This window comes from Flavobacterium sp. EDS, from assembly GCF_020991525.1.
Classification (GTDB): Bacteria; Bacteroidota; Bacteroidia; order Flavobacteriales; family Flavobacteriaceae; genus Flavobacterium.
In genome coordinates this window covers 1-57,671 of sequence record NZ_JAJMOZ010000010.1, presented here as the reverse complement: position 1 = coordinate 57,671, position 57,671 = coordinate 1, and the positions used below count along the sequence as shown (strand labels likewise).

60 protein-coding genes and 1 tRNA gene (1 of these 61 running past the window's edge) are annotated in these 57,671 nt (G+C 31.8%); 15 read left to right on the top strand and 46 right to left on the bottom strand.

All coding sequences use genetic code 11. The features are described 5' to 3' along the window. The 22 genes from LPB87_RS14640 to LPB87_RS14535 all read right to left on the bottom strand — a co-directional run. Window positions 1-1,432, bottom strand: the 5' portion of a protein-coding gene (locus LPB87_RS14640) for a 1-acyl-sn-glycerol-3-phosphate acyltransferase (RefSeq protein WP_230728379.1). It extends 2,252 nt beyond the left edge of the window; 1,432 of the gene's 3,684 nt are visible here — the first part of the coding sequence; it begins with the start codon at window positions 1,430-1,432; its stop codon lies off the left edge, out of view. Window positions 1,433-1,534: 102 nt separating this feature from the next. Then, the gene (locus tag LPB87_RS14635) at window positions 1,535-2,722 is read right to left on the bottom strand and encodes a DUF2062 domain-containing protein (protein ID WP_230728378.1); all 1,188 of its coding nucleotides are present in this window, start codon (window positions 2,720-2,722) and stop codon (window positions 1,535-1,537) included. A 66-nt stretch (window positions 2,723-2,788) separates the two neighbouring features. Next, window positions 2,789-3,160 carry a 3-hydroxyacyl-ACP dehydratase gene (locus LPB87_RS14630; RefSeq protein ID WP_230728377.1) on the bottom strand — a complete coding sequence of 124 codons (372 nt, stop codon included), beginning with the start codon at window positions 3,158-3,160 and terminating at the stop codon, window positions 2,789-2,791. Between the two features lie 10 nt (window positions 3,161-3,170). Beyond that, window positions 3,171-3,779: a porin family protein gene (locus LPB87_RS14625; protein WP_230728376.1), complete on the bottom strand. Its 609-nt coding sequence runs from the start codon at window positions 3,777-3,779 to the stop codon at window positions 3,171-3,173. Between the two features lie 33 nt (window positions 3,780-3,812). Further along, window positions 3,813-4,451 carry a hypothetical protein gene (locus LPB87_RS14620; protein ID WP_230728375.1) on the bottom strand — a complete coding sequence of 213 codons (639 nt, stop codon included), beginning with the start codon at window positions 4,449-4,451 and terminating at the stop codon, window positions 3,813-3,815. Continuing rightward, entirely contained in the window at window positions 4,417-5,052 is a 636-nt protein-coding gene (locus LPB87_RS14615) for an outer membrane lipoprotein carrier protein LolA (protein ID WP_230728374.1), read from the bottom strand. Before LPB87_RS14615 ends, LPB87_RS14620 begins: the two co-directional genes overlap by 35 nt. Further along, the gene (locus tag LPB87_RS14610) at window positions 5,042-5,818 is read right to left on the bottom strand and encodes a polysaccharide deacetylase family protein (RefSeq protein WP_230728373.1); all 777 of its coding nucleotides are present in this window, start codon (window positions 5,816-5,818) and stop codon (window positions 5,042-5,044) included. The genes LPB87_RS14615 and LPB87_RS14610 overlap by 11 nt, the downstream gene beginning before the upstream one ends. Beyond that, the gene (locus LPB87_RS14605; RefSeq protein WP_230728372.1) at window positions 5,815-6,876 is read right to left on the bottom strand and encodes a beta-ketoacyl synthase chain length factor; all 1,062 of its coding nucleotides are present in this window, start codon (window positions 6,874-6,876) and stop codon (window positions 5,815-5,817) included. The genes LPB87_RS14610 and LPB87_RS14605 overlap by 4 nt, the downstream gene beginning before the upstream one ends. An 80-nt stretch (window positions 6,877-6,956) precedes the next feature. After that, window positions 6,957-8,159 (bottom strand): beta-ketoacyl-[acyl-carrier-protein] synthase family protein, encoded by a 1,203-nt coding sequence (locus LPB87_RS14600; protein ID WP_230728371.1) that lies wholly within the window; start codon window positions 8,157-8,159, stop codon window positions 6,957-6,959. 191 nt (window positions 8,160-8,350) lie between these two features. Then, complete coding sequence (locus LPB87_RS14595) at window positions 8,351-8,608, bottom strand: phosphopantetheine-binding protein (protein ID WP_230728370.1); 258 nt, start codon at window positions 8,606-8,608, stop codon at window positions 8,351-8,353. 2 nt (window positions 8,609-8,610) lie between these two features. Then, window positions 8,611-9,255 (bottom strand): 3-oxoacyl-ACP synthase, encoded by a 645-nt coding sequence (locus tag LPB87_RS14590; protein WP_230728369.1) that lies wholly within the window; start codon window positions 9,253-9,255, stop codon window positions 8,611-8,613. Window positions 9,256-9,258: 3 nt separating this feature from the next. Then, window positions 9,259-9,732 carry a hypothetical protein gene (locus LPB87_RS14585; RefSeq protein WP_230728368.1) on the bottom strand — a complete coding sequence of 158 codons (474 nt, stop codon included), beginning with the start codon at window positions 9,730-9,732 and terminating at the stop codon, window positions 9,259-9,261. Between the two features lie 15 nt (window positions 9,733-9,747). Next, window positions 9,748-10,437, bottom strand: coding sequence for a hypothetical protein (locus tag LPB87_RS14580; RefSeq protein WP_230728367.1), 690 nt, complete (start codon window positions 10,435-10,437; stop codon window positions 9,748-9,750). Window positions 10,438-10,463: 26 nt separating this feature from the next. After that, window positions 10,464-11,615, bottom strand: coding sequence for a beta-ketoacyl synthase N-terminal-like domain-containing protein (locus LPB87_RS14575; protein WP_230728366.1), 1,152 nt, complete (start codon window positions 11,613-11,615; stop codon window positions 10,464-10,466). Between the two features lie 122 nt (window positions 11,616-11,737). Then, window positions 11,738-12,187 carry an acyl-CoA thioesterase gene (locus tag LPB87_RS14570; protein ID WP_230728365.1) on the bottom strand — a complete coding sequence of 150 codons (450 nt, stop codon included), beginning with the start codon at window positions 12,185-12,187 and terminating at the stop codon, window positions 11,738-11,740. A gap of 273 nt (window positions 12,188-12,460) precedes the next feature. After that, window positions 12,461-12,892, bottom strand: a complete 432-nt coding sequence (locus LPB87_RS14565) for a hypothetical protein (protein ID WP_129540421.1) — start codon at window positions 12,890-12,892, stop codon at window positions 12,461-12,463. 63 nt (window positions 12,893-12,955) lie between these two features. Next, window positions 12,956-13,843, bottom strand: a complete 888-nt coding sequence (locus LPB87_RS14560; protein ID WP_230728364.1) for a lipid A biosynthesis acyltransferase — start codon at window positions 13,841-13,843, stop codon at window positions 12,956-12,958. Further along, window positions 13,843-14,097: a phosphopantetheine-binding protein gene (locus tag LPB87_RS14555; protein WP_129540423.1), complete on the bottom strand. Its 255-nt coding sequence runs from the start codon at window positions 14,095-14,097 to the stop codon at window positions 13,843-13,845. The genes LPB87_RS14560 and LPB87_RS14555 overlap by 1 nt, the downstream gene beginning before the upstream one ends. Beyond that, window positions 14,090-15,325, bottom strand: a complete 1,236-nt coding sequence (locus LPB87_RS14550; RefSeq protein ID WP_230728363.1) for a beta-ketoacyl-[acyl-carrier-protein] synthase family protein — start codon at window positions 15,323-15,325, stop codon at window positions 14,090-14,092. Before LPB87_RS14550 ends, LPB87_RS14555 begins: the two co-directional genes overlap by 8 nt. A gap of 21 nt (window positions 15,326-15,346) precedes the next feature. Beyond that, window positions 15,347-16,078, bottom strand: a complete 732-nt coding sequence (gene fabG, locus LPB87_RS14545) for a 3-oxoacyl-ACP reductase FabG (protein WP_129540425.1) — start codon at window positions 16,076-16,078, stop codon at window positions 15,347-15,349. 36 nt (window positions 16,079-16,114) lie between these two features. Beyond that, window positions 16,115-17,350, bottom strand: coding sequence for a WG repeat-containing protein (locus LPB87_RS14540; RefSeq protein WP_230728362.1), 1,236 nt, complete (start codon window positions 17,348-17,350; stop codon window positions 16,115-16,117). A gap of 38 nt (window positions 17,351-17,388) precedes the next feature. Then, window positions 17,389-18,909, bottom strand: coding sequence for an aromatic amino acid ammonia-lyase (locus tag LPB87_RS14535; RefSeq protein WP_230728361.1), 1,521 nt, complete (start codon window positions 18,907-18,909; stop codon window positions 17,389-17,391). A gap of 101 nt (window positions 18,910-19,010) precedes the next feature. On the opposite strand from LPB87_RS14535, the gene LPB87_RS14530 reads away from it, so the two are divergent. Beyond that, window positions 19,011-20,264: an NAD(P)/FAD-dependent oxidoreductase gene (locus LPB87_RS14530; RefSeq protein WP_230728360.1), complete on the top strand. Its 1,254-nt coding sequence runs from the start codon at window positions 19,011-19,013 to the stop codon at window positions 20,262-20,264. Window positions 20,265-20,331: 67 nt separating this feature from the next. Here LPB87_RS14530 and LPB87_RS14525 read toward each other — a convergent pair whose 3' ends face one another. Beyond that, window positions 20,332-22,017: a sodium/sugar symporter gene (locus tag LPB87_RS14525; RefSeq protein ID WP_230728359.1), complete on the bottom strand. Its 1,686-nt coding sequence runs from the start codon at window positions 22,015-22,017 to the stop codon at window positions 20,332-20,334. 62 nt (window positions 22,018-22,079) lie between these two features. Beyond that, window positions 22,080-23,132 carry an aldose epimerase family protein gene (locus LPB87_RS14520; protein WP_230728358.1) on the bottom strand — a complete coding sequence of 351 codons (1,053 nt, stop codon included), beginning with the start codon at window positions 23,130-23,132 and terminating at the stop codon, window positions 22,080-22,082. Window positions 23,133-23,233: 101 nt separating this feature from the next. On the opposite strand from LPB87_RS14520, the gene LPB87_RS14515 reads away from it, so the two are divergent. Then, window positions 23,234-24,232, top strand: coding sequence for a GntR family transcriptional regulator (locus LPB87_RS14515; protein WP_230728357.1), 999 nt, complete (start codon window positions 23,234-23,236; stop codon window positions 24,230-24,232). Window positions 24,233-24,272: 40 nt separating this feature from the next. Continuing rightward, window positions 24,273-24,731 (top strand): OsmC family protein, encoded by a 459-nt coding sequence (locus LPB87_RS14510; RefSeq protein WP_230728356.1) that lies wholly within the window; start codon window positions 24,273-24,275, stop codon window positions 24,729-24,731. A 70-nt stretch (window positions 24,732-24,801) separates the two neighbouring features. On the opposite strand, the gene pyk is transcribed toward LPB87_RS14510, so the two are convergent. The 5 genes from pyk to LPB87_RS14485 all read right to left on the bottom strand — a co-directional run bounded on the left by pyk (window position 24,802) and on the right by LPB87_RS14485 (window position 29,272). Then, complete coding sequence (gene pyk / locus LPB87_RS14505) at window positions 24,802-26,232, bottom strand: pyruvate kinase (protein ID WP_129540432.1); 1,431 nt, start codon at window positions 26,230-26,232, stop codon at window positions 24,802-24,804. Between the two features lie 5 nt (window positions 26,233-26,237). Beyond that, window positions 26,238-26,726 (bottom strand): IPExxxVDY family protein, encoded by a 489-nt coding sequence (locus tag LPB87_RS14500; RefSeq protein ID WP_229989366.1) that lies wholly within the window; start codon window positions 26,724-26,726, stop codon window positions 26,238-26,240. Between the two features lie 114 nt (window positions 26,727-26,840). Continuing rightward, window positions 26,841-27,581 carry a ribonuclease III gene (gene rnc, locus LPB87_RS14495; RefSeq protein ID WP_129540433.1) on the bottom strand — a complete coding sequence of 247 codons (741 nt, stop codon included), beginning with the start codon at window positions 27,579-27,581 and terminating at the stop codon, window positions 26,841-26,843. 7 nt (window positions 27,582-27,588) lie between these two features. Beyond that, window positions 27,589-28,842 carry a beta-ketoacyl-ACP synthase II gene (fabF, locus tag LPB87_RS14490; protein ID WP_129540434.1) on the bottom strand — a complete coding sequence of 418 codons (1,254 nt, stop codon included), beginning with the start codon at window positions 28,840-28,842 and terminating at the stop codon, window positions 27,589-27,591. 193 nt (window positions 28,843-29,035) lie between these two features. Next, window positions 29,036-29,272, bottom strand: coding sequence for an acyl carrier protein (locus tag LPB87_RS14485; RefSeq protein ID WP_007137004.1), 237 nt, complete (start codon window positions 29,270-29,272; stop codon window positions 29,036-29,038). Window positions 29,273-29,447: 175 nt separating this feature from the next. Here LPB87_RS14485 and purN point away from each other — a divergent pair, with 175 nt between their 5' ends. Next, complete coding sequence (gene purN / locus LPB87_RS14480) at window positions 29,448-30,014, top strand: phosphoribosylglycinamide formyltransferase (RefSeq protein WP_129540435.1); 567 nt, start codon at window positions 29,448-29,450, stop codon at window positions 30,012-30,014. 239 nt (window positions 30,015-30,253) lie between these two features. Continuing rightward, window positions 30,254-30,736 (top strand): ribonuclease HI, encoded by a 483-nt coding sequence (rnhA, locus tag LPB87_RS14475; protein ID WP_129540436.1) that lies wholly within the window; start codon window positions 30,254-30,256, stop codon window positions 30,734-30,736. A gap of 61 nt (window positions 30,737-30,797) precedes the next feature. Here rnhA and LPB87_RS14470 read toward each other — a convergent pair whose 3' ends face one another. Further along, window positions 30,798-31,145, bottom strand: coding sequence for a DUF6249 domain-containing protein (locus tag LPB87_RS14470; protein WP_129540437.1), 348 nt, complete (start codon window positions 31,143-31,145; stop codon window positions 30,798-30,800). A gap of 127 nt (window positions 31,146-31,272) precedes the next feature. Between LPB87_RS14470 and LPB87_RS14465 the strand changes: the two genes are divergently transcribed. The 4 genes from LPB87_RS14465 to LPB87_RS14450 all read left to right on the top strand — a co-directional run bounded on the left by LPB87_RS14465 (window position 31,273) and on the right by LPB87_RS14450 (window position 35,355). After that, the gene (locus LPB87_RS14465) at window positions 31,273-31,860 is read left to right on the top strand and encodes a sigma-70 family RNA polymerase sigma factor (RefSeq protein WP_129540438.1); all 588 of its coding nucleotides are present in this window, start codon (window positions 31,273-31,275) and stop codon (window positions 31,858-31,860) included. Then, a complete protein-coding gene (locus LPB87_RS14460) occupies window positions 31,844-32,245 on the top strand; it encodes a hypothetical protein (RefSeq protein ID WP_129540439.1) in 402 nt (133 codons plus the stop codon). The genes LPB87_RS14465 and LPB87_RS14460 overlap by 17 nt, the downstream gene beginning before the upstream one ends. A 202-nt stretch (window positions 32,246-32,447) precedes the next feature. Then, window positions 32,448-33,371, top strand: a complete 924-nt coding sequence (locus tag LPB87_RS14455; protein ID WP_129540440.1) for a PfkB family carbohydrate kinase — start codon at window positions 32,448-32,450, stop codon at window positions 33,369-33,371. Between the two features lie 85 nt (window positions 33,372-33,456). Further along, complete coding sequence (locus LPB87_RS14450) at window positions 33,457-35,355, top strand: amidophosphoribosyltransferase (RefSeq protein ID WP_129540441.1); 1,899 nt, start codon at window positions 33,457-33,459, stop codon at window positions 35,353-35,355. A gap of 566 nt (window positions 35,356-35,921) precedes the next feature. Here the strand turns inward: LPB87_RS14450 and LPB87_RS14445 are convergent. From LPB87_RS14445 to LPB87_RS14430, 4 genes are all read right to left on the bottom strand, one after another. Beyond that, on the bottom strand, window positions 35,922-36,530 hold the full coding sequence (locus tag LPB87_RS14445) for a superoxide dismutase (RefSeq protein ID WP_230728355.1): 609 nt from the start codon (window positions 36,528-36,530) through the stop codon (window positions 35,922-35,924). A 141-nt stretch (window positions 36,531-36,671) separates the two neighbouring features. After that, window positions 36,672-37,310: an aminoacyl-tRNA hydrolase gene (gene pth, locus LPB87_RS14440; RefSeq protein ID WP_129540443.1), complete on the bottom strand. Its 639-nt coding sequence runs from the start codon at window positions 37,308-37,310 to the stop codon at window positions 36,672-36,674. A 363-nt stretch (window positions 37,311-37,673) separates the two neighbouring features. Next, a complete protein-coding gene (locus LPB87_RS14435) occupies window positions 37,674-38,288 on the bottom strand; it encodes a 50S ribosomal protein L25/general stress protein Ctc (protein ID WP_129540444.1) in 615 nt (204 codons plus the stop codon). 111 nt (window positions 38,289-38,399) lie between these two features. Beyond that, window positions 38,400-39,341, bottom strand: coding sequence for a ribose-phosphate pyrophosphokinase (locus LPB87_RS14430; RefSeq protein ID WP_129540445.1), 942 nt, complete (start codon window positions 39,339-39,341; stop codon window positions 38,400-38,402). A 239-nt stretch (window positions 39,342-39,580) separates the two neighbouring features. Between LPB87_RS14430 and LPB87_RS14425 the strand changes: the two genes are divergently transcribed. Further along, window positions 39,581-39,660 (top strand) — tRNA-Leu (locus LPB87_RS14425). 69 nt (window positions 39,661-39,729) lie between these two features. Here the strand turns inward: LPB87_RS14425 and LPB87_RS14420 are convergent. Further along, window positions 39,730-39,870: a hypothetical protein gene (locus LPB87_RS14420; protein WP_230728354.1), complete on the bottom strand. Its 141-nt coding sequence runs from the start codon at window positions 39,868-39,870 to the stop codon at window positions 39,730-39,732. 159 nt (window positions 39,871-40,029) lie between these two features. Here LPB87_RS14420 and LPB87_RS14415 point away from each other — a divergent pair, with 159 nt between their 5' ends. The 3 genes from LPB87_RS14415 to LPB87_RS14405 all read left to right on the top strand — a co-directional run bounded on the left by LPB87_RS14415 (window position 40,030) and on the right by LPB87_RS14405 (window position 42,398). After that, window positions 40,030-41,043: a hypothetical protein gene (locus tag LPB87_RS14415; protein ID WP_230728353.1), complete on the top strand. Its 1,014-nt coding sequence runs from the start codon at window positions 40,030-40,032 to the stop codon at window positions 41,041-41,043. 11 nt (window positions 41,044-41,054) lie between these two features. Further along, window positions 41,055-41,639: a hypothetical protein gene (locus tag LPB87_RS14410; protein ID WP_230728352.1), complete on the top strand. Its 585-nt coding sequence runs from the start codon at window positions 41,055-41,057 to the stop codon at window positions 41,637-41,639. A gap of 330 nt (window positions 41,640-41,969) precedes the next feature. Next, window positions 41,970-42,398, top strand: coding sequence for an SRPBCC domain-containing protein (locus LPB87_RS14405; RefSeq protein ID WP_230728351.1), 429 nt, complete (start codon window positions 41,970-41,972; stop codon window positions 42,396-42,398). 22 nt (window positions 42,399-42,420) lie between these two features. On the opposite strand, the gene LPB87_RS14400 is transcribed toward LPB87_RS14405, so the two are convergent. The 11 genes from LPB87_RS14400 to metG all read right to left on the bottom strand — a co-directional run bounded on the left by LPB87_RS14400 (window position 42,421) and on the right by metG (window position 55,229). Beyond that, window positions 42,421-43,476, bottom strand: a complete 1,056-nt coding sequence (locus LPB87_RS14400; protein WP_230728350.1) for a hypothetical protein — start codon at window positions 43,474-43,476, stop codon at window positions 42,421-42,423. Window positions 43,477-44,368: 892 nt separating this feature from the next. Then, window positions 44,369-44,560 (bottom strand): hypothetical protein, encoded by a 192-nt coding sequence (locus tag LPB87_RS14395; protein WP_230728349.1) that lies wholly within the window; start codon window positions 44,558-44,560, stop codon window positions 44,369-44,371. A 65-nt stretch (window positions 44,561-44,625) separates the two neighbouring features. Then, window positions 44,626-45,144, bottom strand: a complete 519-nt coding sequence (locus LPB87_RS14390; protein WP_129540449.1) for a ferritin — start codon at window positions 45,142-45,144, stop codon at window positions 44,626-44,628. A gap of 92 nt (window positions 45,145-45,236) precedes the next feature. Beyond that, window positions 45,237-46,673, bottom strand: a complete 1,437-nt coding sequence (locus LPB87_RS14385) for a hypothetical protein (protein ID WP_230728348.1) — start codon at window positions 46,671-46,673, stop codon at window positions 45,237-45,239. Window positions 46,674-46,855: 182 nt separating this feature from the next. Continuing rightward, a complete protein-coding gene (locus LPB87_RS14380; protein WP_230728347.1) occupies window positions 46,856-47,497 on the bottom strand; it encodes a chloramphenicol acetyltransferase in 642 nt (213 codons plus the stop codon). After that, window positions 47,498-48,205, bottom strand: coding sequence for an HAD family hydrolase (locus LPB87_RS14375; protein ID WP_129540452.1), 708 nt, complete (start codon window positions 48,203-48,205; stop codon window positions 47,498-47,500). Window positions 48,206-48,454: 249 nt separating this feature from the next. Further along, window positions 48,455-49,366: a DMT family transporter gene (locus tag LPB87_RS14370; RefSeq protein ID WP_129540453.1), complete on the bottom strand. Its 912-nt coding sequence runs from the start codon at window positions 49,364-49,366 to the stop codon at window positions 48,455-48,457. A gap of 43 nt (window positions 49,367-49,409) precedes the next feature. Beyond that, window positions 49,410-50,897 (bottom strand): hypothetical protein, encoded by a 1,488-nt coding sequence (locus LPB87_RS14365; protein WP_230728346.1) that lies wholly within the window; start codon window positions 50,895-50,897, stop codon window positions 49,410-49,412. Window positions 50,898-51,060: 163 nt separating this feature from the next. After that, on the bottom strand, window positions 51,061-52,497 hold the full coding sequence (locus tag LPB87_RS14360; RefSeq protein WP_230728345.1) for a hypothetical protein: 1,437 nt from the start codon (window positions 52,495-52,497) through the stop codon (window positions 51,061-51,063). Between the two features lie 139 nt (window positions 52,498-52,636). Next, window positions 52,637-52,933, bottom strand: a complete 297-nt coding sequence (locus tag LPB87_RS14355) for a hypothetical protein (protein ID WP_347349798.1) — start codon at window positions 52,931-52,933, stop codon at window positions 52,637-52,639. A gap of 238 nt (window positions 52,934-53,171) precedes the next feature. Next, on the bottom strand, window positions 53,172-55,229 hold the full coding sequence (gene metG, locus LPB87_RS14350) for a methionine--tRNA ligase (RefSeq protein ID WP_230728344.1): 2,058 nt from the start codon (window positions 55,227-55,229) through the stop codon (window positions 53,172-53,174). Window positions 55,230-55,722: 493 nt separating this feature from the next. On the opposite strand from metG, the gene LPB87_RS14345 reads away from it, so the two are divergent. Next, on the top strand, window positions 55,723-56,853 hold the full coding sequence (locus LPB87_RS14345; RefSeq protein WP_129540458.1) for a DUF664 domain-containing protein: 1,131 nt from the start codon (window positions 55,723-55,725) through the stop codon (window positions 56,851-56,853). 196 nt (window positions 56,854-57,049) lie between these two features. Beyond that, on the top strand, window positions 57,050-57,277 hold the full coding sequence (locus LPB87_RS14340; RefSeq protein ID WP_129540459.1) for a CDGSH iron-sulfur domain-containing protein: 228 nt from the start codon (window positions 57,050-57,052) through the stop codon (window positions 57,275-57,277). The last annotated feature ends 394 nt before the right edge of the window (window positions 57,278-57,671 follow it).

Here is a 57,671-nt window from a genome sequence, read left to right as displayed (position 1 = left end):
CTTTTTCAGCCGCTTTGATTTCTTTTGGAACAAAGTTCAATTGCGATAAATCATTATTAAAACCAACATCGTTATATGTAAAGCAACAAATAATTGTAATTAAAACGCAAAACCCAATTAGAAATTTATTGTTATGAAATGAAAAATGAGCAAGTCTGTCAATTATATTTTTTTTATGAACAGAATTATTTTCTTTTGGTTTGTATAAATGTGGAACAATGAGCAGGGAGAAAAATGCAGAAGCCATTACGATTACTGCAGCAAAAATACCTAAGTCGTTTAATGCATCTGATTTTACAAAAAGCAAACATAAAAATGCAACGGCAGTTGTTGAACTGCTCATGATTACAGGCATTGTAATGTCTTTGTACAAGGTTTTTACATCGCTGTTATGTTTGTAATGTGTAAGGATATGAATGGAATAATCTATTGTAATTCCCAAAAGTATTGAGCCTATCCCTAATGATATAGCCGAAATTCGTTCTTTTACAAAATATAAAAATGCAACCGCAAATAGCGCCCCAAACACCGTTGGAAGGAAAATAATTAAAGGGATAAATACTTTTCGATAAAATAGAATCAAAATCAGCATTAGCGTAATCATTGCAATAGTTGTAGTAAGTACAATGTCACTTTTAATTTGGTTGGCATTTGCAACTGCGATAAGGGCTGAACCAAAATAACTAATCGAAGCTTTTGCTTTGAATTGTTTATTTAAATTGTCTTTTATAGTATTGAGTTTTGCAGCAAAAATGGAATTTTTTTCTGTTTCGCTTGAAGGCAGATTAGAAGTAATAAACAGGAGTAATTTCTTTTTGTCTTTGGTCATTACAAAACCATTATCTAAGGTAAAATCATCACCTACATTTAATTGTTGTAATTTTTTTAAGGCTATAAATGAAATTCCTAAAGGATCTTGTAATATAAAATCTTTGGTGATAAACCCTGAAGGAGAAAGTATTGATTTGTAGTTTCCTTGCACAGTTGCTGCAATACTATCTTTTTGCAGTTTAGATTGAATAGTTATATAATCGTTATCATCTAAAAAAAGGGGGACGTTATTATGAACAAAATCAATAGTTTGTTGGATGTTCTCTTCGTCTATTTTTCCTTGTACAGCTGTTATATAAGGTTTGCAAGTTTTGGCAATACTGTCTGTAAAAACACCAGCCATTTCTTTTAAGTCTTCCTCGGTTCCCTCTTTTTCAAGCTGAAAAATTACAGTAATCTTATCCGCAAAATTAAGTTGTTTTAGTACTTTGGCAGTAACATCAGTCTTATCATTTGTTGGAATAAGTTTGGTAATATCTTCTTCAAATTTAATTTTAGAAGCAAAAAATCCAAATATAAAAAGCACTGCGATTGCCAAAAAAACCGAGAGTGATTTTCTTCGATTTACAAATAAATGTATGGCGTAGAAATAATGATGCATGCTTATTGTTTTTTTAACCACTGATTACAGGGATTCACACAGATTACTCTCGTTGCGAATATAATTTTTTTTAATCCTTTAGTCTGTGGCAAAATATTTAATTTAATTGTTGATTTTATTTTTTGGTGTACTAAACAATGTTAAGACCAAGTAGGTTATTGATCCGAATAATAATGCCATTAGAGATGCTAAAATAAGACTTCCAACAACATATTGTGTTATGTTTTTTGAAACGTCAGAAAGAACCATTGAATCATTTTGTGTTAAGGAACTATTGTTTGCTATAAAAAGACTTCCCATTTTTAGAGATCCATATATTACTAATGGAATTAAAGGAGGTAAACTAATATTTGAGGCTACAAAAGCAATGACTTTATTGAGCTTAAATAATGTGGCTAAAAAAAGAAGTAATACTGTTTGAAATCCCCAAAATGGTGAAATTCCAATAAATACTCCTAAAGCAATGGCCGCTGATTTTTTAAAATTAGATTCGTCGCTTTCTAGAATATCTTCGAGAAGAAATTTTTTAAGTCCTTTTTTTTTAATTTTTCGAACTAAATCTCTTGGTTTGATATAGACAAGAGCAATAATAACCAATACCGTATTTAAAATACTAATTCGGGTAAAATCCTTGAATGGGCGAAAATGTGAAACTCGCTCCAGCGGATCGTATAAAACTTTAACAGGGATGTTTTTAACTGGAATTCCTTTCCAAGCAGAACGCACAATTACCTCGATTTCAAATTCAAATTTAGGAGTGTAATATCTTTCAGGGATTAACCGTAAAGGGTACAATCGAAATCCAGATTGCGTGTCTTCAAGACGTATTCCTGTTTCAAACCAAAACCAGAAGTTTGAAAATTTATTTCCAAAGCTACTTTTTTTAGGCACATTTTCTTGTGTCATATTACGACTACCAATGAGTAAAGTATTTGGCTCGTTTTGAATAAAATCAATGAACGAAGGAATGTCTGAAGCAAAATGTTGCCCATCTGAGTCTATTGTTATTGCATACTCATAATTTAAAGCGGTTGCTTTGTTAAATCCGTTTTGTAACGCAACTCCCTTTCCTTGATTTTCGGGATGGTGAATTTGGATGAGGTTTGGAAAATTTTCTAAAATTTGACTTGTTCTATCTGTAGATCCATCATTGACTACAATAATATCCTTAGTGTAGATCAATATTGAATTAAGAACTTTCTCCAACGTTTTGTTATTGTTGTATGTGGGTACAATAACACAAAAATTAGTTTGAGCAAGCTGTTCTTCTTGAGATAGAATAGGTTTCATTTTGTGATTTTTCTTTAACTACTTTATCGTTTGTTTTTCTGTTGTAGAAAACGTTTAGATTCAGAATTATATTTTTCTATAAACATTACTTAGTTTTACAGCAATTGTTTCGTTAAAATAAGTCGTGTTTTTCACTTTTACTAAACCATCTTCGGTTGTGGTAATGTCTAATTCTAAACGCAATTCCGGAGTAACTTCTGGATTAATTATCGCCATAAACTTTGCATTACTAAGCGTTTGTATCGTTAAATTACTTTGCGTGATTGTTTCTGAAAGTTCTTTTATAATTTGTATCATACATACTCCTGGCATTATAGGATTGTCTGGAAAATGCCCTTTGAAGACATCATGTTTATCATTTATTAAAATGACAGCATCATATATAGAGCCACTTGCGTTTTCTAATGACAGTATTTTATAAAAGTCTTTTAAAACCATAGATGTGTTTTTATTTTACTTTAAATGTATAGGTGATTCCAATTTGAAATACTTGATTTAAAATAATAGTATCGTAGTAGTAATCGTATCCATTATCAATTCCATCATATCCGTAAATATCGATTAATCCTTGTTTAAATCTCGCTTCAAAGGTTAAACCATTAGGTAATGTATATCCGACACCACTAACAAAAGCAAGGTCAACTCCAACAGGATTGTAATCATATGAAGGGAAATTGTCATTTATTTTAAAATCTACTGAAGGGCCACCTAATATATGAAATCCGCCTCCAGTAAAATGATATTTAGCAACTGCACCTAATGAAATATAATTTAATTCGTAGGTTCTTTTATTTGACCTGCTTGACCCTAATAAATATTCACGAGTTTCTGCGCCTTGTCTTGTATAAGTTAGTTCTGGTTGAAGTGTAAAATACTTATTGAATTTTATAGCTATTAATCCACCAGCATAAAAATCTGTTTTTGCGTTGCTAGATCCAAAATTGGTAAAATTTGAAATATTTAAACCACCACGAATTCCCGGGCTAACGGTTACTTGTGCATGAGATTTTATAAAGCCGATAAAAAATATAAATGCGATTAAGGTTAATTTTCTCATTTTTGATTTAATTTGGATGATTAGTTTAAGTTTTTATTCAGGTTTAAAATAATTCAATTCAATTTTCAACTTTATATTTTGATGTAAAATCTCAATTTTCTCTGCAAAATTATTATTTTCTGAACTAAAACGAATAGTTATCTTTTCTTTTGTTTGAGAGGCATGAATTACTTTCTCTAATTTTTGATTGTCTTTAGATAAAAAAATAAAATTATATTGTTTGCCATCTTTAGATTGATAGATGGTATTGGTTTGATCTTCAAATTGTTTTTCAATCAAGTAATTTTTTCTAAGAAGCAAACGAAAATCTTTTTTTAAGGTCGAAATAAGAATCTTTCGGTCTAATTCGGATACAATTGAGTTGACTTTAAAGTTAGTTTCAGAAATTTCAAAATCTAGCAATTTATTGCCAAATTCGGTTGTAAATACAACTCTATGAGTAGTGTCATTTATTTTCTTGGCAATAAATATCCCTGATAATTCATGACCATAAACCGTTATGTTTGCTTTATACACATAATCAATTTCGGGACTAGAAAAGTAAGGTGCTTCATAAGATGTTTTTTCTAATGGTTTTGGAGTGTAATTTCTCGTAACTTTTTGACCACAAGAAAACAGAAAACAGACTAAAAAACAACTAATTAGTAAAAACGGAGTCGTCGATTTTTGCATTTATCACTTTGTTTTTAAGTACAATTCGCGTATAATCTTCAGATGATTCAAGCAGTTTTACCTGAACAACCGTAGCGTCTTCTTTATCAAAAGTTAATTCTATTTGTTTAATGTATTTCTTTAAAGTTACATCTTTTGGAATGAACTTGGCAATATTCTGATTTTTTGATTTAAAATAGCTGATACTAAATTCTTTATCGTCAAACATATCGCCACTCACGCTGCCTACAATGAGCTTATTTATTCGGCCAAAAATTTTACTGTTTCCAATGTCTACAGCACTTTTTTTACCTTCGTCATTAATCAAGATTTTGTTGTTCTTAAAAACAATACTATAATTATATGGTTTTTTGTATTGCCATTGCAATAAGTTAGGCTCTTTAAAAATCATCTTTCCTGATGTTTCGATATCCTTGGATAAAAAATCTAAATGTTTATACTGTACAAAATCAGTACTTAATGTTTTTATTTTTTTAGAAACGATATTAACTGATTGTTTGAAAGTTGTGATTTCATTGTCGGACATTTTCTGTTCTTGTGCGAAAGAATTCAAAACGAACAGGTTCAGAATAATAACGAATAAATATATTTTAGACTTCATATGCTTTAAGATTCAAAAGGTTTTCAACCGAAATCACGGTATAATTGTTTTGTTGCAAGAACTGCAAGAACTGTTCCAAGACCAAAACGGAATGTTTTTCGGTATCGTGCAAAAGTACGATTCCGCCAGGAGAAATTCGCTTTATAATACGATTGTAAATGATTTTTTGGTCTTTAAGACCACCATCAAGTGATCGAATACTCCAACCAATTACTTTATGACCACTTAGTTGTAAAGCTCTGCGAATTGATGGAGTTGTTACACCATATGGAGGTCTGAAGAATTGTATTTTTTTTGAGGTAAATTTTTCCAGAAGCACATCGGTTCTATTAATTTCTTCTAATATTTTTTTAGCATTGTAAAAATCAAAAAAAGGAGAATGACTATAAGAATGATTCCCAACCTGATGGCCTTCAGATAAAACACGTTCTATGATTTCTGGGTGTTTCTCGATGTTTTTCCCAATGCAAAAAAAAGTAGCTTTTACATCGTATTTTTTTAAAACATCTAGAATTCCTAGAGTGATTGCGCTTGGACCGTCATCAAATGTTAAGGCAATTTTATTTTCGGTTAGCGATGGGTTACTACAATAAGCCTTTACATGATAGTTGGACTTTATTTGTGCTGAGTTTATCGCTACTATACTCAACCAGATTATTCCGATTAAGATAAACCACAAAAAATGGATTGCTATATATTGTTTGGTAAGAAGCAATAAAAGCAATAAGATGATAAAAAATACAGTAGTTTTTTTGTGTGTTATCATTTTGAAATTAATGTAAAACTATGTTCTTTTCCGTTTAACTGATTGTATAATAAAATAGTATTATATGCAGGTTTCTCTATTGAATTAACTTTAATTAGATCTGGAATTGTCTGTGTTTTAATAATTTTAGAGCCCGTCCATAATCCAAATGCCGAGGCGGTATTATACTCTCCACATAAATGTTTGTAGTAAATCTGTGGCATATTCGCGAAAGCATTTTCCGTTAAAATTTTATAATAAGAATCAAATGTAACATCTCCATTAAAGCCTAAGATGATAGCATCGATGTCTGAAATTTCTAATTTATTTAATTTAAGAAATTCAATAATTTCAGATTCAACTTCATCTTCTTGTAGTTCGTTTTTAATTTCTACATCTACAAGTTGAGCATAAGTAGTTTCTTTTTTTTCATTTTCTAAAACAAAAAAACAAGCTCCTTCTCCATGAATATACCCTTTTGTAGTTTCGTTTAAAAGTTGGTATGGTTCTTCTCTGTCTTCTTTTATATAACCAGCCAACTTAAAAAGAGATATTGTATGATCACCATTTTCATCAACTCCACCAACTAATATTGAGTTGGCTTCGTTTTCTTCTATTTGCATTTTGGCATCTAAAAGAGCCGACTCAAAAGAGATTGCACCATTTGCATAAGTAAAATTATATCCTTTGCATTCTAATGTAAGGGCAATTTGTGCTCCAACGGTATTGTGAGTTGATTGTATAAAAGCAGTAGGTGTTAAGAATTCTTCGTTATTATCGATGATTGCTTTTAAGAATTTCTCTGAATCCTCGATGCAGCCCATTCCTGTTCCTGTAATAATAGCATCGATATTCGTGACATCGGCTTCTTTCATGGCATAAGCAGAAGCTACGATTCCATTTTTGATTCCATTAGCCATTCTTCGGCTTGCAATTGGAGAAATAAAGTCTTTGTAAACAGGTTTTTTTAAAAATAAAACAGTGTCGTTTTTATTCCATTCTGCTTCTTCCAGAAAAACAGTATCGAATGTTTTTTGGGCTGAAAGACAACCTGTACCATTTATATATACTTTTTTCATACGAAGATTATATTTGTTTTTTTTTAGCAATATGGAATCGCCATTCTTTATTTTAAATGTTATTTGGAATCTTGGCGATTTCATCTGTTTTTAGAAAATATAAGAGTGGAACAATTACCGCCAAATCCAAATGAATTTGATAACACATGTTCGATATTTTTATGCTTTAAAGTTGTTTGTGGCGTTAGATTAAATTCCTGCATTGGAGTTTCAAAATTTAAACTTGGGAAAACCACATTGTTCTGAATCGCAAGTACACTATAAACAGCTTCGATTGCTGCTGCTGCTGCCAGCGTATGTCCTGTAAAAGGTTTGGTCGAACTAAAATCGGGAACAGGTATTTCGTTGTAAATTCTAAGAATAGCTCTTCCTTCAGATAAATCATTATTGGGAGTTGCTGTTCCATGAACATTTATATAATCTATTTCGCTTGGATTTAAAGCTGCAACATCGAATGCTTTTTTCATAGCAAGATAAGCACCATCACCATTTTCGGAAGAGGCTGTTTGATGAAAGGCATCATTGGCATTACCATAACCCGAAACACGAGCGAGTACTTTTTTATTTTCTTTTTTTATAATTTCATCAGATTCTAAAACTAAGAAAGCAGCAGCTTCCCCTAGATTCAATCCTTTACGTTCATTATCAAATGGTTTATTATATCCATCAGATAATATCATTAACGTTTTGAAACCATTGATTGTAAATTTTGCCAAAGCATCTGTCCCTCCAACAATTACACGGTCTAGTTTTCCTGTTTTTATTAATCGTGCTCCAAGCATAATTGCATTTGCAGCCGAAGAACAAGCAGTACTTATTGTAGTAATCATACCTTTTAATCCAATTTCATCAGCAATTTTATGAGTTGAATCTCCACAATTATGACTAATAATATGTTTCCTTAGTTCGGGATTTTCAAAATAGTCATAATAATATTTTTCGGTCATATCCATTCCACCAACAGTAGTTGCCGAAATTAATCCCGTTTTATATTCATTAATTGATGTGATTCCTGCATTTGCAACTGCTTCTTTGGCTGCAATAGTACCAAGTAGAGCTGTTCTTGAAAAGTTATTTTCTTTACTGAGTTGTAATTGTGCGATTAACTCAGCATTGGTTTTTTTTATTTCACCAACCTTAATACTATTAGCATGAACTGTCGAAATGTTCTCGATAGTTGTAATAGCAGCTTTGTTATTTATTAATGAAATATAATTTTCTTCAACCGAATTTCCGATTGAAGAGATTATTCCCATTCCAGTTATAGCAACTCCTTTGTTCATTGGATTTTTAGACTACTTAGATTTTCAGACTTGCTTAGACTACTTAGATTTTCTAGATAAAAGTCATGAAAAACAAGAGAATAGTCTAAAAATCAAACAATTTATTATTTTAAACTTTGACAAAGCTTCTTGAAACTATTTTAATTTTTTAGACTTTAGACAATACTTTTATCTAAGTCGTCTAAGAAAGTCTACTTAGTTCTGTTTGCTTCAATATATGTCGCCATTGATTCGATTGATTGAAAAATTATTTTTCCTTCTTTCGGGTCAATTAATTTAATTCCGTAATCTTTATCTAGAATAACGATTAATTCTAAAGCATCAATAGAATCTAAACCCAAACCATCTCCAAACAAAGGGTCATTGTCATTAATGTCACCAAGTGTAATATCTTCAAGGTTTAATACAGTAATGATTTTATTTTTTAATTCTAATTTTAATGCGTCCATTGTTATTTATTATATAATGTTTCTATCGTTTCGTTTTGATATTTTTGGTTTTCTTCTTTACCAATTACGCAAAGAAAGGCTTTATATTCTTCATTAAAAAATTCAACCCATCCACAAAGAACCCTTTCTGCTTTATTGGTATGCAAAAGCGTATTGACATAATTGGTCATAAATTCTGGATTGAAGGCGTCAAATATAAAGAAAGAATTCTCGCTTTTTAGTTGATGACGAATACTAATTTCGCCCAGGCAAATGTTTGGCAACGTATAAACAAAAACTGCAGGACTTGGATAATAGTTTTTCTTATCGGATATGGATTTCTGATATTTTACATCGGTATCTAAACTCGATGATTTATTAGCTAAGACTAAAGCAGTATTGTTTTCTGTTTGCTTTGTGAGTTCAGTATCGCTCAGGTTCAATTCTGTTTCTGATTTCAAAAGTAATTCGGCACCTAAAAAGGCAAGTTTACTTAAAGAATCCATCTTGAAAAACTTAGGATAATTAATGTCAAAATTGCGATACGCTTGTTTTGAAAAGTCAGCAAAAATCGTAGGTTCTATTTTGAATATAGAAGTTCCATTCAAAACAATTTCGTTGTTTTCAATCGTACAATAATCGTATATGTATGTTTTGTTTTGAGTCATTGTTTAATTATCTTTATTCTTCGTTATCTTGTCATTGATAACCTCATTTACTTTTTTAATAAAATCATCTTCATCCTCATTTTTTACTTGGAACAAGTATTTTATTTTTTCTTTTATCTGTAAGAAGAAATCTAAAGGGATTTTTTCAAAATTTAAATCATCTAAGCAATTAAATAAATTCTGTGCCAAATAATCTAGATTTTCTTTGTCATAAGTTTTTAAGAATATAGAGCAATAGAGATAATCTTGATCTATGTATTTATTATCGCCAAATATGATTTCGTCAGCTAATGGATATATTGTTTTTTCATCCCAATTTAAAATTTCAATTGAAAACCTCTCACTATCATTTTCATTTAAAGAGTTTATAACTTCTCTAATTTCAGGTCGAACAATATATTCCCAATGATCACCATCTTTCTTATTAAGATTTCGTTCAATATATTTTTTTAAATATGTAATATCATCGTCCTTCATATTTGAATATTTATATTATGAAACCCAAGTATGGATAATTTTAGCAATTTTCCATTTCCCGGATTTATTCTCAATTATAACTAAAAAGCCTCTTCCACATCTTCCACCTCCGCAAGAAGCACCGGCAGATAGTATCCCTGATGTTTTTGTTTTATTAAACTGGATTCTTGATACTGAAATAGTTCCAACAGGCATTGAACTGTTTTTATCATTTAAATCCCAATCTCGTTGATGAGGGTATTTAGACGTATATTGAAAGTCAAATTTTTTATTATTTGCAAAAGTTTTTAGATCAAATTTGTATTCGTCTGTTTCTTTTGAAATGTCATAAGAGTATTTGGAAAGGTTAATTTCTTTGGGAAGAATTTCAGTTTCTTGAGGACTAATTTTCTTTACATCATCATAAACACCAATTAGAATTCTATTTTTATCATTTCTGATACTATCTTGGTAATGCCAATATTTTTTTAATTCATTATTATATCCAATGGTATCTTTTTTATTTGTTTTAAAATCTGTTCTTGGAGATGGTGGTGGAAGCATAACTCTTCTGTCCATATATATTGAATCAACTATTTCAAGAAAAACAGTATTGATGACACTCTTCTCAAATTGTAGTTTATCGACTTTCTCAATTTCTTTTTTTTTACATCCAAAAAAAGAAAGAAGAATAATGAATACAAATATACCTGTTGATGATTTCATGTTTTTTATCAGTTAATCTGTGAAAATTAGGGTAATTCGTGTTTAACTTTTTCAAAAACGACAGCCGTATTACAACCTCCAAATCCAGAAGCTGTTTTTAGGAACGTTTCGATATTTTTATCTTCGTTTTTCTGAATAACATTTATCGATTGACTTACGCCCAATTCATCAAAGCCTAATGAAACAAAAAGCTTGTTTTGAAGTACAGATTCAATCGCAATGACGGTTTCTAATAAGCCTGATGCGCCTAAGGTATGACCATAAAAACCTTTCAGACTATTTACAGGAACAGCTCCCATTTCTAATCGGTTGAAAGCAATGGCTTCCATTTCGTCATTAAAAGAAGTTGCGGTTCCGTGTGCCGAAATATAATCAATATTCTTAGGTGTTATTTGGGCTTCGTTTAAGGCATTTTGTATGCTTCGGTACAAACCTTCGCCTGTTCTAGAAGGGCCCGAAATATGATTGGCATCGTTTATAGAACTATCTCCTGCGACTTTTATTTTTGCGGTTGCCTGATTTGCAGAAATTAAAACTGCAGCAGCAGCTTCGCCAAGACTTACACCAGTTCTGTTTAAAGAATATGGTCTGCATGGGTAGTTACTCATTGCCTGAAAAGCATTAAAGCCAGACAAAACAAATTCTGAGACTTCATCGCCAGCAACGATAAAAATATTGTCGTAAAGCTCGCTTTGTAGTAGTCTTTTGGCAACCGAAATGGCTAAAATCCCAGATACGCAAGCATTAGAAACTACAATTGGTTGGGTTGTAAATCCAAAATAATCGGCTATTGTTTGAGCCAAAGTATGCAAATACGCATTTTGAAAATTTTCAGGTGAATCATTTTTTAATGCAGTAACATTCCCTTTTGTGGTCGAAAGTATAAAGGCTGTCTTTGAATCTAAATCTATTTTAGAATTTTTGATTATTGGTTCTAATGCCAATAGCATCATTTTCTCTATTCTCGAATAGTTGGTTTTGGAACTAACTTTCGCGAAAGCGGTATTCAGTTCGTCATCATTTATAATAGAAGCATAAAAAGGAATCGGCATTAAAGAGAGATCTTCATGCAACAGAATACCCGATTTACCATTAAGGATAGCTTTAATGTTTGATGGGACATTAAAGCCTAAAGGTGTGATACAATTGGTTTGCGTGATGTATACTGCTCTTGTCATTTTATGTTTTTTATTCCTGTCAGTTTTTAAGTTCTTATCCTAACAGGTTTCTAAAACCTGTTAGCTATTTTCTATTGATTACTACAAGGTTATAATAAAACCTTGCAAGAGAGAAATTGTATTTACTTCAATAATCCTACTTTTTGTTTCCATTCTTCATAAAATGGAGGATTAGTAAGCATTAAACTTCCTTCTTTATTTAAAAATACCTGAACAGTTTCGCCTGTACAAACAATTTCATTATTGGTATTAAAAATCTTGAATCTGAAAATTATTTTAGCTGCGGGAGTATCTACTATACTTGTTTCTACTCGTATAATATCGCCATAGCGTAAAGATAATTTATGTTCACAAATTGATTTTACGATTGGTGTTGTATATCCGCTTTTGGCAATATCAAGATATGTAATTCCGTGTTTACGCCCAAAAGCTTCACGACCATCTTCAAAATAGGTTATGTAATAACCGTGCCAAACGATTCCGAGGGCATCAGTTTCGTTAAAGCGAATTCTCACTTCTTCGCTAACTGTTAATGCAATGGCTTCGTTATACTGTTCTTTTTTTCTTGTCATATGCTAAGGAAATAGATTTTGAAAAATCCAATCGTTTATTTTTGCAAATATAGCAGGTTTAAAAGGCTTTTTATATGCTATTCCTACTTACTTACATAATTAGAAAGAGTAAGAGGATTTATTTGGTTAGGTTGTTTTTGTTTTGTGATGTTTTTTCCTGAGAATAAACTAAAACTGAAAAGAGAAAAATTAATAGACTTGTTATATTTTACAGTCAGATTTTTGATTGAATGAATAACCTGATCTATTTGTTAAAGCACATATTCAAATATATTATTTGGCCAAAACGGTTTTCATCTGACCATTGGCAATTTCTTCGTTATTTAATGTAGTAACAATATCTACTAGAGTTATCCCTGCAAATTCTTGTATAATAGTTATCGACGATTGAATTTCATCGTTACTATTTGGTAATTTTTTTATATTAATTTGTTTGATGGAGCCAATGTAGCCTATAGGTGCTTTTTCTTGTTTTAAGAAAAAAACATATCCAGTATGTAATGCCACAGATTGAGCCATATGTTCTATTAATCCAGCTTCTAAAAAAACTCCATTTTCTAAAAAAATATTTTCATCTCTAATTTTTAAACCTGCGACTAAAGAAGTTTCATTGAATGAAAACATCTTGTCTACCATTACAAAAGGAAATTTTTGCGGTAATAAACTTTCTACTGCTTCTTTATCTAGAATAGGTTTTGTCATGATTTAGGAAACTAATTTTTCGATTTTATTTGTTCGTTTGTATAAGTCCAATTTAAAGAAGTTGATTCATCTTTTATTTTTTAATTGATTCCAAAAATCAAAATAATTAAACCATTGAAGCGGGTATTTTTGAAGGATGGATTCAACGTTTTCTATATAGGCATTTAATAACCCTTTTTCATCACGATATTTTACAGTCGCTTCACGTGCATATAAATGATAGTGCAGATTTGGTTCTTTCATTGCATAAACAAAAACAACAGGTACTTTTAATCGAGAAGCTATTAAAAATGGTCCTGCAGGAAAATCGGCTTCTTTGCCCAATAATATACCAGATAAAGATTTAGATCCTTCAAGGTAGCGATCACCTGTAAAACAGATGAGTTCGTTTCGATCAAGGGCAGCGTTGATCTCAAAAATATGAGATAAGTCGTCTTTTATAATTATATGGTTGACAGTTGGTTTTTCGGTAACGCTTTCTAAAAATTTTTTTATATCAGAACGCTCCAAGTCGGTAGTGATCAAATTGATTCGGAAATTAATGTCTATTTCTTCGAAGAAATGTTCCGCAATTTCAAAATTCCCAATATGAGCACTAATTAAGATGCCACCTTTTTTTTCTGCAATCAGTTTTTTTAGCGATTCAATACCATCAAATTCATAGGTGAATTTTTCTCTCATTCCTGCAGAAATGGAGACTTTATCAATTATGGTTTGACCAAAAACATAGTAGCTTTTGAAAACCATTCTTTTAGATTTAAAATAAGAATAGCCTAGTCTTTGGTTAAAATAGTAAAGGATGGCACGATTGCTTTTTTTGAGGAAAAGAAAATAATAAGAAGCAACAAAGTATAAAAGGAAATAGGCAGATTTAACACCCGCTTTTTGTATTAAAAAAACGAATATTCTATAGCCTAAAACTGTTCCTTTTGATTTGCCATCCCATTCACTCATTAAGCAGTTTTAGCTTTTAGTTTGGTTTCGATAAGGTCATAAAAGTTTTGAAAAGTAGCAATACCAACAAAATCAACTTCAACTAATTTTACGCCAAAATTTGACTCTACAGATACTACTAAATCTACATAGTCTAAACTATCTAGTCCTAAAGTATCTTTTAAATTAGCATTTGGTTCAATATCATCATTATCAACTTCAAATTCATCAACCAAAAAAACATTAATTTTTTCTATTATCTCTTGCTTATTCATTATTTAATTTAAACTTTTTAACTACCAGTGCAGAATTGGTTCCTCCAAATCCGAAGGAATTGGACAAAAATATATCAATTTTTTTATTTAAGGTAGTTTTGACTAAATTTAATTTAGTGGCTGCTTCGTCAGGAGTTTCTAAATTGATGTTTGGAGCTATAAAGTCATTTTGCATCATTAGGATAGAGTAGATGACTTCACTAGCGCCTGCCATCCAGCATTCATGCCCTGTCATTGATTTTGTAGAACTTACATAGGGGTTGCTTTTTCCAAAGATTTCGAAGATAGCTTTAGCTTCATTTTCATCTCCAACAGGAGTAGAAGTGGCATGTGCATTTATGTAGTCAATATCTGAAGCATTTAATTTTGCGTCATCGAGAGCTCTTTGCATTGCTACAGATGGTCCTTCGACATTTGGAGTCGAAATATGTCCTCCATTTGATGAAAATCCATAACCGCCAACTTCAGCAATTATAGTCGCTCCACGTTTTATGGCCGATTCATAACTTTCTAGAATTAGAGTTGCGCCTCCACCACTAGGAACTAAACCATCTCGACCAGAATCAAAAGGTCTTGAAGCTTTGGTAGGGTCAACATCTCCAGTAGAAAATACACCTAAGCCATCAAAACTGCTCATGGCATATTTGTTGATTTCTTGTGCACCACCACAAATTATGATATCCTGAAATCCGCTTTTTATTAAAAAATAAGCAAGACCTATAGCGTGTGAACCACTTGCACAAGCGGCACTTATAGTTAAATTAATTCCTCTTAACTTAAATATTGTCGAAAGGTTCATTGTAACAGTTGAGTTCATGGACTTAAAAATTGCTCCTGAACCAATTAGGGCTGTATCTTTTTTTTCTCTAACAATGTCGGTTGCATCAATAACGGCTTTTGAAACGCTATCATTACCATACATAATACCAACTTCGTTATCGTCGAAAAAAGAATCGTCAATTCCAGCATTTTTTAATGCTTCTATAGTAGCCATATAAGCATATTCGGTTTCTTCACCAATACTCATACGTTGTCTTCGGGTCAATAAATTTTTTAAATCTGGTCTCGGAACCATACCAGTTAATGCCGATTGAAAACCAAATTCTTTTCTTTCTGCATCAAATTGTATTCCTGATTTTCCATTATACAGGGATTCTTTTACTTCATTTAATGAAGTTCCGATACATGAGTAAATTCCCATTCCTGTAATTACAACTCTCCTATTCATCTTCTTTTTTATAGTAATTTTTTAAGAATATATACCACCGTTTATGTTTATAACTTCACCAGTTATATAACTTGATTTATTCGAAATCAAAAAGCTTACCAAATTTGCAACTTCTTCAGCTTCACCAAAACGATTAACAGGAATCAATTTCAATAATTCTTTTTCGTCCAGCTGGCTTGTCATGTCAGTTCTTATAAATCCTGGCGCTACTGCATTTACGGTAATGTTTCTTTTGGCAACTTCTTGTGCCAATGCTTTAGTAGCAGCTACAATTGCGCCTTTTGCAGCAGAATAGTTGGTTTGTCCCGGAGTGCCTTTTACTCCTGAAACTGAAACCATATTTACAATACGTCCGTATTTATTACGGAGCATTTTTTGAATAAAAAATTGTGTGACATTAAAAAAACCACCTACACTTGTGTTCATAACACCATTCCAGTCTTCATGTGACATCCACATAAACAAGCCGTCTTTTGTAATTCCGGCATTGTTTACAATTGCCTCAACAATTGCTTCAGGATTTGCATCCTGCCATTTGGTTAAAACACGTTGTACTTCTTCAAAATTTGAAACATCAAATTGTATAATCTCGGCAGTTGCACCTAATTTTAAGACTTCTTCAAGTGTTTGTTCAGCGGCAATTTTATTTGAATGATAATTAATCAGAATATGGTACTCTGTATCTACAGCTAATTTTTTACAAATAGCACTCCCAATTCCTCGTGAACCACCAGTTACTAATGCGCATTTCATAAATATGTAAATTTTATTTTTTTATAGGTCGATATATTATCGCTTTTTTTTATTTACTGACTTTGTTGTCGGTTTTGTTATTGGTTTTGCAGTTGGTTTAGTTTCTGTTTTCTGCTTATCAGTAGCGATTTCGCTTGTCGTATTTTTTTCTTTTGTCTGCGAAAACAATTCGGCGTTCTCGAACCATTGATTGCCTAATACAGTTCCGTCAGGTTTTAGAAATCCCCATTTGCCTTCATTTTTCACTCTAGCTAAGCCATTTATGAATCCTTTGTCTTGTTGAGTAAATAAAGCAACGATGAATGCGTTTGCCGTTATACCGTATTGAGTTGGGATTACTAATTTCCCTGTTTCATTAATAAATCCCCAGTTCTTTTCTTTCACAGGAGCTAATCCGTTTGTACTAAAAACTTCTGCATCGCTATACGTTGGCGGAATAATAAATTCTGCTTTAGGGTTAATGTAGCCCCATTTAAATCCGATACAAACTGGAGCTAAATTTTTAGAAAAAGCTTTAGCCTTGTCATATATAGGAAGAATTGTCCAGTTCCCTTTTATGTCAATGAATCCAACTTTCCCATCTTTTCTGGCATATGTTAAATCTTGAGTTTCAAAATCCCAAATTCTATCAGCGCCTTCTACAGGAATAAATTTTCCAGCAGTTACTAATCCTAAAACTTTGTCTTTTTTGGCCCAGGCTGTGTTTCTGTAATAATTACCTATTTCTGAATATGCAGGTTCTATGATTTCTTTTCCATCAGTATTTATGATTCCCCAATTTTTATTGTTTTGAACTCTTGCAAAACCGTTTTCAAATGGTTTGATAACATCATATTTTGGTTCTAAAACAATTGCCATTTTCGAATTGATTAATCCGATCTTGTTTCCTTGCTTTATAAAAGCGACACCATCTCCAAAATCATATAACTTGTCTGTAGGAGGTGCGATTTGAACTTCTCCTTTGGTATTGATGTAAAACCATTTTTTATCTTTATATACAATAGATATACCACTATTGAAATCTTTTACATTATCAAAAGTTGCAGGGATTGCCCAAGCCCCTTTAGTATCAATAAATCCCCACTTTCCATTTTCTTCTACAGCAGCTAAACCATCAAAAAAGCTTTTAGCATTTTTATATTGAGGTTCAATACGGAAGGTTCCTTCTTTGGTAAGATATCCATATTTTCCATTTTTTTTAATTAATGCCAGTTCTTGACTATTAACAAATTGAATACTGCATAGTAATAAAAAAATAAGTGTTTTTTTCATGATTTTAAGATTCAAGATTAATAATATGAAATAAAATATTAATTATTTATGAGGTAGTCTTTTACTTTTTGAACAAAAGGATACATAACCTGATCTTCTTTAAATTTAGGAATAATTGCTCTAATATCGTCATATATTTTTTTAGATGCAGACGAAATTTGATCTTTTTGTTCTAAGTAATCAATTGCTTGAACAATGGTAATCAGTTCAATTGCTAAAACTTCAAAAGAGTTTTCGATCACTTTGGCAGTAATTACGGCAGCATTTGTTCCCATACTTACAATATCTTGATTGTCGTTATTGTTTGGGATACTGTGTACATACATTGGGTTAGACAACATTTGGCTTTCAGCTGTCGTTGAGGTTGCTGTAAACTGAACTCCCTGCATTCCAAAATTAAATCCTAAAGTTCCAAGATTAACAAATGGAGGAAGGATTTCATTAATTTTTGAATTTAATAAATAATTCAATTGGCGTTCAGCAAGCATAGTAAGCTTAGTTACTACAATTTTTAGTTTGTCCATTTCTAGTGAGATATAATCACCATGAAAATTACCACCATGATATACATGCTTGTTTTTTACATCTATAATAGGATTGTCATTTGCCGAGTTAAATTCGTCTTCTAGAATTGAACCTGCATTGTTGATGGTCTCCAAGATTGGACCTAGAATTTGCGGTACACATCTTAAAGAGTAATATTCCTGTACTTTTTCTTTAAATATTTCTTGAGTGTTTTCACCTGTATATAAATGATCTTCTCTTTTGCGAATTAAAGTGCTGTCTGAGAGATTTTGTCTCATTCTTGCAGCTACTTCTCGTTGTCCTTTGTGACGTTTTGTTTGATTTAATTCTTCTGAAAAATGGTCATCATAAGCTTGTACAAGTTCATTTATTGTGCAGGAGAATTTCAAAGACCAATCTAGTAATTTGTTGGCATGATGTACATTTACAACCCCTATTCCAGTCATTACTGAGGTTCCGTTTATAAGAGCAAGACCTTCTCTTATTTCTACTTGAATTGGCGATAGATTTTCAATTTCGAAAACCTCTTTTGTAGTTTTTCTTTCGCCTTTGTAAAAAACTTCTCCTTCACCAATTAGGGTTAGTGCCAAATGAGATAGTTGAACTAAATCGCCACTTGCTCCAACTCCCCCATGTTCAAAAATTAACGGAGTAATATCTCTATTTATAAATTCTTTCATTAAATGAATTACCGACGGATGTACGCCAGAATTCCCTAAAGAAAGTGTATTTAATCGTGCTAGAATAGCTGCTTTTACAAAAAGAGGATTTAAAGGTTTGCCAGTTCCTGAAGAGTGGCTTCTTATTAGATTATATTGTAGTTGAATTTGGTCCTCATCTTTGATACGATATTGTGCCATTGGTCCAAAACCAGTATTTACGCCATAAATAATTTTATTTTTTGAGAACTCTTTCAAGAAGTCAAAGCTTTCATTTACGCGGTCTAAGACAATTTTACTGATGTCAATTTTAGCATTACTAAAGATTATAGATTCAAATTCTTTTAAACTTAAATATTCGCCAATTGTATTCATTTAACCCTTTTTGATTATGCTAAATTAATTTTATTTATTAAAATAAATGTAGTTATTTTGATGATGGCAAATGTAAGTTAATAATTAATAGCAATTCGAATATGTTAAAGGAGTTTGTTGATGTTTTAGTAATAGGTGCGGGGCCATCTGGATGTGTATCGGCTGCTTATTTGCATAAAAATAATTGCAAAATAAAGGTCGTTGAAAAGACAAAATTTCCTAGAATTGTTGTTGGTGAGAGTTTGATACCAAGAGTTATGGACCACTTTGCTGAGGCTGAATTATTCGATAGTCTAAATGCTATGAATTTTGAGAAGAAGCTAGGTGCACGATTTATTAGAGGAAATGAAATTTGTGTTTTTGATTTTTCTGATAAATTTTCTGAAGGCTGGGATTGGACTTGGCAAGTGCCCAGAGCTGATTTTGACAATACAATGGCTCAGGAATTAATACGAAAAGGAATTGATCTAGAATTTGAGTCAGAAGTTATTGAAGTTTTTTTTGAAGGAAGTAATTCAAAAACAATTGTAAAGGATAAGGATGGAAATTTAAAAGAGATTCATGCCAAATTTATTATAGATTCGAGTGGTTATGGTAGAGTTTTACCTAGACTTTTAGATTTAGACAAGCCGTCAGCATTAGATCCGCATTCTTCTATTTTTACACATGTAAAAGATAGTAACAGACCAGAAGGAGAAGAAGGGACATTAATTTCATTTGATGTTCTTGAAACCGAAGTTTGGTTATGGGTAATTCCTTTTTCTAACGGAAACACAAGTTTAGGAGTTGTTGGGCCTACAGATTTTATTAATTCACTTTCTGAAAATAAAAATAATAGTGAAGCTTTAAAAAATGCGATTCAACTTTCGGATTATTATATTAAAAGATTTGGAGGAATCGAGTTTTTGTTCGAACCTATAAAGTTAGAAAATTATTCACGTTCAGTAAAGAAAATGTATGGAGACGGATTTGCATTAACTGGGAATAGTACTGAATTCTTGGATCCAGTATTTTCATCGGGAGTTGCTTTTGCAACAGAATCAGGTATGCTTGCTGCAAAACTGTATTTGAAACAATCGCAAGGTATTGTTGTAGATTGGGAAACAGAATTTACCGATTATATGAAGCGTGGAATTAATGTTTTTACAACTTATGTAAAAGAATGGTATACAGGAAATTTACAAACTTTATTTTTTCATCAACCAGAGAATCCAGATGTGAAACGAAAAATTTGTGCCGTTCTTGCTGGATATGTTTGGGATGAAGAAAATCCATTTGTTAAAAAACATGATAATGTAATTAAAAATATGGCTTACCTTTTAAATATGGGAATGCAAGAAATAAGAAAACCCTAGTTTATACTAGGGTTTTCTTATTTGAATTTTATTTGATGCTTTTATCTATTGAGTACTACTTTAATTATTACCAGAACTTAACATATAAAGAGGCAATTATCAATAAAGTTATTACAATCAATACGGTGGTTTGTGGTTTTAATTTAAACATTGTAGTGTCTAATTCAAAAGCCTTCGGATTTACTTTTGGACCTGCAAAACTTATAAGAATCATAGCCAGTGTAGTAAAGAAGAAAGACAATCCCATGCAAATATGGAACGGAATTTCATATGCTCCTTTCCCGTTTGGATAAGCAGTGTATAATAAAGTATCATTCCCAAAAATCATTGGGGCATATTCATTAAATAAAACAGACAATACGAATCCTAAAATCACACCTACAATAGCTGCAGTTCCAGTAGTTCTTTTCCAGAACATACCAAGAATAAACATAGCAAAAACTCCAGGGCTTATAAAGCCAGTATATTTTTGGATGTAAGTAAATCCACCAACACCACCAATTCCTAGAATATCATTCCAAGTAAATAAAACAGCCAGAAGCATTGCGGCAAAAACAGCAATTCGACCAATATTTACTTGTTGTTTTTCACCAGCTTCTTTTTGGATGTATTTTTTATGAATGTCTAGTGTGTAAATAGTCGAGATACTATTTACTTTACCCGCTAATGAGGCTACGATTGCTGCAGTTAAGGCAGCAACTGAAAGTCCTTTTAATCCAGTTGGTAAAAAAGTTAATACAGCAGAGTAAGCGCCATCTTTTCCTCCAACAAGTTGAGGTAAATGACCATTTTGATATAACACATAAGCTGCAATACCTGGTAGCATAACAATCACAGGCATTAATAACTTTAAGAAACCAGCAAATAAAATACCAGTGCGTGCAGTTTGTAAGTCGGCACCAAGTGCTCTTTGAGTGATGTATTGGTTGCATCCCCAATAATTAAGATTGATAATCCAGATACCAGCAACGTAAGATAATAAACCAGGAAAAGTTAAGTATTTATCTATTTCTAGTTGAGATGAAGTTGCGGTTGGTTTTGGGATAATCATTTTAAAATGCTCCGGAGCTTCTTGCATCAAAACTTTAAAACCTGCAATTGCGTTTTGCCCAACACCAAAATAATGCCCTACAGTCGTTAAAGCGATATAAGAAGTTACTAATCCACCTATGATTAATACGGCAACTTGAATAACATCGGTATAAGCAACAACTTTCATTCCTCCCAAGGAAATGATTAAAGCAAAAAGAGCTAATCCCACCATAATAACATGAAGATATTCCCCTCCAGCCAATCCATTAATTGCAACAGCTCCTAAGTATAAAATAGAAGTTAGGTTTACAAAAACATACAAGAACAGCCAAAAAACGGCCATAATCAAAGCGGTTGATTCATTATAACGTGTCTTTAAAAATTGAGGCATAGTGTATATCTTGTTTTTAAGATAAACAGGAATAAACCATACGGCAACAATTATTAAAGTTATAGCGGCAACCCATTCATAAGCGGCAACAGCAATTCCTAAAAAGAAACCTTCACCACTCATCCCGATAAATTGTTCTGCCGAAATATTAGAAGCGATTAATGAAGCGCCAATTGCCCACCAAGTTAAATTGCCTTCAGCAAGAAAATAAGCTTTGGCATCTCTTTCATCCTTTTTGCGTTTTCGATATATAGTGTAACCATATGTTGATACTACAACAAAGTAGATGATAAAAACGATATAATCGGCAATAGCAAGGTTTTGGTTCATGGGTAATAGTATTTTGGAAGGTAATTGATATAGTTATATTTCGTGGTTATTGTAACTTGGTTTTAGATAGATTGAAATTTGTAAATCGTTTTATGGTAGTATTTGTCTTCTTTTCTAAGTACTGAATTGGGGAATTTATTCTGATTTGGGGCATCAGGAAAATTTTGAGCTTCAAAACAAATGCCGCTTAAAGAGTGGTAAATAGCGTCTTCTTTTCCTCTGATTTTATTCGAACAGTTACCACCTACAAATACATGAACACTTGGTTGATTGGTATATACAGTCATGCGCAATCCGTTTGTCGGACTATAAAGAGCAGCAGCGATATCATTTTTGGTTTCTATAACAAACGAATCATCAATGGTAGAGGGACAGTTTGCAGGAGTCCTAAAATCAAACGGATGGCCAAAAAGATCTAATACATTTCCTGTTGGGATGTTTTCCGATGTTGTTTCTAATATTTTATCTGAATTTACAATTATTTCTTGATCAGTTACACTCGAATCATGCCCATTAAGATTAAAATAACTATGATTTGTTAAATTTATAATTGTATCTGCTGTTGTGGTAGCATTATATTCTAGCTGTAACTCGTTGTCTTCAGATAACGTATATGTTAAACTTACAGACAAATCTCCAGGGTAATTTTCTTCATTGGCTGGGCTTAAAAGAGACATTGTTATTGATGGATTTTCGCCATCAGTAACATTTTCGATCTCCCATTTTTTCTCAGAAAAACCAACAATTCCACCATGAATAGAATGATTATTATTGTTCTTGTTTAAAAGATATGTTTTGTCGTTTAAGGTAAAAATTCCGTTATTTATTCTGCCAGCATAACGGCCTATTGTAGCGCCAAAATAAGGGGAGTCCGTGAGCGAATATGATTTTAAATATTTTTCTAAATTATCAAAACCCAAAACTACATCTATAAGGTCTCCATTTTCAAGAGGGATCATCAAAGATGTAACAGTCGCGCCATAGTCGATAATAGTGGCTTGCATACCGTTTCTATTGGTCAATTTATAAGAATGAATAGCATTGTTGTCCGGCAAAATACCAAAGAATTCTTTTGTGTTTAGGTCTGTATAATGTGATTTGTGTTTTATTTTCATTATTTTTTTGTGAAAAATGAAATTCAAAAATATGTATATATTGACATGATTCATACCAGCACCTACCAGTTTTTTGTATATTGCATAAAAACCGAACTCTTATGAATATAATTTCTATCCAAAATAATCTAGGTATTCCAAAATACAAACAAATTATAGCTTCGATTGAGAATAGTATAAACAAGAAAAATCTAAAAAAAGGAGATAGGTTGCCATCGGTAAATAAAGTATGTTTGGCTTATACTTTATCAAGAGATACTGTCTTGCAGGCTTATGATGAACTAAAAAAGAGAGGTATTATTTATGCCATACCAGGAAAGGGATATTATATTAAAAGTGTTGAAATCACGATTAAAGAGAGAATTTTTCTTCTTTTTGATGAACTCAATAATTTTAAAGAAGACATTTACATTTCCTTCTTGAGGAGCATAGGCGAAGAGGTACAAGTCGATATCTTTTTTTATTATTTTAATACAAAGGTTTTTAAGAAATTGATAAATGACAATAATGGAGCGTACACAAAATATATAATCATGCCAACCGATTTAGCTGATGCCGCTTCATGCATAAATACCCTACCAGTAAATGAAGTTTATATTTTGGATCAGACTAATGAAGCTTTAAAAGCATATCCATCTGTTTGTCAAAATTTTCCAAAAGATATTTACGATGCGTTAGTAAAAGGAAAACCTAAATTAGATAAATACAAAAAGCTTATTATGATTTTCCCTGGTTTTAGAGAGCCACTTGGAATGAAAGTAGGTTTCTTGAATTTTTGTAATGATTTTTCATTTGAAAATGAAGTGATCACTGAGTTTAGAGAAAGGGAGGTTAAGGTAGGAGAGGTATATATAATTCCAAACGATAGAGATCTAGTTCGGGTTATAGAAAAATCTAAACGTCAAGATTTAAAGCTGGGTGTTGATTTTGGAATTATCTCCTATAACGAAACTCCATTAAAAAAAGTAGTAGAAAATGGAATAACGACTATTTCAACAAATTTTGAGGAAATGGGGAAAATAATGGCAAAGATGGTTTTATCAGGAAAAAAACAAAACATCGAGAACAAATCCTCCTTGATCATGCGTAATTCATTGTAATTAGTAGTTTTGTTATTGTAGTTTTTAAACTAAAGATAGTATGGGATTTAAGCATTTATTCAAAGCAGAGGTTAAATGGGGGCCTAATGAAAATGAAGAGAAACGAAATCCTAAGGATCATGAGATTATAATTGAAGGCAAACCTGTTTTAAGCGTTTCTGCCGCAAAAGCTTTTAAAGGTAACCCAAAGTTATATAATCCAGAAGATATGCTATTAAGTAGCTTGGTTTCGTGTCATATGATGTCTTACTTCTATGTTTGTAGTCAAAATGGGGTTGAGGTACTTGCTTATTCAGATAAAGCAGAGGCGACACTAGAAGTTGATTCTGATGGAAGCGGACGTTTTACCGAAGTTCGATTGAATCCAAAAGTTACGATTGCAAATCCTGATAAAATTGAACTTGCATTAGAGTTACATAAAAAAGCAAACCAATTATGTTTTATAGCCAATTCATGCAATTTTCCAATTTTGCATAATGCAACTTGCGAAGTGGTTTAAATTTATAAAATAAAAATCCGTCGAGTATTAAGAATACAAGACGGATTTAATATTTTGAATAGGAAGTAGTTTAGTCTATTTCAGAAACTCTCACGGTGTTAACCATTCCTTTGTCTTTAATAGGCATTGCTGCTAAGTTGATTAAGTAATCTCCTTTTACAACATATCCTTTATCTTTTACGATTTGATTAACATCAGTCACAGTATCATCTGTACTTACATCTTTGTCATAGTAATAAGATTTAACTCCCCATAAAAGACTTAATTGAGTTAAGATTCTTTTGTTAGAAGTAAATACTAGAATATGAGCAGATGGTCTCCAAGCCGAAATTTGGAAAGCAGTATATCCACTGTTTGTAAGTGTACAAATTGCTTTTGCTTTTATGACGTTAGCCATAATAGCTGCTTGCTGACAAATTGTTTTAGTAATAAAACGATTTGTTTTAATTTGTGGAGTATTTTGTGGAACATGAATTAGCGGAGAGTCTTCAACAGCTTCGATAATTTGTGTCATTTTTTGGATAACCTGAACAGGGTAATTTCCTGCAGCAGTTTCGCCAGAAAGCATTACAGCATCAGCACCATCCATAACAGAGTTAGCAACGTCATTAACTTCTGCACGAGTAGGTGTTAAGCTAGTGATCATTGTTTCCATCATTTGTGTTGCCACGATTACAGGAATACGTGCCGTTTTTGCTCTACGGATTAATTCTTTTTGAACTAAAGGTACTTCGTGAGCAGGAAGTTCAACTCCTAAATCTCCACGAGCAACCATTAAAGCGTCGCAATAAGCAACAATTTTATCCATGTTCTCTAATGCTTCAGGCATTTCGATTTTAGCAACGATTGGAATTTTAACATCCGAGTGTTTTGCAATCAACTCTTGTAAGTCTTGTAAATCACGTGGTGTTTTTACAAATGAAAGAGCGATCCAATCTACTTTTTGTTCAATAGCAAAAATTGCATCAGCGATATCTTTCTCAGTCAATGCAGGTAAAGATATTTTTGTATTAGGAAGATTAACTCCTTTTTTAGATTTTAGTTCACCACCTTGAATAACTACAGCAGTAACCTCAGATTTTTTATCTGTTGTAAGGATTTCAAAGATAAGTTTTCCGTCGTCAAGTAAAATACGCTCTCCAGGATTTACATCATTTGGAAAGTTTTGGTACTTCATGAAAACTTTTTTGGCAGTACCAATAATGTCTTCAGCAGTAGTAAAAGTGATTACATCACCATCGTTTACTACAACACCTTCTTCCATTACTCCTACTCGAAGTTTAGGACCTTGTAAATCTCCAAGGATAGCTGTGGTATAGCCAAACTCTTCGTTAAGTCCTCTAATGATATTGATTTTCTCTTTTACACCTTCGTAATCTGCATGCGAAAAATTAACTCTAAATACGTTCACACCTGCTTCGATCATGTCTTTTATGATCTCTCTAGTACCACATGCAGGGCCAAGTGTGGCTACAATTTTGGTTTTTTTGTTTGTAAGCATTTCTATTAAAAAATTAAATTGTTTTTTGACTTTATTTTATTTGTATCAACTATATAAACCGTTGAGATAGTATCAATGGCATTTAATATTTGTTGTATTTTTAATATATCGAAAGCTTCCTCACTCTTTTCAATTTTTAAAAAATAATCAACTTTTTTAAACTCAGGTAGTAAATATACTTTTGTGGCTACTTCCATCGAAGTGTCTGAAAATAAATCCTGATTGTCATTTGGTGAATTTTGAATGACTTCGTTTTTATTCTGAATCAGATCCCAGTAAAGTTCTTTTTCTTCGTCATAGTAATCAAATCGTGAAAAATGAGTCTCACCTTCTTTGACATTAATTTGAATTTCATTTTTACTTTTACTCAAAAGAACTGGGAAATTTTGATTGATAAAATAAGCCAATCTATAATCTTCCATAGAAGTATGTATGGCAATCAAATTATAATCAATTTCATCAAATTCGCCTAATTCTAATTTATGAATAGCCATTTCCTGAAAAAATAAGTTGTAAATATACTATTTCTATTGCTGGTTCAATAGTTAAGTTTGGTATGTTTTTGTTAATTTATAAACGAAAACGATATAGTTTTAAGAAAATCAGGTTTATTTTTTGTCCATTTTTTCTTGAAAAGCAAAATAAGCACGTTGCGATGCTTTCTCTTCTGCCTTCTTTTTGGAAGTGGCTCGCGCTCTTGCGACTACTTTATCATCAATGCTTAATTTAACACCAAATAGGCGTTCGCCACCAATGCCATTATCTTCAAAAATATCGTAATGAAATATCTTTTTTTCTTTCTGGCACCATTCGATAACCAAGCTTTTGTAACTTATTACCTTACCTTCAAGTCGAGTAATGTCAACATAAGGACTAATTACGCTATTTTGAATGAACTTTTCACAATACGCATAGCCTCTGTCTAAGTAAATAGCTCCGATAAGTGATTCGAAGATATTACCATGAATGTTTTCTCCAAAATGTTGCAGTGGTACTTTACTTTCGATAAACTGAACAAGATTTAAATCTTTCCCAAGGTCGTTTAAATGCTCTCTACTTACGATTTTAGAACGCATTTTGGTTAAGTAACCTTCGTCTCCAGCAGGAGCTTTATTGAATAAATGTGCAGCAATAACAGCACTTAACATTGCGTCTCCTAGAAATTCTAGACGTTCATAGTTAATGGGATGTCCATTTTCATCCAGTCTATTAGAAGAACGATGTGTAAAGGCTTTCTTATAAAACTGAATCGAAATAGGCGGAAACCCAAGTATTTTTTGAATAGAATCAAAAAAAATCCCGTCTTCTTGAGAACGGGATTTTGAAAATATTTTTTTGAAAATACTCATACGAAAACTAGTCAACTAATTTTTTAAATAAAACACAAGCATTGTGACCTCCAAAACCGAAAGTATTGCTCATTGCAACATTTACTTCTCTTTGTTGAGGTTTGTTTAGTGTTAAATTTAATGAAGGATCTATTCTCTCGTCAACAACTGTATGGTTGATTGTTGGAGGTATAATACTGTGTTTCATCGCTAGGATAGAAGCAATTGCTTCGATAGCTCCAGCAGCACCCAGTAAGTGTCCAGTCATAGATTTAGTAGAGTTGATATTGATGTTTTTAGCGTGATCACCAAAAACAGCACTAATCGCTTTTAACTCGGCAACATCTCCAAGTGGAGTAGATGTACCGTGTGTATTAATATGATCAACATCTTCAGGTTTCATACCAGCATCACGTAATGTATTGTTCATTACGGCAATAACTCCAAGTCCTTCCGGATGTGGTGCAGTTAAGTGGTATGCATCAGATGACATTCCGCCTCCGCCAATTTCGCAATAAATTTTTGCTCCACGTGCTTTTGCATGTTCGTAATCTTCAAGTACCAATGCTCCAGCTCCTTCACCTAAAACAAAACCATCACGAGTAGCGTCAAAAGGTCTTGATGCAGACTCAGGGCTTTCGTTTCTAGTTGATAAAGCGTGCATAGAGTTAAAACCTCCCATTCCTGCAATTGTAATAGCAGCTTCAGATCCACCAGAGATGATAACATCGCACATTCCTAAACGGATGTAGTTGAAAGCATCAATAAGTGCATTGGCAGAAGATGCGCAAGCAGAAACAGTTGTATAATTTGGTCCCATATAGCCATTTCTCATAGAAATGTGTGCGGGAGCAATATCAGCAATCATTTTAGGAATAAAAAACGGATTGAATTTTGGTGTTCCGTCTCCTTTAGAGTAGTACATTACCTCTTCTTGAAAAGTTTCTAAACCACCAATTCCAGCTCCCCAGATAACACCAACTCTTTGTTTGTCGATATTGTCATCTGTAAGTCCAGCATCTTTTATAGCTTCGTCACTTGCAGCAACTGCATATTGTGCAAATTTATCAAGTCTGCGTGATTCTTTACGATCCATAAAATCTTCGATGTTGAAGTTCTTTACTTCACATGCAAATTTCGTTTTATGTTTCTCTGTATCGTAATACGTTATTGGGGCAGCACCGCTAACTCCATTAATAAGCGCGTTCCAATACTCCTGAATGTTATTTCCAATAGGGGTAAGTGCACCTAATCCTGTTACAACAACTCGCCTTAATACCATAAATAATGTGTTTTATTAGCTTTAAACAAATAAAACCCATGCTTTCTTGATTGTATTATATTACAAAAGAACCATGGGTATTACAATATAAATATATTTTTTTGATTGAAAATCAACCCAAAATTTAAATTTTTAATAAAAAATAATAACACCCGACTTTTTATAGTTTATAAAAAAATCGGGTGGGAATTTATTATTTTTTAGCTTCCTCGATATAAGAAATAGCTTGACCAACAGTAGCAATGTTTTCTGCTTGATCGTCTGGAATTTGAATATCAAATTCTTTTTCGAATTCCATAATAAGCTCAACAGTGTCTAATGAGTCAGCTCCTAAATCATTAGTGAAGCTTGCTTCTGTTACAACTTCGTTTTCGTCAACACCTAATTTGTCTACGATAATCGCTTTTACTCTTGATGCAATGTCTGACATAATCTTTAATTTTAGAATTTAATTTGTTGGCAAAAATAAAAAACTTTATTTTAAAACCACGATTTAGTTAATAAATGTAACACTAATTTATAAAATTTATTTCAACAAAGGGGTTCGAATGTTATTTATTTTGGTTTTTTATTCCGTTTTTTGCAAAAAATAAATTAATTCGACTATGAAAAAAATAATCGTTTTTGCCTCAGGTTCAGGGAGTAATGCTGAAAATATAATAAAATATTTTGCCGAAACACAAATTGCAAATGTAGTTTCTGTGTTTACTAATAACGCCAATGCGAAAGTAATTGAAAGAGCAAAAAACTATCAAGTAAAGGTCGAAATTTTCACTAAAACGGAATTAATTGAAGGTAATGTATTACGAAAAATAAAATTAATCGACCCAGATTTGATTATTTTGGCTGGTTTCTTACTTCAATTTCCAAAACACATCATCGAAGTGTATCCTAATAAAATAATTAACATACATCCAGCATTATTACCTAATTATGGAGGGAAAGGAATGTATGGAATGCACATTCACAGGGCAATAGTCGAAAATAAAGAGAAAGAGACAGGAATAAGCATTCATTATGTAAATGAAAATTATGATGAAGGTGCAATTATTTTCCAGGAAAAAGTAGCGCTATTGCCTACTGATACAGCGGAAGACGTGGCAGCTAAAATTCATGAATTAGAGCAGAAGCATTTTCCAGAAGTTATTGATAGATTAATTAGACTCGCTTAGACTTCTTAGATTCTTAGACTTTAATTGGGGTCATAAATTTTATTCTGGATTTAAAAAAGAATTGATGTTTTTTATGAATTTTGAAGTTATCATAAAAGAGACTAATTGTTTAATAATCCAATTAATCGAACAATTTAAAAAAATCTAAGCGAGTCTAAGAATCTAAGAAGTCTAAGAGCGAAGCAAGTCTAAGCTCTAAGTAGTCTAATAAAGCGAGTCTAATATCTAAGAAGTCTAAAATGAATCAACACGAAGTACATATATATACAGATGGTGCGGCTAAGGGAAATCCTGGCAATGGCGGGTATGGAGTGGTTATGGAATTGGTTGGAACGCCACATAAAAAAGAATATTATGAGGGATTTCGACTAACAACAAATAATAGAATGGAACTTTTGGCTGTAATAGTAGGTCTTGAAAAACTTAAAAAGCCAAATATGAAAGTACTTGTTATTTCGGATTCGAAATATGTAGTAGATTCTGTTTTGAAAAAATGGGTTTTTGGATGGGAAAAGAAAAAATTTGTTGGGAGAAAAAATCCCGATTTATGGAAACGTTTTCTGATTGTTTATCGAAAACACCAAGTAGATTTTAAGTGGATAAAAGGACACAACAATCATCCTCAAAATGAGCGATGTGATCAATTGGCCGTAATGGCTTCGATGCAAAAACAACTGTCAATTGATGCCTATTATGAAGATATAGGTTCAAAAGAAGCATAAAAATAATAACGTGTCTGAGATATATTTCTTAGACACGTTATTTATAGAAATCAAGAGAGATTTAATTATTGTTTAAATCTTTAGATTTATTAAATCCGATAAGTAGCCCAATTCCTGCCATCGTAAAAATAGTAGCAGGATATACAGCGCCATCCTGAAGAGAGGTGTAAGTTGTAATAAGCAAGGCGATAAAAATTCCAATTCCACTTCCTATTAGTAAAAAAGCTAAATTTAAAACAAGTACTTTCCATATAGGAGTAGTATTGCTTTTGCTATTTGAAAAAATACTAGCATCTATACCTTTTTCTATAAGAGCTAAACGTTCTCTGTTTCTGGTAGAAAAAATAAGATAGGCAATTCCAAAGATCATTAGGAAAAGACTAATTGGTATTAACATTTGTGGACCCATAATTTTTTAAATTTAATTGATTGATATTCCATATGACGAAAGATGTTTAACTGAGGTTACAGATTTTACCAAAATATTTTTTTAATTTAGTTGTAACCTTAATGTGATTATAGTCGTCATATAGGACATGGATAAAGTAAATGATCAGTATTATATCAATCAGGTTCTTCTAGGAGAGGTCAATATGTTTGCTGTATTGGTTGATCGTTATAAAGATATGATTTTTACTTTGGCCGTAAAGATGGTGAAAAACAGAGAAGTTGCTGAAGAAGTTTCTCAGGATACTTTCATCAAAATTTTTAATTCTTTGGGTAAGTTTAAAGGAGATTCTAAGTTCTCTACCTGGATTTATAAAATTGCATACAATACATGTTTGGATTATTTAAAGAAGAATAAAAAAGAAGAACACAATGTAGTTATTGATGAGCTTAAAGGGTGTGTGGTTAAAACAACAACAAATGCTTTAAGTATTTTAGAAGATCAGGAAAGAAAGCAGGATATTCAGAATTGTTTAAATTTATTACCGAGTGAAGAAAGTTTCTTGTTGACACTTTTTTATTTTGAAGACCAAAATTTAAATGAAATAGGCAAGATTATGGATATTAGTGCTAATAATGTTAAGATAAAATTATTTCGAAGCAGAAAAAAATTAGCAGTTATCTTAAAAGAACAATTAGAACCTGAAATATTAGATTATTATGAAAGAGAGCGATAAATATTACGAAAATCTAGTTGACAAAGTAATGGCAGAAGGTACTATGCAAAAGCCTTCTGCAGATTTTACCTCTAGAGTCATGTCGCAAGTTTTGGTTTTACAGAAAACGAAAAGAATTGTATATAAACCATTAATATCAAAATCGGTTTGGGCAGTTATTTTTGGGAGTTTAGTTGTATTTATTGGATATGTAGTTTTTGCACCTGATAAAGCTGTGGGTAGTGATTTAAGTATAAGTACTTTGTGTTATTCTAAAATAGATAATTTAATTCCAGTGCTTCAGTTTTCAAAAAACACTTCTTATGCGGTTTTGATTGTTGTTGTAATGGTTTTAGTTCAGATTTCATTATTGAAGAATTATTATGATAAAAAATATAGATTCTAAGTTGTTTTTCTTGAAAATTATCGATTGATTTATTCTTGATATTGTAAGAAATTAACAGTTGTTTTTTATTTGTAAATGATTGATTTTTAAGTAATTTGATTTTTTTATTTGGTTTTTATTTTTATGAAAATTTTGGTACAACGAACCGTTGCAACTCTGAAACTTATAAAGTATCTTTGCACCTTAATTCGAAATTCATAAAATGAATAAATTACTGATTGTCGGAACGGTTGCTTTCGATGCGATTGAAACCCCTTTTGGGAAAACAGATAAAATATTAGGTGGTGCAGCGACATATATTGGTTTGTCGGCATCGTTTTTCAACCTACAATCGGCTATTGTTTCTGTAGTTGGAGATGATTTTCCTCAAGAACATTTAGATTTGTTAAAGTCAAGAAATATTGATATTTCTGGATTAGAAATTGTAGAAGGTGGAAAAACTTTCTTTTGGAGTGGACTTTATCATAACGACCTTAATTCAAGAGATACGCTAGCAACAGAACTTAATGTATTGGCAGATTTTCAACCTAAAGTTCCACAAAACTTCAAGGATTCTGATGTTGTAATGCTAGGAAACTTGCATCCTTTGGTACAAAGTAGTGTTTTGGATCAAATGGAGTCAAAACCAAAATTAGTAGTTTTGGATACAATGAACTTTTGGATGGATTGTGCTTTGCCAGAATTACTAGATGTTATAAAACGTGTTGATGTAATTACAATCAATGATGAAGAAGCGAGACAACTTTCGGGAGAATATTCATTAGTTAAAGCAGCAGCAAAGATTCATACACTTGGGCCAAAATATGTGGTAATCAAGAAAGGAGAACATGGAGCATTGTTATTTCATGATAAAGAGGTGTTTTTTGCACCAGCATTGCCTTTAGAAGATGTCTTTGATCCAACAGGAGCAGGAGATACTTTTGCAGGAGGATTTGCAGGATTTATTACACAGAGTGAAAATATTTCATACACTAATATGAAGAACGCTGTGATTTATGGATCGAATTTAGCTTCTTTTTGTGTAGAGAAATTCGGAACAGAAAGAATGGTAGCATTAGATAAAAACGAAGTAGTGGCTAGATTGAAACAATTTAAATCACTAACTCAGTTTGATATAGAACTATAAAGAATTAAGCCTCGTTCACGGGGCTTTTTTAATTTTGTTATTACAAAATAGTACAAACTACAACAACAACACAAACACAAATACAATGAGCGACGCTTTAAAACACGAATGTGGTATAGCTTTGGTTAGACTTCTTAAACCGCTTGAATTTTACAAAGAAAAATACGGAACAGCTTTTTATGGGATAGAGAAAATGTATCTTATGATGGAAAAGCAACATAACCGTGGACAAGATGGTGCTGGTTTTGCAAGCATCAAATTAGATGTTGAGCCAGGACAACGATATATAAGTAGAGTTCGTTCAAATCACTCACAACCTATACGTGACGTTTTTGCTCAAATAAACGACCGTATCAATGAAGAAATGGCTGCACATCCTGAATATGCTGGAAACGTTGCACTTCAAAAAGAAAATATTCCATATATAGGAGAGCTGTTTTTAGGACATGTTCGTTATGGAACTTTTGGAAAAAATAGCATAGAAAGTGTACATCCTTTTTTACGTCAGAGTAACTGGATGCATCGTAATCTTATATTGGCAGGTAATTTTAACATGACTAATGTTAAAGAGCTTTTCGAAAATTTGGTTGAACTTGGGCAGCATCCTAAAGAAATGGCGGATACAGTTACCGTTATGGAAAAAATTGGTCACTTTCTTGATAAAGAAGTAATGGCATTATATCAGGATTGTAAAGAAGAAGGATACTCAAAAAGAGATGCTTCGCCTGTTATTGCAGATCGATTAGATATTGGAAAAATATTAATGCGTTCAGCTAAAAACTTAGATGGAGGATACGCAATGGCTGGATTATTAGGTCATGGTGATGCATTTGTTTTTAGAGATCCAGCTGGGATTCGTCCAGCTTATTTTTATCAAGATGATGAGGTTGTAGTTGTAGCATCAGAGAGACCAGTTATTCAAACTGTTTTTAATGTACCATTTGATAGCGTTCAGGAAATTGAGCCAGGAAATGCGTTAATCATTAAAAAAAGTGGAAAAGTTTCGATGGAAGAAATTTTAACACCTACAGTTAAAAAAGCATGTTCATTTGAAAGAATTTATTTTTCAAGAGGAAGTGATGCCGAAATATATCAAGAACGTAAAAATTTAGGTAGATTAATTTTGCCTGCAGTTTTAAATTCAATTGATAGCGATACAGACAACACCGTTTTTTCTTACATCCCTAATACGGCCGAAACTTCTTTTTATGGTTTAGTTGAAGCTGCTCAGGATTTCTTGAATCAGAGAAAAAATAATTATATAATAGCAAATAGAAATACGCTTACTGCAGATACATTGCAAGAACTGCTTGCTGTAAAAATACGTACAGAGAAAGTAGCTATTAAAGATGCTAAATTAAGAACCTTTATTACAGAGGATAGTAGTCGTGATGGCTTAGTTGCTCACGTATACGATGTAACATATGGGGTTATAAAACCAACAGATAACTTAGTTATTATTGATGATAGTATTGTTCGTGGAACTACGCTTAAGATGAGCATCATAAAAATGATGGATCGTTTAAATCCAAAACGAATTGTAATTGTATCATCAGCTCCGCAAATTCGTTTTCCAGATTGTTATGGAATCGATATGGCAAAGTTGGAAGGATTGGTTGCTTTTAGAGCTGCTTTAGAATTGTTAAAAGAACGTAATTTATATCATATAGTAGACGAGGTTTATGCTAAGTGTAAAGCGCAGGAGAATTATTTAGACACAGATGTTGTAAATTATGTTACTGCAATTTATGCGCCATTTGAACCACAAGAAGTTTCGGATAAGATCGCAGAAATGTTAAGTTCGCCAGAGATTAAAGCTGAAGTAAAAATCATATTCCAAACAGTAGAAGATTTGCATATTGCATGTCCTAAGAACCTTGGGGATTGGTACTTTACAGGTGATTATCCGACTCCAGGAGGGAATAGAGTAGTGAATCGAGCTTTTATGAATTTCTACGAAGGAAAAGACGCTAGAGCGTATTAAAGCATAATGAAAGGTTAAAACGTGCATTTCATCGGTTTTTTTTACCGTTTATCTTAATTGTTTGGAGAAAATGCACTGCTAACATACTTTTGAAGTACCATAACATTAGTAGGTTAAGTTTATGGTAGATTTGGGGCAAAAAGGGTGGAAGTAATTCCACCTTTTTTATTGGAATAAAGTCAAGTACAAGCGCCAGATAACGGCTTCCTGGATATGAAATAATACTTATAAACGTTTTTTTTTGTAGTTCAACAGAATTATTTGCTAGAGCTATAATGTCAACATACATTTGAAGAACCATAACATTAGTAGGTTAAGTTTATGGTAGATTTGGGGCAAAAAAGGTGAAAGAGATTTCACCTTTTTTATTTTCTTTTTTCTAGAGAATAGAGCAAAGATTATAGAAGAAAGATTGTTGAGAAAAGAGGGTAGAACAGAGAATATAGAATAAAGATTATAGAATAAAAGACTCTGGATAAAGACATAAAAATATAAAAACAAAAAAAAGACGAATAACCGTTATAGGCTATTCGTCTTTTCTCTTTATTCTTTACTCTATTCTCTTCTTACTTGTCTAAAGCGAATCTTCTTGCAACTTCAGTCCAGTTAATTACACTGAAAAAAGCTTCAATATAATCAGGTCTTCTGTTTTGGTAGTTTAAGTAGTAAGCATGTTCCCAAACATCCATTCCTAAGATTGGAGTTCCTTCGCAACCTACTTCAGGCATTAATGGATTGTCTTGGTTTGGTGTTCCGCAAACATCTAACTTTCCTCCTTTAACTACGCATAACCAAGCCCATCCTGAACCAAATTGAGTAGCGCCAGCTTTTGCAAATTTAGCTTTGAATTCTTCAAAAGTTCCAAAAGAAGCCTCGATAGCTGCTAATAGATCTCCTGTAGGTAATCCACCACCGTTTGGTGACATTACTGTCCAGAATAAGTTGTGGTTGTAATATCCACCGCCATTGTTACGAACTGCAGCGTTTTTTTTATCTAAATTGATTAGGATGTTTTCTATTGTTTTACCTTCTAAATCTGTACCAGCAATTGCTGCATTAAGATTAGTAGTGTATGCATTATGATGTTTTGTGTGGTGGATTTCCATTGTACGAGCATCAATATGTGGTTCTAATGCGTCATACGCATAAGGTAATTGTGGTAATTCGAAAGCCATAATATTATTGTTTTATGATTTATAATTAAAATTAAATTCAAATTTATACATTTAACTTTGGAATAGAAAATACTATTTGACTATAATCAAATTAAATTAATTGATGATTTGATTTTGTAGTACTTATATTTTCAGGAATTTTTACTTCCCATTGTAAGTAGTCATTGTATTTTCGAGTCCAGCAGTTCCGAAAGATTTTATGATTTCAGAAGCTACTTCTAAACGTTCAGGAAGTTTTGCTTTTTCGGTTTCATCCCATTCGCCTAACACGTAATCTACCTGTTGTCCTTTTTTAAACTCATCGCTGATTCCAAATCTAAAACGAGTATATTGTTGTGTGTTTAGAACTAAATTGATGTTTTTAAGTCCATTATGACCTCCATCGCTTCCTTTGGGTTTGATGCGGATTGTTCCGAATGAAAGGTTAAGGTCGTCGGTAATTACCATGATGTTTTCTAACGGAATATTTTCTTTGTCCATCCAATATTTTACCGCTTTACCGCTTAGGTTCATATAGGTATTTGGCTTCAAAAGAAAAAATGTTCTTCCTTTAAATTTGTATTCGGCAAGTGCGCCGAGTTTTACAGTTTCAAAAGATAAGTTTTCTTTTCGTGCTAAAAAGTCGAGTATTTTAAAGCCTATATTATGTCGAGTGTTAACGTATTCTGCTCCAATATTACCTAATCCTACGATTAAAAATTTCTTCATATAATCTGTTTGCTCTTCTGATTCCTCTTCTGTTTTTGTTGATGAAAACAGGTTTGTTATCCATTTTATCATAAATACAAAAGTACACTTAATTAGACAATCGGGCAATTGGAAATTAGAAAATATACCAATTAGAGAATGAGATAATTTGACAATTATATGGATTGGGCTTTTCGGGTTATTGGATTTTCTGGAAAACAGGTATAAATATAATTTTGTTTTCTTGACAAAGTAAGAATTTCTATAAGTAATCAGATAGTAAGAGAAAAAAGGAAAATTTTTTGATTGAGTTTTGAAAAATGAAAATATAGAGTATATGCTCTATATGAAAAACCCCGTATAGTTTTTACTCAGGACCTCAGAACCGTAAAAAAAATAAGCAAAAAAAAACACCAGTTTTGCAACTGATGTTTTTTGTAATTGTTTGAAAAAAAATTATTTTTTCTTTCCTTTTGCAGGAGTAGCTTTTGCAGCTTTTGCAGCTTCTTGAGCAGCTTTCATAGCAGCACGAGAGATTCTTACTTGAGCAACAACTGTGTTGTCTGGGTGCATAATTTTGTATTCTGGTGCACCAACTTTAGTAACGTATAATTTGTTACCCATTTCAAGTGGAGTGATGTCAGCTTCAACAAAATCTGGAAGATTTTTAGGTAAAGCTTTAACTTTTAATTTACGAGTGTTTAAACGTAAAACACCACCAGCAAGAACACCTTTAGATGTACCAGTTACTTTTACTGGAACTTCCATAGTGATTTCTTTATCATCAAATAATTGAAAGAAATCAATGTGTAAAATTTTGTCTGATACTGGGTGTACTTGAATGTCTTGCAAAATTGCATTGAAAGACTTTCCTTTTCCAAGCTCAATCACAACTGTGTGTGCGTTTGGAGTGTAAACCAAGTTTTTGAACGCTGCAGCGTCTGCTGAGAAGTGTACTGCTTGATTTCCTCCGTATAACACGCAAGGAACCGCTCCAGCATTACGTAAGGCTTTAGTTGACACTTTTCCTACGCTTTCTCTTTCTGATCCTTTAATTGTAATCGACTTCATTGTAAAAATTATATAGTTATTAAAAATATACTTGTTTTTAGCTTAAGCACTTGGCTTTAGGCTTTTTTTAATGTGAACAAGACTTGTGGTTTAAAACCTTAAGCTTAATGTTTACATAATAAATTTTCCACTAATGGAATTGTTGTGGTGCACCATGTGCATTACTTCAGCAAAAAGAGGTGCACAACTCAACACTCTAATTTTCTTTGATTCTTTTTTTAACGGAATTGAATCGGTTACGATCAATTCACTTAATTTAGAATTCTCTATTTTCTCATAGGCGTCGCCAGATAGAATAGCATGTGTACAAATAGCTCTAACACTTAATGCTCCTTTTTCGATCATTAAATCAGCTGCTTTTGCTAATGTACCACCGGTATCGATCATATCGTCTACCAATATTACGTTTCTGCCTTTTACTTCACCAATTAATTCCATGGTGTCGATAACATTGGCAACTTTTCTTTGTTTGTAACAAATCACTACATCCGATTCTAAAAATTTAGAGTACGCATAAGCTCTTTTTGAACCTCCCATATCTGGAGAAGCGATTGTTAAATTTTCTAAACCTAAACTTTCTACATATGGCAGAAAGATTGTAGAGGCAAAAAGATGATCTACTGGTTTTTCAAAGAATCCTTGAATTTGATCTGCATGCAAATCCATTGTCATAATTCTTGTTGCTCCTGCAGCATCTAATAGATTGGCAACTAATTTAGCTCCAATCGGGACTCTTGGTTTATCTTTTCGATCTTGTCTAGCCCAACCAAAATAAGGTACTACAGCTGTAATATGTCTGGCCGATGCACGCTTAGCAGCATCGATCATAAGTAACAATTCCATCAAGTTATCTGCTGTTGGAAAAGTTGAACAAACAATAAATACACGTAGCCCTCTGATAGACTCTTCATACGATGGCTGAAATTCGCCATCACTATAAGTTGACATTGTAACCTTACCTAACGGTATTCCGTATTGCGCTGCAATTTTTTCAGCAAGGTAAACACTTTTTGAACACGCAAAAATTTTAGCTTCTGGTTCTTGGTGCGACATTATAATTTGTTGTTTTGTAGTTAGTTGTGTGTGCGTCGTTTTAACGAGCTGCAAATTTATGAAATTTATTGAACACTGAAAGGAAAATTTTAAGTATTTTTATTAGAAAATGTAAAATTATTTTATAAATTTGCACCGTGTTAAAGGAACAAGGGTTTGTTATAACGATAAAAACTTTTTCTATTGCGTTAAAATAATCAATTTTATTTTATAAAAAAGATTGTTTTTTCGTCTGCTAAGCCCGGATGGCGGAATTGGTAGACGCGCTGGTCTCAAACACCTGTGGGAAACCGTGCCGGTTCGACTCCGGCTCCGGGTACTTAAAACCTCTTCGAAAGAAGAGGTTTTTTTGGTTTTAAGCTGTTTTTGTTTTCTATAATTAAACTTTTTAATCTTTTGGTTTATGAATGTGAGGTTTCAAATCAGGATGTTTTGGCTGATTTGGCGGAGTAACCCTTCTTCTTTCATCTGGTGTACCGTCTGGTGTTTTAGGTTTTGGACCTGGTTTAATTGCTTGAATTTTTTCCATATAAGTCATTATTTTAATTAATAATTCAACAAACTTTCTTTAAGTCTATCTTAGAAACAAATAAAAAGAACATATTTAAAATATAATTACGGAAAACCGTACTTAACAATTAATCTTATTTCGTTAATTTGCTTTAAAATAACCACATAGCAAAACAACATGTTTGAAAATTTAACCAACCAATTTGAAAATTTAGAAAGTGATAAGAATTATTGGTTTATAAGAACGATGAAAGGTCGTAATTTTGCTCCTTTTTTAAATAATAGCTTTATTGGAATAAATTGGAACTATGTAACTGCTACAAATTTAAGAGAACTTAACGAGAGAGAAATAAAGAATATTATAGCCGCAAATGAGCGTGATTCTCGCGGTAATTTATACGACCCCGTTTCTACTCGCGGAAAAACAAAAATCACTTCAATTTACAATAAGTTGATTAGGTTTAAGGAGCTAAAGGCAGGAGACATGGTGGTTATCCCAAGTTCTAGTTCTAATTTACTAGCATTTGGAGTTATCACAGACGATGAAATATTTAACAATTTTGATGATGATGTATGTGATTTTCACAAACGCAGACATGTTCATTGGATTACGTCAAAACATTTAGAAGAATTAGATTCCATCTTTTATAAGATGATTTTTTCTTTGCATGCGATTAGTAATATAAACTCATATTCAAGTTATATCGATAAAATTGTAAGTTCGGTGTTCGTCAAGGATGACAAATCTCATTTAATATTAAATGTTAGACAGGAAGGCGACATTAATTATGATTCTTTGAATGGCGTTTTACAAAATGTTAGAAGTTTAACTGAATTAATTAATGATAGTTTTCATTTCCAAGAAGATTTATCAAATAATTCGGTCAAATTAAACATTCAATCTCCTGGGACAATTGAATTTATATACAATACAGGACGTTCCTTGTTATTAGCTTCAATTTTTTTAACTATGCCTTTGCTCACATCTTGTTCAAATACAAGTAGCGCACAAGACATTATTGATGAAAAAAATGAAAATGTTCAAATTGTAATAGATACCATTGACAGAGACGATAGATTTAGTCCTGCAGAAAAGGATACATTAAAAGATTTTGGAACAATACATATTGATACGATAGCTATGACTAAAAAGAATATGAAAGAAATAGATAGTATAGTTAGTAATAATTAACAATTATGCAAATGCTAAATAATATTTTTACAGGCACTGAAAACTTATTTAAGCTACTCTTTATAAATGGAATTCTAATAATTCTAATAGGATTATTTTATCCATTACAGAAGAGAGATGAGCTGGAGTTAAAAATAATCGAATATAACTCCAATGTAAATTTACTAAACAGAGATATTTCCGAATTATATAACCAAAGTGTTGAGCTAAAAAATAAGATTAAAGAAGTTAAGTCAAAGCAAAAAACTAAAATACATGATTTTCAACCTCAAATAAAAGAGCTTCATCAGAAAATTTACGAGCAAGATAAAAAGAAAATTGAAGTCGAAAATCAAAAAAGCTTAGTTGATAAATTAATCAACCAGCAAGAAACTTATAATAAATACTGTAAAGCTTTTCTTGTTTTTGGAGCTTTAATAACAGTTATAGGTTTGTCTGGATGGTCACGCTTAACATATTTTTTATACGACAAGGAATATAGTGAATATTTACAACGAAACTCTCAATTACAGAATCGACCAATCAGAACAAGGATAATACTTTCAATTTTATTAGTAATTATCTTGATTGCTAGTATATATTATATCCTAAATTAATTTTTTATACGCATAAGATAATTTCTTCAAATCTTCAATAAAAAGGTTCGACAATTCAACCGTAAAGGGTACTTAAAACCTCTTCGAAAGAAGAGGTTTTTTTGGTTTTAAGCTGTTTCTATTAAAAATAAGATCCTCTCTTTTTTGTGTAATTACCTTTTTTTAATGAATTCAATAAATAGATGTATTCATTGAAATATAGGATGTAATTATTTTATGTCTGTTGTTATTTAACGAGTTTTAATTGAATATGTTTTTTCAAAATGCTGTTTGTTAGACCGATTAAAAACTTTCTAACTTTGTATTTGAAAAATATAATCAGTCAAGAAAATGGAAAAAATCGAACACATTAATTATATTAAAGCACCTATTGCAGCAGTTTATAAAGCATTAACGACACAAGGAGGTCTTAGTGCTATTTGGACAGAAGAATTGATTGTTAAGCCAGAATTGGGTTTTATCAATGAGTTTAACTTTGGGGATAATGACAACACGAAAATGAAAGTTATAGAATTGGTTCAAAATCAAAGAGTATTATGGGAATGCTTAGATTCAGACCCAGAATGGGTAGGAACTAAGATTTCATTTGACTTAACAGAAAAAAATGGAATAACATCAATTGTTCTTAAACATTTTGATTGGCGCGAACTGACTGAATTTTACCAGTGGTGTAATTATAATTGGGCTATGTTTTTATTAAGTCTAAAAAGCTATTGCGAAGATGGTGAAGGGACTCCTTATCAAAAACGGAAGTTTTAGGATTCATAATAAAAAGACTTTTTTATTTCAGTTTTGTTAATGCTTTGGAATTCCTCAATAGAAAAACATACTGAAAATAATCTGTTGTAGAAGTGCCTTTTTGAGGAACAATATTCTTTCCAAAAACTCTCGATTTTATACTAACTAAGTGTTGAGATTTTAGAAAAGGTGAGTTCTTTGAGTTTAACTTAAAAAGAGTAATTGAATTAGGTTTACTTAATTCTTTTAAGTCATTGATTCCCTTAACAAGTTGCAATGGACCATCTGCATTAATCCAATCTACTTTTTCATTTTCTGGTGTAGGGAATTGGGAAATTTTTGGAAGATATATTTCGCTGTCTATAGTATAACTAACAAAACTCGTGGTTTTTATATTTGATTTTTTTAGTTCAGATGCGAATGTTTCTTTACCATTCTCCGTAATATTTTGCAATACGTGGAAATAACCAAAAAGGCCATAGAATTTTTCATTCTCAAGTTTCATTTCTTTGATAGAATTCTTAAAATTAATTACCATCGCCGAATCTCTTTCTACTTTTGAATTATCATCAAAATTTTTGTCTATTCCAATTACTGTGATTTTTAATGAATCTGTTAGTTTTTGATTATAATCATAAATGTCGTTCCATTTGTCAAATAGTTCCTGACTTGATTGTTGCGGAATTCTTTTTTTGATTGCTAAAATAATTTCTTTTAAAGTTTGTTGATTTTTTGAACTATCTATCAAGAAGTGATTCAGTTTTTTAGCTGTTATGCTATCCATTTCTGCGATGTAATATTTAACACCTAATTTTTTATTTAGGAAAAAAAGCAACTCCTTGTCCAATTTTTGATTGTCAGCGTAGCCGTGAATTTCTCCCAAAAGGAAAACCTTTGATTTGTAAAAATCATCATCAAATAATTTGTCATTAATTGTGTTTGTAATTTCGGTATTGTTTTTTGTCAAATAGGTTACATTATTTTCATTTTTAGATTCTAAAAACAATTTATTGCTGATAAATAAGTACAAGATAAATAGCAAGCAAATACTTAAAATAGTTATAAATGTGAACTTAATGATTTTTAAAAATTTTTTCATTGTATATATATTTTGTTAATTATTTTGATTCAAAAGTATTTTCAATGAAACGAATACTCAAAAATTAATTACTGAATTGTTATTTTTCTGTGATGAACCGTCTTTTTAATTGTGATGTTTGCTAAAATTGCAGTTAACGTGATTCTTTGATGAATTAGTTGTTGTTTGTGATAAGAAATGGGGATTGATTTGGTAATGTGTTAATACTTATCTTCTCTTTAAATTAGACAAAAAAAATACCTCCATGATTTTGAAGGTATTAATGATATAATTTATTTGTTTAAAGAGCTTATTTAGTTAAAGGAGAGATCTTGTTATAGGTGTTCAAAATTTCCTCGTAACTCCAATAGATAGAAGTATTGATGTTGTATTTTGTATCGTCTTCATCTACAAATTCTAGATAGTAAAGGGAACCTCTTCTGTATCTTTGTTGCTCCTTTATGCAAATAGCAATTTTCTTGGTGTTTAGTACCACTTCCCATTTTGTGTTATACTTATATCCTCTGAGAGTTATCGTTTTACTATTGAATTCAACGGCATTTATGAAAATAATTGCTGATTGAAATATTTTTATTATGACACATAATGAAAGTATAAGGCAGCAACATCCTATGAGGAATATGACATATATTGAGGGTATCACCTTGCCATGATTTATTACTATTTCGTAGCTACTAAAAGTTAGAAACATTCCAGCAAGACATAACAAGCCCAAATAAATTAAGATTATAAAAATATCTAATCGATCTATAAACGGTATGTATGTAGGTTTAGACTTTATATTATTCATGTTTTATTAGTTAATGATATTTGTGTGCAAGATTAATGACGCTAGTTTTGTCATAAAAAAAATGCCCTCGATTAGGAGAGCATTTTATATATATAAATGTTGTTAAGCAACTTTTTTGATTAAATCAAACATAGGGCAACGGCTACAACGCTTGCTTTCACTCTTTTTGTATTTTTCACAACAAGAGGATTTACAATTTTCTGCACGTTTAAGCTTTTCAAGGATTTCTTTCTTTTTTTTCTTCTTCTTTTTATCCTTTTTCTTGTCCTTGTCTTTTACTTTATCTTTTCCCAATTTGTATTGAATTATAAAACTGGGACAAATATAAGTTATTTTTATATATTCTAAATAAACTTTAACTATTTAGGATTAATTGCAATAGAACTAGTTACCGTTAATTGTTGAATATCTCTGTCAAATAAGTATAAACCACCTTTGTCATCACCAATTAAATTAATTTTGTCCAGGATAGATTTAGCAGTCGCTTCTTCTTCAATTTGTTCAGCAACATACCATTGTAAGAAGTTATGAGTCGCATAATCTCTTTCAGAGAAAGTGATATGAACTAATTCGTTAATAGATTCTGAAACGAAAATTTCATGTTTGTATAGTTCTTCAAACATTTCTTTAAATGTATCGTAGCTTGTTTTTGGAGCTTTAAGATCAGTAATTGTTGTTGACCCGCCGCGTTCGTTAACATAACGAACTAGTTTTAGCATATGTGCACGTTCTTCATCAGATTGCGTGTACATAAATTCTGCAATACCTTCTAGGCCATGTGCCTCTGCCCAACAAGCCATTGATAAATAAGTTTGAGAAGATTCTGCTTCTATTCGGATTTGCTTGTTTAGCGCTGTTTCTATATTTTTTGATAACATAATCGTGAGTTTTTTGTAAAGTTAAAAAAAATAATCTAAACCCATTTTTGAAACCCAAAAAGAGCCAACATTTGGATTAATTCTCAATAAAATTAAGGTTTATCTGCTGGAAAAGATTTCGAAAATACCGCTTTGTTTATGATTGGATTCAGTGATTCTTCAGGAGGAAATCCGTCAGTGAATTTTCGCATTACATACTGTTTTGTAGTACTGTCATAATAGCCTAAAATGTAAAAATCTTTAAATTTTAAGGTAGTAGCTAATATAGCTTTTTTATTCTGTTCTAAAAAGAGATTGATATTGTCAAAGGCATAAGGTTGTTGTTCGAATTTAACAAACTCATTATCTTTATTCAATGTACTTTCAAAAAAGACACTTTCGGCAGATGAGCCAAAGTCCCAAGTGTACAATTGATCGTTAACAGTATAATATCTTTTTTCAATTTTAGGAACACCACCTAAAGTAACTAATGTATTTTGACTGTTTTTAAAAACAGATATGCCTATATCTAAATTGGAGAGACGCTGTAAAAACTTGCTTGTATTTTTTAATTCTCTTGTTCTTTGGTTTTCTCCTTGAACAAGTAGTGGAGAACTCTTAAAACGAATTGTGTCACTTTTTATGACTTTAAAACTTTTAAGCGTTTCACCAGAGTTATAATTTTTTATATCAAATACAAGTTCATCTTGACTTGCATTAACCTGATAAATTTTGTCATTATATAAAAAGGAGTTGCCTAACTTTTTGGGGTTATTTATAACAGATTTTGTAAAGGTTTTTTCGGTAATAGCATTGTTCTCAAGATTAATATCAAATACCTGCGTCTTGATGGGATTATGATCTAAAGTTAAAATGATATGTTCATCAAACATATAAAGCTTGCTCTTTTTTGAGCTTTTGAATAAAGGATTATATTCATCCAATTCTATTTTTTCAATAGGATTATCAGTGATGACCTGATTAAAAGATATGCGCTGTGTTTTTCTGTCTTGAAAAGCATAGGTTGAAAAATCAAAAAGTTTTTCCTCAACGACTCCATTTTTAAAAACATAAACAATTAATTCAGGTGTTGCTAAATCTTTAGTAATGATATAGAATAAATTATTTTTCTGAAAAGTTGCTATTATAAACTGACTAGAAATGGGAGAATTATAACTAAGCATCTTATAGGTTTTGCCCTCTAAATAATATTTAACAACCAAAATGCTCTTGTAATCATCCGTAGCCCAATATAAAGTAGGGTTTCCGTCTTCGCTAAAACTGTATCCAATTATAGAGTGATTCTCTAAATTGGTACGCGGAACAGTAAACTCATTTACTAGAAATAAGGCATTATTGTATTTTAAGATGGTAACATTAGTAGCGTTTGTTGCAAAAACAAAAACATCATGTGTTGTTGTGTTCTCAACATTCATGATCATGTTAGACTCATCGTATTTTTTTAAATCTATAGGATATGAATTCAATACAGTTTGACCTATTACTATAGATTTATAGAAGATAAGAAAGAAGAAGAATGTTTTTTTCATGTGTTGCTAGCGATAAAATTATTCCAAAATTATCTCTTTATTTTAGGAATAAAAAATTAAAGAGTTACCGATATACTGGGTTTATGAGCAGGATTAAAGATATAAAAAAAGTCCTTAAGAATGATTTTCTTAAGGACTTGATTTTTAGTACGATCAAAGCTATAGATTATAGTATGCTAAGGTTAAATAATATCTGTGTTATTCATTAATTCCTGAAAACGATCAACAAATTGTCCTACATGCATAGCATCCATTAAGCCATGATGTACATGAACAGACATTGACATGGTTCTTTTTCCAGTTTCAGAAATCATCATTTTCCCAAAAGAAACTTTCGGGCAACTATCAGGAAAACTATAACTTCTGGCATGAGACAGGGAAGTAAAATTAATCCAAGGGATTGCCGAAAAATGAATCACATTATCTTCATCAAAAGTTCGGGTAAAAAGACCTGTTGTATTTTGAATACGTTTGATTTCTGTTAATGCAATTTGTTCGAATATTTTAAAATCCGAATCGTATTCGATTAAAGAAAAACCAAAAGTACCATCTTCACGACCAATTGTAGCCGAACCACCAATAGTATCATGTATCTGTATTTGATCGTTGGCGATTCGATATCTAAAAGGCTCAATAGTATTTATTGCAACTAATGTTTTATGTAGGTAATAAATAAAAAATGAAGAATTTAATTTCTTGGCATTTTCATAAGCATTCGTACAATCAACGTCAACAGTTACACCAAAAAAAGGTTCATCCATTTGTTTGAAAAACAGAAAGTGCTCCTTTCTGTTCCAATTTTCCAAATCCAAAAAAGTTTTCATTTATATTAATTTGTTTACGACTTCGGTTATTTTTTCAAAAGCAAAGAAGTTTTCATGTTCTACTTTGTGATTGATTTTTTCATGCTCCCAAGTGGTGTGAAATGGAATATGTACAGCATATCCTCCGATTCCTAAAACAGGTAAGACATCAGATTTTAATGAATTTCCAATCATTAGGAATTCATCGGCATTGATATCCAAACGCTTTAATAGTTTTTCATAATCAATTTCTTGTTTGTCCGACATTACTTCGATATGGTGAAAATAGTGTCCCAAACCAGAACGGTGTAATTTGCTGTGTTGATCTTTTAAATCTCCTTTTGTGGCAACAACAAGTTTATATTTGCCATGAAGTGCTTGTAAGGTTTCTTCAACGCCATCAAGTAAATCGATTGGTTTTTCGAGTAATTCTTTTCCGTATTCAATGATTTTACCAATAGCTTCAACCGAAATTGTATTATTAGAAATCAGCATTGCCGCCTCAATCATAGAAAGTATATATCCTTTGATTCCGTAACCATATAAAGATAGATTCTGAATTTCGGTCTTAAATAGCTCTTGTGACAATCCTTGATGTGAAAGATAATCTTCCATCAAGACACAAAATTTTTGTTCCGTTTCTTGAAAATAAGGTTCATTTACAAATAAAGTATCATCGGCATCAAATGCGATTACTTTTAGTTTTGATATTTTGTCTTTATGTAACATTTAAATTTTGTTTAAAGTTTGAAGTTTTCTCTGTTTAATTTTTTTGCCACGAAATGATTAAAAAATAATCTGCTCAATCAATCTGCGAGAAAACTTTTCGTTAAAAATTAAAAAATCTGTTTTTATTTGTGTTTTTGCTTTAGCGAATACACATCATCCGCATTCTATTTTTTATCATAGATTAATAAATTTAATGATTTAAAAAAGAACTACAAAATCTCTTGAATCTGCGTGAGATTTTTTTACGCTTTATTGAATTTGTTTAATCCTTGTGCGATTTCTTAATCTTAATTTTTTCAACGAAATAGTTTTATCATAAAATGTAATCCTGATTCCGAATAATAAAATAGCACCTCCAATAAGCATTTGTATTGTAATCTTTTCATCCAGAAATAACCATGCCAGAATAGACGTAAGCACAGCCTGACTTAATAAACTTAGCGAAACTCTCGTAGCTCGCATATGTTGTGTGGCATAACTTAAGCAAAGCCAAGCACACAATTGGCATATTACAGCCTGAAGCACCAATACAAACCAACCAGTATTAGAGAATCCTGTAAAAGGCTCATCTAAAGCGTAACAAAGAATGCCTAAATAAATGCTTGAAGCCAATAGGGCAATTGTCATAAAGGACAAAACATCAACTTCTGAAAGAACATTTTTACTTACCAATAAATAAATAGAGTATAAGATTCCAGATAATACCGCAAGAAGAAAAGCTTTGTCAAAACTTAGATTAATAAAAAACGAGAATCCAACTAATGTAATCATTCCGAACAAGGCTACAGCTGTTCCTATCCAAAAATTGGTCGCAGGTTTTGTTTTTAAAAAGAAATAAGAACCAATACCAACCCAAAGTGGAGAAAGATTTGTTAATAAAGAAGCCTGAGTAGCACTCGATTCCTGAATGGCAATATTCCAGACAGCAACATCTGATGCAAATAAAACACCGCAAAGCGCAGCCAGAATCACGAATTTAGTATTCGGAATTTTAAAGCTTTTTGTAATAAGTACATAAGGTAGCAACAAGCTTATGGCAAAAGCCATTCTATAGAAAGCCGAAATTAATCCAGGAGTCAAACGGAGCTTGACCAATATTGGGAAAATCGATATGCAGAGTATTCCACAGATTAAAGCTAATCTAGGTTTTGTAATTTTCATTTTTGTCAAAATTGTATATTTTAAAATTAGTACTGATTCTTAATCATTCACTAAAACTAAAAATTTGATATTTCTTGTTCTCTTTGTTATAGTTTCCTAAATACAAGGTGGCATTGAATTTAAAAATAATTAAATCTTTATATAAATCTCTACCAAAAATAGATATACTCTCTATAAGTTCTTCATTCTCTTCTAAAAATAATCTGGCTTTTTCAAATGCTGAGATTCCGATTTTATTTTCTAAATGATTAAAATTTGAATCAAACAAACAGTTCGTATAAACAACATTTTTATCTTTATAAGAAATTAAATTTCCAATAGTATAACTTGATAAAAAATCAAATGACATAGGAGCGACGTTAAAACTACCTCCAAATCCAGCACCTATTCCCATTCCTGTCGGTCCTCCTCTATGTACTATTTCTTGTGAACTTCCAATTACCGTATAATATAAACCATTTAGCTTATAACATAATATTCCAGGATTAGAGTCGTTGATTTTTCGTATAAATTGTTTTGGTTTTTCAAGAACCTTTTTGTTATGAATACTTTTTATTTCCTGAAAAACATCTGAGTTTTTAAAAGTAATTTCTTCCTCTCGGGAGGCTATAAACTGATTAATTTTATTCCCATTTTGATCACTTATGGTCAGAAATAGAACTTCGGGATTGGTTTTGATTTGAATAATTTTATCATCTATTAAGAATGAATTCGACTTAAATATAATAGATCCGTATGCACCTCTGGCTATTGCTGGCTGTTGAATTGATTTTAAATTTCCAGTAAAATCATTCAGATTAATTTTTAAGATATCTGTTGAGAAAGCATTATTACCTATTGTAAAAATAATTTCATCATTTTTGTACGTGTAAATTTTATATTGCTTTGTGCTCAATGCTAAAGAAGGTGGGCTGTCGGTGCTTATATTCTGAATGAAAATATCCGATGACTTTTCTGTTAATGCCGTATATAGGTTTACTTCATTTGCCAGTTTATTTTTAAATTGCAAATTTGACAAATCGATTGTTTTTGTATTTAGATTTCCATCATTATTAGAAATATAAAATTTTAAAATGCTCGTGTTTTTTATAATAGTAATGAGATAAAAGACATTGTTTATGGTAAGTTCTTTAACTATTTTTTCCTTTTTTAATTCGAGATTAATTGAAGTTGTTTTTGTTTCTTTTTTTGCAAAATTAAAATATTGAGAACTGATTTCTTTTCTGTCTTCCGATGCCCAAAAAATAAAATAATTATCATCCGTTTTACTATAACCAATGATATTGCCGTATTTTTTTTCTGGCCTCGAAGTAGTCAAAGAATCTATAATGCTAAATTTTTGATCAAATCTTATAGACGTAACCTTTTCTTTGTCATTCAAAAATATAATAACTTCTTTTTCATCCTCATTAACTACTTGAAAAAAGTCTCTTTTCTTTTCTAATTTCAGATCAAATTCCTTTACAATATCTTGCGAAAAGGAGAATAAACTATTTAAAAATAAAGAGGTGAGGAGTAATTTTTTAATCATTTTTAATTTATTGAAGGGTGTTTTTTGTAGGCTAATATCTTGTTTTTTTTCTTAAACATAATTAGTCAAGAACAGTTATTTTTTTTAAATTAAAACGCATGAATCAATTAAGAGATTCATGCGTTTTGTTTTTTAAATTAAATGAGAAAATTGATATAGATTTTTAGTCAACAAATTTTCGTATAATATATTCTTTGGTCTTATTATCATAATAGCCTAAATAATAATAGTCAGTTTTGAATAATGTTTGCGATGAGACATTATTATTATCATCAAAGAAAGTTCGAATTTTATCAAAAGCTAATGGTTGTAAATCTCCTTTTATATGATTTTCTTGGCTGTCGAATAGACTTTCTATTTTAACTACTTTTTTGTTAGAATAGGAATTAAAGCTTTCCATCGTTGGGCTAAAAAATGCAACTCCAGCTAATGCACCAATAAGTCCAAATTGAGACATTGCGGCTTGCCCACCAGATTGTTGCGATGCTGAGACACCTCCAAAAGTTACTAAAGTACTTTGCCCTATATGGTAACAAGAAATTGCAGTATTCAAATTGTTTATTTTTCGGATAAATTGAGAGCTGTTATCCAGCGTTCTTTTTCCTCCAAAAGCGCCACCTTCCTGATAAAATTCAGAATTTTTAAAGTCGATAGGATTAATTGCATTGGCTTGGTATTCCTTTATTAGATTGTCGTTTAAGTCCTTTATTGTAAAGTAAAATAACTCAGAAGAGGTTTTTACTTGATATAGTTTATTGTCAAAAAAGAATGAGTTTGAATTTAGAAAATGGCGTTCACTAGTTGCTATTGAACGTTTTTTAATCATTTTTTCAGTAGCAACAAAATTGATTAAATCAAGAGTAATGACTTGAGTATAATCGATATTGGCATCTAGAGTTATTATGATTTGGTTATTGTCAAAATAACATTTTCTCTTTTTCGCGGCATCGGTTAATGAAGTTGGATTTTTAACATTGATATTTTGTAATGTAAAAGGAACTTCAAAAGGAAGTAGGTTTTCTTCAAAAACACCATACAAATCTGTTTTGGTGTAGCCATATCTAAAAAAGCGAAATCCATCTAAATTGATTATTTGTTCTTTATGAGCACCATCTTTATCAAAAATATGGAGCTTAAAATTATTACTTTTCTTTATAACGCTTAAAATATAAAAGTTTTCATTTCCACTGAATTTCTGTAAAACTTTTTCATTTTTAAAAATAAGAGAATATTGCTGTGTTACAACCTTACGACTAGTGAAGTCATACAATTGAGAAAACACATCTTCATAATCATTTGATGACCAAAATAACCTTGTATTATCATTGCTACTATTATAGCCAATCATGTTAGAGTACGTTCTAGTATTTGGTCTTTCGGTAGAAATACTGTCAGCAATTTGCATTTTTTCGTTAAGCCGAATGGCTTTTACCTTTTCTTTATCACTAATAAACAATGTAACTTCATTTTTGTCATTATTTATAGTCTGAAAAACATCACGATTCTTTTTCAAGTCAACTAGTGTAGCGCTAACAATTTCCTGTGAAAAAGAGATCAAACTATTTAAGAACAAAAGGGGGAGGAGTAATTTTTTAATCATTTTTAATTTATTGAGGGGGTGTTTTTTGTTGGCTAATATCTTGCTTTTTTCTTAAACATAATTAGTCAAGAACAGTTATTTTTTTAAAATTAAAACGCATGATTCAATAAAGAATTTCATGCGTTTTGCGTTATTGAACTTAAGCATTAATAATTGTATCGCAGGCGTCTTGAATTTGTCTATCTGAAAAAGGTTCAAGCGCTTTTGCTAACATTCGACTGGTTTTTATACAACCAATCATTTTAGTTCTTAAGTCGATGTTGTCACCAATTTCAGTTTCAAGAATAGTCTCAAAGATCTCGGTTAAATACTCAGGTTGGTCTCTAAAATATCCTTCAAGCCAGAGCTCAGAAAGGAAGTTTGCAACAGATGGCATTACATCATGATGTGATGTGTTTTGATTTTCTTTTGTCATAATCGAAAATAGTAAACGCACGAAACCCTCGCTTTAGATGTGACAAAATACCCATAAGGATAGATTTTCCGTAGTTTCCATAGGAACATCATGGCGAGGGAATCGCTTATATTAATCTCTAAATAAAGTTTCAGGATTGCTCCTTAAGGTATTTTGTCAAAACAAACATACATATTAGAACTTTATAAAACAATAAAAAAAGAAGAATTATCTTATGTTTTGTATTTGCATCTAACATTTCACCTTTCACAAAAAAACCTTAGTTTACAGTTTCTCCGTTTGGAGCATCAGCATCAGGATTAATAAAAACCAGCTTTCCTTCAGCATTTGTAGTCATTAAAATCATACCTTGACTTTCAACACCACGTAAAGCTCTAGGCGCTAGGTTTGCTAAAACCGAAACACGTTTACCAATAATTTCTTCAGGAGTAAAGCTTTCGGCAATTCCCGAAACAATCGTACGAACGTCAATTCCAGTATCTACCTTAAGAACTAAAAGTTTATTAGCCTTTGGCATTTTCTCAGCTTCAAGGATAGTTCCAACACGAATGTCCATTTTAGCAAAATCTTCAAACTGAATTAACTCCTTTTGAGGTTCAGGTTGTTTGCTTTCGGCAAGATTAGCTGTTTTTGTAGCTTCCAATTTATCTATTTGTTTTTGTATTTCTTCGTCTTCAATTTTAGCAAAAAGTAATTCGGCTTCACCAATTTGGTGACCAGCAGGAATTAATTCTGAATTCTCAGAAACGTCATTCCATTTCAGTTTGCCATCATTCTTTAATATTCGTGATAATTTAGTAGCAGTAAACGGCAAGAAAGGTTCAGATAAAACGCTCAATGCTGCAGCAATTTGTAAAGCAACATACATTTGAGTTTTTACACGCTCAGGATTATCTTTCATTACTTTCCAAGGCTCTTCATCAGCAAGATATTTATTACCCAAACGAGCAACATTCATCAACTCACCCAAAGCTTCACGAAATCTGTAACGCTCCACAGAACTAGAAATAACAGCAGGATATGCTTTTAATTCCGTCAAAGTAGCTTCATCAATCTCAGTTAATTCATTTGGTGAAGGAATAAAACCGTCGTAATATTTATTAGTCAAAACCACAACACGATTAATAAAGTTACCAAAAACGGCAACCAATTCGTTGTTGTTTCTAGCCTGAAAATCTTTCCAGGTAAAATCATTGTCTTTCGTTTCCGGAGCATTAGCTGTTAGAGCATAACGCAAAACATCTTGTTTCTCAGGGAAATCTTCTAAATATTCATGCAACCAAACTGCCCAGTTTTTAGAAGTCGAAAGTTTATTACCTTCCAAATTCAAGAATTCATTAGCAGGAACATTGTCAGGTAAAATATAGCTACCTTCTGCTTTAAGCATTGCAGGGAAAATGATACAGTGAAAAACAATATTGTCTTTCCCAATAAAATGAACCAGTTTCGTGTCTTCATCCTTCCAGTACGGTTCCCAATCTTTACCTTCGCGAGCAGCCCATTCCTTAGTCGATGAGATGTAACCAATAGGAGCATCAAACCAAACATATAATTTTTTTCCTTCAGCACCTTCCACAGGAACATCAATTCCCCAATCAAGGTCACGAGTTACAGCACGAGGTTCAAGACCACCGTCAACCCAAGATTTAACCTGACCGTAAACATTCGGTTTCCAGTCATTTTTATGTCCAACCAAAATCCATTCAGTCAAGAACTCAGTATATCTATCTAGAGGTAAGAACCAGTGTTTAGTCGATTTTAATATCGGAGTTTCACCAGTAATAGTCGATTTCGGATTAATCAAATCAGTTGCATTCAACGTCGATCCACATTTTTCGCATTGGTCTCCGTAAGCTTCTTCATTGCCACATTTTGGACAAGTACCAACTACAAAACGATCCGCAAGAAACTGATTCGCTTTTGCATCATATAATTGTTCCGTTACTTCCTCGATAAAATCACCCTTATCGTACAGCTTTCTAAAAAATTCCGAAGCCGTATCGTGATGAATCTTAGCCGAAGTTCTAGAGTAATTATTAAAAGAAATTCCAAAATCGATAAAAGACTTACGGATAATCCCATCATATTTATCAATAATTTCTTGAGGAGAAACCCCTTCTTTTTTAGCCTTCATCGAGATTGCCACACCGTGTTCGTCACTTCCACATATAAAAGCCACATCTTTACCCTGCATACGTAAAAAGCGAGAGTAAATATCAGCAGGTACGTAAACGCCCGCCAAATGGCCAATATGAATAGGTCCGTTAGTATAAGGTAAAGCAGCAGTAATGGTATATCTCTTAGGATTTTGTAACATAAAATTGATTTTTATTTTTCAGATAAAGCAGCCCAAAAGCCGACTTTATACATTTTAATATGATAAATTCTGTGCAAAAATAAGCAATAGAATTGAGAGTTTTACTGTTTTTATTAGGAGCAATTTCCAGCTATCCACTTTATCTTTACTTGCCTAAAGAAGGCAAGCAAAGGATGCCGTTTCTATCTGGGCTAAAACGAGCTATATTTAACAGTGATAGAAGTGACAGTTTCGCTTATTTAGCAGTATTTAATTTCTATAAACAGATGCTATAAAGATATTATTTAAGAAGGGTGAAATCTACAAGAATATTTTTTTTGCATAGGAAATAAAATGATGCGTGAAATAAAAAAAAGAAACGGAAGTGCTTAGTAAATAGGAGTATTATGTTTTTTATTATAGTGTCCTAAATAGTCTAGAAATTTATAAATAGGATTTATTTAGACTCAAAAAAATAGTATTACATTTACCTTTTAGTAATAAAAAACAGACAATGAAAAAAACAGCATTAGTACTACTATTTTTAAGTCATCTATTGACTTACGCTCAAACACAAAAGGTTATTTCTAGAGATTGGGCCTCTTTTAGTCAAACTCTGGATATACAAACGGCCACTAAGAAAAAATTTAAAGTTATTGCTTCAGTAAAAGTAGAAACAGATGAGCCATCGGCTTGGGCAGGAGTATGGGCTAGAATAGATACCAAAAACGAAGAAGATGGTTTTTTTGATAATATGAGAGACAGACCCGTTAAGGATAAAGAATGGAAATCGTATACTGTTGAAGGTACAATAGACTCAAATACAAAATCATTAAGTTTTGGAGGGTTGTGTTTGTATAATGGAAAGTTCTATTTTGATAAGTTTGAATTGTTTTTAGAAAATGATAAAGGAGTACTAGAGCCAGTTAAGCTGCTTAATTCAAGTTTTGAAACTGTTGTAAAAAACGATGAAATTCCAAAATGGAATTTAGGTATACGCAAGGGTGAGATGATTAAAGTCAAAGAATATAAAATCACATCAACCAAAGAAAGTACAGATGGTAATTATGGAGTATTGCTAGAGGGGAGTGGTATAAAGCCAAGACTAGAAGCAAAAATTGGTAATGTTGAAGGGGCTTCTCCGCAAATTGGCGCTATGATTTCGATGTTAGAAGATCTTAAAAGACGTGTTGAAAATACAGTAAAGAATATGAGTCAATACGAAATAGATTACTTGCACGATGCAGAAGCAAATAGAATAGGTTCATTAATTATGCACTTAGCGGCAGCAGAAGCGTACTATCAAGTTTTTACTTTTGAAAATAGAGGATTTAATGAAGAAGAAAAGAAAAAATGGAATGCAGCATTAAATTTAGATCAAGGAGGGCGAGATGAATTTAAAGGGCATGAAGTACAATATTATTTAGATATATATAATGAAGTAAGAGCAAAAACTATAGCAGAGCTAAAGAAACGTGATGACGCTTGGTTTGCTGAGGTGCAAAAGGAATACGATTGGACAAACCAATATTGTTGGTTTCATGTTATGGAGCATCAATCAAGCCATTTAGGACAGATCTTGTTTTTAAAGAAACGAATCCCGCCTCAAAAGCAATTAAACTTAGAGCAGAAGATGAAAAATTAAAACGTTAAGAACTGATCAAAAGCTTTTGAGAATAGACTGTGTGACCTTTGCGTAAAGCAGTGTAATAGATATGTACAATAAGCTCATAAAGTAGAATTAATTTAAACTAAGCCTTCAGTTCATAAAAACAGCAAATCAATGCAAACCGTTCGGAATATATTTTGCAATCTTTGATGCAAAAAAAGAAAAGAACATTATGAGCAAGACTAAACTAATAATTAATAAAAACGGATCTATAAAGATAGAAGGTGATTTCGAAATAATGGATTCAGAAGGAACAGTGTACGGATTACAAGGAAGAGCAGCATTAGGACTTTGTCGTTGCGGATTGTCATCAAACAAACCTTTTTGTGATGGAGCACACCGTAACAATTTCGAACACGAATCAAAAGCGTTCGATTTACCACCAATGAAAACAAACTAAGAATTCTATTCTCAAGCAAATTACAAGAAGCCTTCTCATATTATGAGAAGGCTTCTTCTTTTATGAACCTATATATAAGGAGTGTTTTTCTCCTTATATATAGGAGTAAGATATGGCTGTAGTATATATAAGAGTATTTTTTCTAGAAGCTATCCCGATAGTAGCCGTGACAAGACTAGGGGAAACGAAAAAGACTTCATATTTAAATACAATGTAGTAAGCTTTGCGCCTTCGCGTCTTTGCGAGAACCCGAAATCCCAGTAAAACCGAGCGAAAACAGAAGAAGAAGAGGTTAGCTTGCAGAAAAATCTTAGAAAACCCAAAAACACCCAAACAGTAAGGTGTGAGTTATCAATGTGTTAAGAAATAAACGCAAAATAAACGTAAAAATGCG

What these genes read in the sequence shown, in the direction of transcription:
- LPB87_RS14635 (WP_230728378.1), bottom strand. Translation starts at nt 2,722, where the DNA reads ATGAAACCTATTCTATCTCAAGAAGAACAGCTTGCTCAAACTAATTTT.
- LPB87_RS14630 (WP_230728377.1), bottom strand. Translation starts at nt 3,160, where the DNA reads ATGGTTTTAAAAGACTTTTATAAAATACTGTCATTAGAAAACGCAAGT.
- LPB87_RS14625 (WP_230728376.1), bottom strand. Translation starts at nt 3,779, where the DNA reads ATGAGAAAATTAACCTTAATCGCATTTATATTTTTTATCGGCTTTATA.
- LPB87_RS14620 (WP_230728375.1), bottom strand. Translation starts at nt 4,451, where the DNA reads ATGCAAAAATCGACGACTCCGTTTTTACTAATTAGTTGTTTTTTAGTC.
- LPB87_RS14615 (WP_230728374.1), bottom strand. Translation starts at nt 5,052, where the DNA reads ATGAAGTCTAAAATATATTTATTCGTTATTATTCTGAACCTGTTCGTT.
- LPB87_RS14610 (WP_230728373.1), bottom strand. Translation starts at nt 5,818, where the DNA reads ATGATAACACACAAAAAAACTACTGTATTTTTTATCATCTTATTGCTT.
- LPB87_RS14605 (WP_230728372.1), bottom strand. Translation starts at nt 6,876, where the DNA reads ATGAAAAAAGTATATATAAATGGTACAGGTTGTCTTTCAGCCCAAAAA.
- LPB87_RS14600 (WP_230728371.1), bottom strand. Translation starts at nt 8,159, where the DNA reads ATGAACAAAGGAGTTGCTATAACTGGAATGGGAATAATCTCTTCAATC.
- LPB87_RS14595 (WP_230728370.1), bottom strand. Translation starts at nt 8,608, where the DNA reads ATGGACGCATTAAAATTAGAATTAAAAAATAAAATCATTACTGTATTA.
- LPB87_RS14590 (WP_230728369.1), bottom strand. Translation starts at nt 9,255, where the DNA reads ATGACTCAAAACAAAACATACATATACGATTATTGTACGATTGAAAAC.
- LPB87_RS14585 (WP_230728368.1), bottom strand. Translation starts at nt 9,732, where the DNA reads ATGAAGGACGATGATATTACATATTTAAAAAAATATATTGAACGAAAT.
- LPB87_RS14580 (WP_230728367.1), bottom strand. Translation starts at nt 10,437, where the DNA reads ATGAAATCATCAACAGGTATATTTGTATTCATTATTCTTCTTTCTTTT.
- LPB87_RS14575 (WP_230728366.1), bottom strand. Translation starts at nt 11,615, where the DNA reads ATGACAAGAGCAGTATACATCACGCAAACCAATTGTATCACACCTTTA.
- LPB87_RS14570 (WP_230728365.1), bottom strand. Translation starts at nt 12,187, where the DNA reads ATGACAAGAAAAAAAGAACAGTATAACGAAGCCATTGCATTAACAGTT.
- LPB87_RS14560 (WP_230728364.1), bottom strand. Translation starts at nt 13,843, where the DNA reads ATGAGTGAATGGGATGGCAAATCAAAAGGAACAGTTTTAGGCTATAGA.
- LPB87_RS14555 (WP_129540423.1), bottom strand. Translation starts at nt 14,097, where the DNA reads ATGAATAAGCAAGAGATAATAGAAAAAATTAATGTTTTTTTGGTTGAT.
- LPB87_RS14550 (WP_230728363.1), bottom strand. Translation starts at nt 15,325, where the DNA reads ATGAATAGGAGAGTTGTAATTACAGGAATGGGAATTTACTCATGTATC.
- fabG (WP_129540425.1), bottom strand. Translation starts at nt 16,078, where the DNA reads ATGAAATGCGCATTAGTAACTGGTGGTTCACGAGGAATTGGGAGTGCT.
- LPB87_RS14540 (WP_230728362.1), bottom strand. Translation starts at nt 17,350, where the DNA reads ATGAAAAAAACACTTATTTTTTTATTACTATGCAGTATTCAATTTGTT.
- LPB87_RS14535 (WP_230728361.1), bottom strand. Translation starts at nt 18,909, where the DNA reads ATGAATACAATTGGCGAATATTTAAGTTTAAAAGAATTTGAATCTATA.
- LPB87_RS14530 (WP_230728360.1), top strand. Translation starts at nt 19,011, where the DNA reads ATGTTAAAGGAGTTTGTTGATGTTTTAGTAATAGGTGCGGGGCCATCT.
- LPB87_RS14525 (WP_230728359.1), bottom strand. Translation starts at nt 22,017, where the DNA reads ATGAACCAAAACCTTGCTATTGCCGATTATATCGTTTTTATCATCTAC.
- LPB87_RS14520 (WP_230728358.1), bottom strand. Translation starts at nt 23,132, where the DNA reads ATGAAAATAAAACACAAATCACATTATACAGACCTAAACACAAAAGAA.
- LPB87_RS14515 (WP_230728357.1), top strand. Translation starts at nt 23,234, where the DNA reads ATGAATATAATTTCTATCCAAAATAATCTAGGTATTCCAAAATACAAA.
- LPB87_RS14510 (WP_230728356.1), top strand. Translation starts at nt 24,273, where the DNA reads ATGGGATTTAAGCATTTATTCAAAGCAGAGGTTAAATGGGGGCCTAAT.
- pyk (WP_129540432.1), bottom strand. Translation starts at nt 26,232, where the DNA reads ATGCTTACAAACAAAAAAACCAAAATTGTAGCCACACTTGGCCCTGCA.
- LPB87_RS14500 (WP_229989366.1), bottom strand. Translation starts at nt 26,726, where the DNA reads ATGGCTATTCATAAATTAGAATTAGGCGAATTTGATGAAATTGATTAT.
- rnc (WP_129540433.1), bottom strand. Translation starts at nt 27,581, where the DNA reads ATGAGTATTTTCAAAAAAATATTTTCAAAATCCCGTTCTCAAGAAGAC.
- fabF (WP_129540434.1), bottom strand. Translation starts at nt 28,842, where the DNA reads ATGGTATTAAGGCGAGTTGTTGTAACAGGATTAGGTGCACTTACCCCT.
- LPB87_RS14485 (WP_007137004.1), bottom strand. Translation starts at nt 29,272, where the DNA reads ATGTCAGACATTGCATCAAGAGTAAAAGCGATTATCGTAGACAAATTA.
- purN (WP_129540435.1), top strand. Translation starts at nt 29,448, where the DNA reads ATGAAAAAAATAATCGTTTTTGCCTCAGGTTCAGGGAGTAATGCTGAA.
- rnhA (WP_129540436.1), top strand. Translation starts at nt 30,254, where the DNA reads ATGAATCAACACGAAGTACATATATATACAGATGGTGCGGCTAAGGGA.
- LPB87_RS14470 (WP_129540437.1), bottom strand. Translation starts at nt 31,145, where the DNA reads ATGGGTCCACAAATGTTAATACCAATTAGTCTTTTCCTAATGATCTTT.
- LPB87_RS14465 (WP_129540438.1), top strand. Translation starts at nt 31,273, where the DNA reads ATGGATAAAGTAAATGATCAGTATTATATCAATCAGGTTCTTCTAGGA.
- LPB87_RS14460 (WP_129540439.1), top strand. Translation starts at nt 31,844, where the DNA reads ATGAAAGAGAGCGATAAATATTACGAAAATCTAGTTGACAAAGTAATG.
- LPB87_RS14455 (WP_129540440.1), top strand. Translation starts at nt 32,448, where the DNA reads ATGAATAAATTACTGATTGTCGGAACGGTTGCTTTCGATGCGATTGAA.
- LPB87_RS14450 (WP_129540441.1), top strand. Translation starts at nt 33,457, where the DNA reads ATGAGCGACGCTTTAAAACACGAATGTGGTATAGCTTTGGTTAGACTT.
- LPB87_RS14445 (WP_230728355.1), bottom strand. Translation starts at nt 36,530, where the DNA reads ATGGCTTTCGAATTACCACAATTACCTTATGCGTATGACGCATTAGAA.
- pth (WP_129540443.1), bottom strand. Translation starts at nt 37,310, where the DNA reads ATGATAAAATGGATAACAAACCTGTTTTCATCAACAAAAACAGAAGAG.
- LPB87_RS14435 (WP_129540444.1), bottom strand. Translation starts at nt 38,288, where the DNA reads ATGAAGTCGATTACAATTAAAGGATCAGAAAGAGAAAGCGTAGGAAAA.
- LPB87_RS14430 (WP_129540445.1), bottom strand. Translation starts at nt 39,341, where the DNA reads ATGTCGCACCAAGAACCAGAAGCTAAAATTTTTGCGTGTTCAAAAAGT.
- LPB87_RS14420 (WP_230728354.1), bottom strand. Translation starts at nt 39,870, where the DNA reads ATGGAAAAAATTCAAGCAATTAAACCAGGTCCAAAACCTAAAACACCA.
- LPB87_RS14415 (WP_230728353.1), top strand. Translation starts at nt 40,030, where the DNA reads ATGTTTGAAAATTTAACCAACCAATTTGAAAATTTAGAAAGTGATAAG.
- LPB87_RS14410 (WP_230728352.1), top strand. Translation starts at nt 41,055, where the DNA reads ATGCTAAATAATATTTTTACAGGCACTGAAAACTTATTTAAGCTACTC.
- LPB87_RS14405 (WP_230728351.1), top strand. Translation starts at nt 41,970, where the DNA reads ATGGAAAAAATCGAACACATTAATTATATTAAAGCACCTATTGCAGCA.
- LPB87_RS14400 (WP_230728350.1), bottom strand. Translation starts at nt 43,476, where the DNA reads ATGAAAAAATTTTTAAAAATCATTAAGTTCACATTTATAACTATTTTA.
- LPB87_RS14390 (WP_129540449.1), bottom strand. Translation starts at nt 45,144, where the DNA reads ATGTTATCAAAAAATATAGAAACAGCGCTAAACAAGCAAATCCGAATA.
- LPB87_RS14385 (WP_230728348.1), bottom strand. Translation starts at nt 46,673, where the DNA reads ATGAAAAAAACATTCTTCTTCTTTCTTATCTTCTATAAATCTATAGTA.
- LPB87_RS14380 (WP_230728347.1), bottom strand. Translation starts at nt 47,497, where the DNA reads ATGAAAACTTTTTTGGATTTGGAAAATTGGAACAGAAAGGAGCACTTT.
- LPB87_RS14375 (WP_129540452.1), bottom strand. Translation starts at nt 48,205, where the DNA reads ATGTTACATAAAGACAAAATATCAAAACTAAAAGTAATCGCATTTGAT.
- LPB87_RS14370 (WP_129540453.1), bottom strand. Translation starts at nt 49,366, where the DNA reads ATGAAAATTACAAAACCTAGATTAGCTTTAATCTGTGGAATACTCTGC.
- LPB87_RS14365 (WP_230728346.1), bottom strand. Translation starts at nt 50,897, where the DNA reads ATGATTAAAAAATTACTCCTCACCTCTTTATTTTTAAATAGTTTATTC.
- LPB87_RS14360 (WP_230728345.1), bottom strand. Translation starts at nt 52,497, where the DNA reads ATGATTAAAAAATTACTCCTCCCCCTTTTGTTCTTAAATAGTTTGATC.
- metG (WP_230728344.1), bottom strand. Translation starts at nt 55,229, where the DNA reads ATGTTACAAAATCCTAAGAGATATACCATTACTGCTGCTTTACCTTAT.
- LPB87_RS14345 (WP_129540458.1), top strand. Translation starts at nt 55,723, where the DNA reads ATGAAAAAAACAGCATTAGTACTACTATTTTTAAGTCATCTATTGACT.
- LPB87_RS14340 (WP_129540459.1), top strand. Translation starts at nt 57,050, where the DNA reads ATGAGCAAGACTAAACTAATAATTAATAAAAACGGATCTATAAAGATA.